Here is a 57,167-nt window from a genome sequence, read left to right as displayed (position 1 = left end):
ACCGACACCGGCGGCTCGATCCGCCAGCCGGCCGCGGTGACCGGCATCGTCGGCATGAAGCCGACGTACGGCGGCTCGTCCCGATACGGCCTGATCGCGTTCGCGTCCTCGCTCGACACGCCGGGGCCGTTCGCCCGCACCGTGCTCGACGCGGCGCTGCTGCACGAGGCGTTCTCCGGCCACGACCCGCTCGACTCGACCTCCGTCGACGCGCCGGTGCCGCCGGTGGTGGAGGCCGCGCGGCAGGCCGACGTGGCAGGGATGCGGATCGGCGTGGTCAAGGAGTTCGGCGGGGAGGGCTACCAGCCCGGCGTGCTCGCCCGGTTCCACGAGACCGTCGACCTGCTGGAGTCGCTCGGGGCCAAGGTCGTCGAGGTCTCCTGCCCGGCGTTCTCCTACGCGCTGCCCGCCTACTATCTCATCGCGCCGTCGGAGTGCTCGTCCAACCTGGCCCGCTTCGACGCCATGCGGTACGGCCTGCGCGTCGGCGACGACGGCACCCGCAGCGCCGAGGAGGTCATGGCGCTCACCCGCGCGGCCGGCTTCGGGCCCGAGGTCAAGCGGCGCATCATGCTCGGCACGTACGCCCTGTCGTCGGGCTACTACGACGCCTACTACGGGCAGGCGCAGAAGGTCCGCACGCTGATCATGCGTGACTTCGAGGCGGCCTTCCAGCAGGTGGACGCGCTGGTCTCGCCGACCACGCCGACCACCGCGTTCCCGATCGGGGAGCGGGCCGACGACCCGATGGCGATGTACCTCGCCGACCTGTGCACGATCCCGACCAACCTGGCCGGCAACGCCGCGATCTCGGTGCCGTGCGGCCTGGCGGACGAGGACGGCCTTCCGGTCGGGCTCCAGGTCATGGCCCCGGTCCTCGCCGACGACCGCTGCTACCGGGTCGGCGCGGCCGTGGAGAAGGCGTTCGAGAGCCGGTGGGGCGGCCCGCTGCTGTCCCGCGCGCCCGCGCTCTGACCGCCGAGGGGAGGGGAACGGCGGCATGATCACCCGCATCGAGATCGACGGCTTCAAGTCCTTCCTGGACTTCCGGCTCGACATCCCGCCGTTCCTCGCCCTCGTCGGCCCCAACTCCAGCGGCAAGTCCAACCTCCTCGACGCGCTGGAGTACGTGCGCCGGGCCGGCCGGAGTGACGAGAACCCGTTGCTGGCCTTCCGCCGGGGCCGGCCCCAGGAGCTGTTCCATCGGGTCGGCAAGGGCCCGGCCGCCACCCGTTTCGAGATCCACACCCACGTCGTCACGCAGTTCGAGGACGTTCTCCTCCCGCAGGCCTTCGGGGCCGGGGCTGAGATGGACGACGACGGAGTGCCGTACGCGGTCAAGCTGCACTCCGCCCCGGAGGTCGCCGTCGCCGGGTTGACCGGCTGGATGATCGACCAGCGGGAAAAAGCGTTGGAGGAGTTGGCCCGGAAGACGGGGGAATCCCAGGCTTCCGCCATCTTCCACCAGCTTTTGCTGAAAAATGAACTGCGCAACTGGCGCCTGCACCAGCCCGATCCGGACAAGCTGCGTTCCCGGTCCTCGGCGGCGTCCCACGGACCGCTGGAGCCGGACGGAGGAAACCTCGCCACCGTCATCGGCAGGCTCGCGACGCGCGGTGCCATCGAGGAACTCCTGGTGGACCTCGCGGCGCTCATCCCGGACATCGCCGGCATACAGCCTGTGCTGGACGACCGCTACCAGGAGTGGACGTTCGAGGTGCTCATGGACGGCCAGGGCAGTGTGCCGAGCACGCTGCTGTCCGACGGCACGCTCCGGGTCATCGCGCTGCTGGCGGCGCTCCACGACCCGGACCACGCCGGAGTGCTGCTCATCGAGGAGATCGAGAACGGTCTGCACCCCAGCCGCCTCGCGGAACTGCTCCGCAGGATCCAGGAGAGGGTCACGGACCTCACCGATCCGGAGTGCGTCCACCGGCCGCTGCGGCAGGTGATCCTCACCACGCACTCACCCGTGGTCGTCTCGGAGCTGTACCGCCTCAGGCCGGACGCGCTGGTCTTCCTCGACACCGCCGTACGCGTCGATCCCGACCACGACAGGATCTCCAGGGTCACGGTCGCCAAGCCGGTGCGGTCGGAGGGAGAGCCGGGCACGTTCGTCTCTCCGCGTCAGGTGCGCAAGTATCTGAGCGCGGTGGGCGAGGTGCCATGAGCAGGCCGCTCGTGCCCGGACTCATCGCCGAGGGGGAGACCGACGAGGTCTTCCTCGGCGTCGTGATCTCGCGGCAGCTCCGTGAGCTCACTGTTCAGACCCCTCGCTGCGCGGTCGACGTGGAGAGCACCGAGATCGGCTCCCGCCGATCGATCTACGACCACGACCGTACGTCCGGAGCACTCCGCGAACTGGCGGGCGACTGCCACCTGCTCTTCGTGCACAACGACCACAAGGAGCGGGACAAGGCGGAGCGGGCCGTGCGCGACTCGGGACTGCCCACACCGGTGATAGCGCTGGTGCCCGTTCAGGAGACGGAGGCGTGGCTCCTGGCGGATGCCGGCCTCTGGCGCCGGTTGAGCGGGAGCGACCACGGCCGGTTGCCCGCCCGCCCACGCGACGTCGAGAAGATCGCCGATCCCAAGAAGGTGCTCGTCGAGGTGGCTCCCCGTCGTGGGAAGCCCGTACGCGACTACTTCGAGTACATCGCTCGTAACATTGACCTCGACGTCCTCGCGCAGGTGCCCGCGTACGCGCAGTGGGTCACCGAGGCGCGGAACGCGCTGAAGGGGCTCGGATACCTGTGAGCAGGACGAGACGCCGGTCGGCTCGCCGTCAGGAGCCGAGTTCCCCGCGATCCGGACGCCTGTCGAAGGGAGGACCAGCGGCGTGATCACCCGCATCGAGATCGACGGCTTCAAGTCCTTCCTGGACTTCCAGCTCGACATCCCGCCGTTCCTCGCGGTCATCGGCAGGAACGCCAGCGGCAAGTCCAACCTTGTCGACGCCCTGGCGTTCCTGGCCTCTGTCGCCACAGGTGATCCGCTGCACAAGGCCGTGGACGCGGCGCGTGGGAACGCCGAGTCGCTCTTTCACCGATACGCGGATGGAAGCGCGGCGGACGAGATGAGATTCGCGCTGGAGTTCCTGCTCGACGTCAAAGCACAGTCCATCGCCACCCGCTGGCGGTACGAATGCAGCATCGGCTGGGACAGAAGAGGCAGCGGTGCCGGGTTTCTCACCCTGCTGAGCGAGCGCTTCGCTCCCATCGAACCCGGAGACGACGACTGGAGGGCTCTCGACGGCGCCTCGGAGGAGTGGCGCCGGGAACGGGTGAGATATTTCACCGGTGACGTCGCCGAAGGACTCTTCCCCCCGGCGGTGGCGTTGGGCCGGCCGGTAGGTGCGGATGCCGTGGTGGTGCGAGACCGATGGACCGGGGCGCGGCGCGATCCCGATCTTGAGGAGGCGTTCACGGCCGCGGTCGCCGCGGGTGTCGAGCTTGAGCACCTCCTGGTCCTCAGACTCGTGACTGACGCTCTGCGCAAGCCCAGTCCGCTGCGGGTTCTCAGGAAGCTGGACTCCTCGGGGGAGGGGCTTCCGCTTCTGCTCACGAGGATTCGGGAGGGTACGGCTTCGGACGACCGGCCCGATGGCGAGCTCTCGGACGTCAGGAACGAGCTCCTCCTCGTGATCAGGGAGGTCATGGGCTTCGAACTGGCCGAGGACCGTGTCCGGCAGGATGTGCGGGTGCGTTTCGCGGCTCGGCACGACGAGGGGTTCGAAGCCACGCAGGCATCGGATGGGACTCTTCGCGCGTTGGCGATCCTGGCCGCGCTACACGATCCGGAGCCTCGTGGCACGCTGGTTGTGGAAGAACCCGAAGACGGCATATATCCCGAACGGATGCCAACGTTTCTGAGGATCATGGGAGACGACGCCTGTCGTCCCGATGTCGATCCGGCTGATGCTCCTCTCCGTCAGTTGATCATCACTACCCACTCGCCTGCGGCCGCCAAAGCGGTTTCGCGTGAGCATCTTGTCGTCTTCGAGGCCGCGACGCGGGTGGGCGCCGGCCTTCCACCGAGTCGGGTCACCGTCCCACGCCGCGTGCTGCGCGACGGCGAGCGTCCTGCTCGGGAGCCTTTCGCCGTCCCCCCTGTGAGCGAGGCGGAGCTGGCGGCCTTCACAGGACGGCGAGGGTAGGGCGGAGTGCGTTACCTGGCCTGTGTTCTCGCCTGTGAAGGAAACTCCGACCGGGCCTTCTTCCCGGAGCTGCTGAAACGCGCGCTTGAGGAGTTGTGCGCGGAGCACGTTCCGAGCGCGATCACCGTGCTTCCGATACGTGTCCTCGACGCGGAGGTCCAGCGGCCCGAGAGCGTACTGGCTGCTGTTCATGAGGAAGAGGGAACCTTCGATCTCGTGTTCTTCCACCGATCCCCGATCCCAAGGAACTGCTGGCGAAGCTGTTGGGCAGTGCCCGTGGCAGGAGACGCCGTGAAGCCGTCCAAGAGTGTTTCGTGCGTCTCGCCGAGGAGATTCCTGTCACCTCTCTCAAAGAGCTGCCGTCTTTCCGGGAGTGGTGGGAGACCACGCGAAAGGCATTGGACGACTTCGGGTTCCGTCATGGATAGCCGGCCCTCAGGTGACGGAACTCCGCCGGTGCGCTGCCCTGTGCAGCGCTGGATACGCTTCCTGGAAGGAGGAACAGCAGCATGATCACCCGCATCGAGATCGACGGCTTCAAGTCCTTCGAGAACTTCGCGCTGGACCTGCCGCCGTTCCTCGTACTCATCGGCACCAACGCCAGCGGCAAATCGAACCTCCTCGACGCCCTGACGTTTGTCGCGACGGCCGCGACGCGTGGGGTGGACACCGCGGTGGCCGAGGTGCGCGGCGACGCCCGGGGTCTGTTTCGCAGGCGCGGAGACGGCGCGCGCGTGGATCGCATGCGCTTCGCGGTGGAGTTTCTCCTTACGCAGTTGCCGCCGAACCGGCACAGTCGCTGGCGGTACGAGCTGGATCTCGTCTGGGAGGAGCCCGAAGGCGAGATAGAGGGCATCGCCGTCCGAGCACAGCGCCTTATCGCGTTGCCTTTCGCCATCGAGCGCCGGGCGCCGCTGCCGAGCGCGACAACGGAATGGGATGAGAGCACGTCGTGGGAGGGCAGGCGCGTCCTGGAGCTTCCCGCCGGATCCAATTCCGGCTACCCGGCACGCCCCGGCCTGCTGGAGGCGGCCTTCCTAGAGGTCGCAGAACGTGGCGCGGACGATCGAGCCGTCCTGCAGGATGTGTGGGGAGAGCTCGCGAACGTGCGCTTCCTGCATCTGGAGGCCAGCGCGCTGCGACTGCCCAGCGAGTTGGGCGGCCCTCAACGGATGGACGCCACCGGACGAGACCTTCCCAACTACCTCCGCACGCTCGCCAAGAAACAGGTGTCGGAGGACAGGCCGTTCGGACGAATTGGCGAGATCAAGATGCATCTTGTCGGCCTCGTCAGGGAGATCAGCGACTTCGACATCGTCGAGGATGTGCGGCGCAGGGACGTCCGGTTGGAATTCTCCTCACCATACGAGCATGGGCTTGGAGCGGAATTCGCCTCCGACGGCACCCTCCGTCTGCTGGCGATTCTGGCCTCGCTTCACGACCGCGGAGTCACGGCGGTGGAGGAGCCAGAAAACGGAGTCTTTCCGGAGCGGCTGCGGCTACTGCTAGGCATGGCCAAAGATCTGGTCGTAGATCTCCATGGGCCTCCGAAACGAGATCCGTCGCGCGAGTGGTGGCCTCAGCAACAGGTGATCTTCACCAGTCATTCGCCGGTCGTATTGGACGCGGTGCCGTACGAGAACATCGCGTTCCTCGACATGACGACCGTCATCGAGGACGGGGTGCCCAGCCGGGTGAGCCGGGTGCGGCGGCTGCGGGAGGATGCCGGTCCGGTGCGCGTGGAGGGCGAGAGGTGGCCGCGCGTCACGGACTCGGAGCTCGACAGGTTCCGCGCCGGAGTCGAGGAGCCGGTCTGATGCGGAGCCTGAGCTGCGTTCTGGTCAGGGAGGGGCCGTCGGACGACTGGTTCCTGCCGATCCTGCTGCGCCGGGCCCTGGAGGAGCTCGTGATCGAGACTTTTCCAGCCTGCCGCGAGGTGCAGGACGTACGCAGCCTGCCGAAGGCGGGCAACCAGAGCCCCGAGCCCGTGTTAGCGGCGCTGGAGCAGGAGCAGGGCACCTTTGATGTGGTCCTCTACCATCACGACGGTGCCCCACGGGCTAAGTCGGGGCCTGTGCTGGAGCGGATGCGGCAGACTTGGGCGGAGAGCGACTTCACCGAGCCTCTGGTGGCTGTCGTTCCGATGAGGGAGACCGAGGCCTGGGTGCTCGCCGACGAGGCGGCTCTTGTGAGGGTGCTCAACGTGCGCAGGCTAGGCCGGACGGTTGTGACTGGGCCGGAGGTAGAGTCCTGCCGCCATCCAAAGGCCGTTATCGACGTGCTGCTCGGTCAAGCCGGTCTCAATCCGAACGGAAGCGGCGTGCTCCATAACTTCTATGTGTCGGTGGCGGATACCGCCGGCATCGGCGAACTGCGGAAGGTGCCCGCCTTCCGGCAATGGTGGGATGACATGATCGAAGCATTGGAAGGACTGGGTTACCAGCATGGCTGATATCGCGACGCTCATGCCGTACGACGAGGCGCTGGAGCGCTTCGAGCCGGTGCTGGGGCTGGAGACGCACGTCGAGCTGGGCACCGCGTCGAAGATGTTCTGCGGCTGTCCGACGGCCTTCGGAGCACCGCCGAACACGCACGTCTGCCCGGTGTGCCTGGCGCTGCCCGGCTCGCTGCCGACGGCCAACGAGCAGGCGATCGAGTCGACGATCAGGATCGGCCTCGCGCTGAACTGCACCATCGCGACATGGTGCCGGTTCGCCCGGAAGAACTACTTCTATCCGGACATGCCGAAGAACTACCAGATCAGCCAGTACGACGAGCCGCTGTGCGTGAACGGCTACCTCGACGTCGAGGTGGACGGCCGGACCGTCCGCGTGGAGATCGAGCGAGTGCACCTGGAGGAGGACACCGGCAAGTCCACCCACGTCGGCGGTGCGACCGGGCGAATCCACGGCGCCGACTACTCGATCGTCGACTACAACCGCGCGGGCATTCCGCTCGTCGAGATCGTGACCAAGCCGATCGAGGGCACCGACCGGCTCGCCCCCGAGGTCGCCCGTGCGTACGTGACCGAGCTGCGCGAGCTGCTGCGCTCGCTCGGCGTGTCGGACGTGCGGATGGAGCAGGGCTCGCTGCGCTGCGACGTCAACGTCTCGCTGATGCCGCGCGGCTCGTCCGAGTGGGGCACCCGTACGGAGACCAAGAACGTCAACTCGCTGCGCAGCGTCGAGCGCGCGGTGCGCGGGGAGATCGAGCGCCAGGCGGCGGTCCTCGCCGGGGGCGGGCGGATCGTGCAGGAGACCCGCCACTTCCACGAGGACACCGGGCAGACGACCTCCGGGCGGTCGAAGGAGGAGGCGCAGGACTACCGCTACTTCCCCGAGCCCGACCTGCTGCCCATCGCCCCCGACCCGGCCTGGGTCGAGTCGCTCAGGGCCGAGCTGCCCGAGCTGCCCTCGGCCCGGCGCAGGCGGCTGCAGGACGAGTGGGGCGTGTCCGACCTGGACATGGCCGCCATGCACAACGCCGACGCGATCGACCTGGTCGAGGCGACCGTGGCCGCCGGCGCCCCGGCCGCCGACGCCCGCAAGTGGTGGATGGGCGAGCTGGCCCGGCGGGCCAACGAGTCGGCCACGGCCCTCGCCGACCTGCCGATCACCCCGGCCCAGGTCGCCCGGGTGACGGAACTGGTCGCCTCCGGCGCGCTGAACGACAAGCTGGCCCGCCAGGTGCTGGAGGGCGTGCTGGCCGGTGAGGGCGGCCCCGACGAGGTCGTGGACAAGCGCGGGCTCCAGGTCGTCAGTGACGAGGGTGAGCTCATGTCGATCATCGACCAGGTGCTCGCGGGCAACGCCGACGCCGCGGAGAAGGTGCGCGGCGGGAAGATCGCGGCCGTGGGGGCGCTGGTCGGCGGCGTGATGAAGGCAAGCCGGGGCAAGGCGGACGCGGGCCGCGCCCGGGAGCTGATCCTGGAGCGGCTCGGCGTCCAGGGGTAGCGAACCGTCCCGCGCCGCCTGCCGCGAAAGCGGGCGGCCGGCGCCGGCTTCGCGGAGGCGACGACCGGTTGGGCGGCAAAGGCATGCGCAGTCCACGGAAAGCGCGGCAGAGGTGTTGCTTCCGGAGATATCCAGCGGAGGGTGTTTTAGGGTTAACTGATCGGAGTTGACCTTGAGCCTGAGGAGAGCGAGGCGTGCGTAACGCCGGAGCGTCCGGCGACCCGCCCACGGATCCCGCGGATCCGTCCGGGGCGGCGTCCGCCCCGCCGCGCGTACACCCGGTGCGCCGGGTCGCGTCCCTGCCTCGGGGGGTGTCGGCGCTGCCCAAGGGGGTGTCGGCCGACCTCTTCGCCGAACCGCCCGCCCCGGCGGCGCCCGCGGCCCGGCCGTCCGGCGGGGGTGCAGTTCCCCCGTCGGCGCCGCCGATCGAGCCGTGGCCGGTGCCGGACCGCGCCGTACGGGATGAGCCGGTCGTCGTCGCGGCACCGGACCTCGACCTGCTCGACCCGCCGAAGAAGGGCGGCATCCTCGGCCGCACGCTGATCGGCCTGGTGGCGCTGCTCGTGGTGCTCTATCTCGTGCCTGCCTTCACCATGGCCGGGAAGGTCCTGCCCGGCACCAGCGTGCTCGGTGTGGACATCGGCGGCCAGGGCCGGACCGAGGCCGCCGCCACCCTGAACGAACGGTTGTACGCCCAGACCAGGACACCGGTGATCGTGCGGCAGGGTACGCGGCGGCTGACCGTGAACCCTCGGGACGCCGGTATGTCGCTCGACGTCGAGGAGACGGTCCGCCGGGCGGCGACCGGCTTCCCGAGCCCGTGGGCGGTGTGGGCCGCGCTCACCGGCAGCCGTGAGGTGGAGCCCGTGGTGTCGGTCGACCGGCGCCGCCTCGACGACCTCGTCGGGGACATCGCCGCCCGGCTGGACAACCCGGCCCGCGAGGGCGGCGTCTCGTTCGACGGAGTCACCCCGGTCCCGGTCTATCCCCGGGTGGGCCGCGTCGTCGACCGGAAGATCACGGCCGACCAGATCGTGAAGGGGTACCTCGACCCCGAGATCGTCGTGGTGGCGCCCACGCTGCGGGACCTGCCGCACATCACCCGCGCCGAGGTGTACCGGGCCCTGCGCTGGGCGAGCCGGGCGGTGGCCGCGCCGCTCACGCTGACCAGCGGGACCCGCTCCGTCTCCCTGCCGCCGGCCGTGGTGGCGCGGCACCTGACGTTCACGCCGGACGGCGCGGTCCTGCGTCCCCGCTTCGACGCCGTCGCGGCGGTCACCCCCGTCGCGCCGAGGCTGCTCGACCCCGGGCGGGCGTCCCGCGACGCCTCCTTCACGATCAGGGGCGGACGGCCGGCGCTGGTCGGCGCGAGGCCGGGGGAGCGGGTGGACACCGACCGCCTCGCGGCCGACGTGGTGACCGCTCTCGGCACCGGCGATCGTACGGTGGCCGTGCGGGTCGTGGACGGGCCGCCGCGGAGCGGCGACGACGACGTGCTCAGCATGGGGATCAAGGAGGAGGTCGGCCGTTTCGCGACCTCCTTCGCCTGCTGCCCGGAGCGCGCCGGAAACATCCGGGCCGCGGCCGCGCTCCTGGACGGCCACCTGGTCCGCCCGGGGGAGGCCTTCTCCTTCAACGAGGCGCTCGGGCGGCGCGACGCGGACGCGGGGTTCGACGGCATCGTCCCCACGCTGATCGACGGAAAGGCAGGCACGGACGCGCCGGGGATGTCCCAGGTCGCGACCACCCTGCTGAACGCCGTGATCCGGGCCGGGCTGCGGGTCGCCGAGCACACCCCGCCCGAGGTCCACGCCCCGCAGTTGCCGGTCGGCACCGAGGCCGCGGTGTCCTTCCCCGACCCGGACCTGCGGTGGAAGAACGACTCGCCGTACGGCGTGTTCGTCCAGGCGTCGGCCACCGGAACATCGCTGGCCATCGCGTTGTGGAGCACCCGGCGGTACGAAGTGGACCTGCGGGGACCGGTCTCCGGCGCCCGGGTCACGCTGCCGCCGATGACCGGGCACGGGGCCGGCTGCGTCGAGGCGCCGGGGCACCCCGGGTTCACCGCCACCGTGACCCGTGTGCTGCGGCAGGGCGGCGAGGTCGTCTCCCGGCAGACCTTCCGGACCTCCTACCGGGCTCAGGCCAAGGTCGTCTGCCGGGCCGCCCAGGCGCGCGGCGGCGACCGCGGAAAAGGCCAGGGCCAGGGCCAGGGCCAGGGCCAGGGCCAGGGCCAGGGCCAGGGCCAGGGCCAGGGCCAGGGACAAGGGCAGGGATCAGGTCAGGGACAAGGGCAGGGGTCAGGACAAGGTCAGGGGCAGGGATCAGGTCAGGGACAAGGGCAGGGGTCAGGACAGGGTCAGGGATCAGGACAGGGTCAGGGGCAGGGATCAGGACGGGGGCACAGCGGCGGGAACCAGCAGAATGCGATCGTCGCCGTTCCGGGGAGAACCCCGTCCGTCGCGGTTGCTGGTGCTCACCCACAGGGTGCCGTCGGGCGCGGCGGCCACCGCGCGCAGCCGGCCGTACTCGCCGTCGTAAAGCGCGGTGGGCCGCCCGGCGCGTCCTGACCCGTCCACCGGGACCCGCCACAGCCGCTCGCCGCGCAGGGCCGCGGCCCACAGCGCGCCCCGCGCGTACGCGAGACCGGACGGCGACGCCTGGTCGGTCGACCAGGTCAGCAGGGGATCGGCGTATTCGGGACGGCCGCCCACGCCCTCGACCTCCGGCCAGCCGTAGTCGCGGCCCTTCTCGACGAGGTTGATCTCGTCGTAGGTGTTCTGGCCGAACTCGGTGGCGTACATGTGGCCGCGCTCGTCCCAGGCGAGCCCCTGCACGTTGCGGTGGCCGTACGACCAGACCAGCGTCCCGAAGGGGTTGCCCGGAGCGGGCCGGCCGTCGGCGGTCATGCGCAGGATCTTGCCGCCCAGCACGTTCCGGTCCTGGGCCATGCCGCGCTCGCCGGTCTCCCCGGTCGAGGCGTAGAGGTAGCCGTCGGGCCCGAAGGCGAGGCGGCCCCCGTTGTGGACGGCCCCCTTCGGGATGCCGGTGACGATCACCCGGCGCTCGGAGAGCCGCCCGTCGTAGCGGTAGCGGACGATCCGGTTGTCGCCGCCGGAGGTCAGGTAGACGAAGACATGGCGGTCGGTCGCGTAGCGGGGCGAGACGGCCACGCCCAGCAGGCCGCCCTCGCCGCCCGCCGACACCCCCTCGATCACGCCCGCCTCCCGGACCCGGCCCCCCGGCGTGATCCGCAACAGCCGCGCCGACTCGCGTTCGGTCACCAGCGCGTCGCCGCCGGGCAGGAACGCGATCGCCCAGGGGACCGAGAGCCCGCGGACCAGCGTGCGCGGCCGGGCCGGGGCGACGGCGGTCGCGGCGCCGTCCGGAGCGGTCTCCGTGCCCGCGCCCGTGCCGCCCGAGTCACCGGTGGCGCTCGCGGCGGGCAGCGGCGGGGGAGTCCTGCCCGCCTCTCCACCCTGCCCGCACCCCGCGACCACCGGCAGGGCGACCGCCAGCAGCGCCGCCGACAGTCTCGCCGCCGCCAGTGCCGGTGACAGTCTCGCCGCCGGCGGCGCCGGTGACGGGGCCGTGCCCGCGCCGTGCCTGTCCGTCATCACCGTGACCTCCTCGTCCATCCCTACTCGCGGGCCGTCGCGATGGTTCCCTAGGTTGTTGGGTGTGAACATCTGGGTCGCCACACAGGACATCGCCGACGATCTGTCCACCCTGCCGGACGGGCTGCCCGTCCTCGACCGGAAGGTCTACGACGGGACGGGCCCGCTGCCGGGACCACCCGAGGAGGTGGAGATCTGGGTGCCGCCGCTGGTCCCGGTGCCGGGCATCCCCGGCCTGCTGGGCCGCATGGGCAACCTCCGGCTGCTGCAGACCGTGACCGCGGGAGTCGAGCCGTACCTGCCGCACCTCCCGGCGAAGGCGGTGCTGTGCAACGCGCGCGGAGTCCACGACGCGGGTACGGCGGAGTGGGCGGTGGGCGCGATGATCGCGATGCGGCGGGACTTCCCCGGCTTCGTGGCCGCGCAGGCGCGCGGGGAATGGACCTACCACCACACCGGGGTCCTCGCCGACTCCACCGTGCTGATCGTCGGGTACGGCTCGATCGGCGAGGCGCTGGAACGGCGCCTCGCCGGGTTCGAGGTGGAGATCGTCCGGGTGGCGCGGACGGCCCGGGGGAACGTCCACGGCCAGGACGAGCTTCCCGCGCTGCTCCCGCACGCCGACGTGGTCGTGCTGCTCGTGCCCGCCACCACGAGCACGACCGGCCTGGTGGACGCGGAGTTCCTCGCCCGGATGAAGGACGGCGCGCTGCTGGTGAACGCGGCGCGCGGATCGGTGGTGGACGGCGACGCGCTGCTGGCGGAACTGCGGGCGGGCAGGCTGCGGGCGGCCCTCGACGTGACGCCGGTCGAGCCGCTGCCCTCCGGTCACCCTCTGTGGACCGCGCCGGGGGTCTTCATCACGCCGCATGTGGCCGGCAGCACACCCGCCTCCGTCCGGCGTACGCGCGCACTGGTGCGCGAGCAGATCATCCGTCATCTGACGGGCCGGCCTCTCGCTAACATGATCACCGGGCATTACTGACCGCTCCGTTAAGGATTCCGGAACGTGGCTGCGCCGTGACCTGGGGTGCGTAGGGTGAGGCTCATCGTGCACGGCTTGGTTATCAGATCGGTGACGACTCGTCGGTTGTCCTCCTCTCGATCAGCGGCTGTGCGCACACTGGCCATGTGACAGGGAGAGTAAAGCCGAGTCGAGGACGGGAGGGGAAGTGACGGCACACCCCACCGGAACCGGCGACGCCGACACGACTCCGGACCCCGCCGAAACCCCGGAAGGCGCCTCCGCCACGGGCGAGGCGGCGACAGGTGCAGAGGCGACGCACGTGAACGTCAGGCGCGACCCCAGGGTCCCCCTCACCACCGCCGCCGGGCTCGGCGCGGTGGCGATCGTCGTGGCTCTGATCACCGGGGGCTCGGCCCCGGTGGTGACCGCGGTCGCGGGAGTCGTCACCGGTCTCCTCGCGGCGGCGTCGCTGATCATGGCCGCCTCCCGTGTGACTCCCGGTCACCGGCGCCAGCCCGCCGCCTGGCGGTGGATGACCGCCGGCTCGCTCACCTGGCTCCTCGGCGTGGGCGTCCGCCCGGTGGCCGACGGCACGCCCTTCGTGCTCACCTTCGCCGACCTGCTCATCCTCGCCGGATCGGTGCTGCTCGCGATCGGCTGCGGCCTGTCGGTGAAACCCCCGGCGTACACGCGGGGGGTGATCCGCCAGGCCGCCGACGCCTATCTCGGCGCGGCCTCGGTGTTCGCCGTGGCCTGGGTCGCCGTGCTCGGCCCGGCGTTCCGCCGTACGGAGGACACCGGCGCGTTCTTCGCCGCGCTCGCGCTCCCCGTGATCTGCCTGCTCGCGACCTGCGCGGTGACGCCCGCGGTGGCCGCCTCCCGGTCGGGCAACCGGGTGGTCGGGCTCACCGGCGTCGGGGTGCTCGCCGCGATAACCGTCGCGGAGCTCGCGACCGCGCTCGCCCGGCTCGGCGGCGACCATCCGCCCCTCGTCGCCGGACTCCTCGTGCCCGCCCTGCTGCTCGTCCTCGCCGTCACGCCGTGGGTGGAGCAGGACCGGCCGGCGAGGCCCCTGACCGCGGCGCTGACCGCCGCCACCCCGCTGGTGCTGGTCGCCGTCGCGACGCTGGTCGCCACCCTGCACGCGATCAGGGGCAACCGCGACGCCGCCGCCCTCGCGATCGTCGCCGCCACGGTCGTGCTCGTCCTGCTCGGCCGCCTGTTCGTGCTGCTGGTCGAGACCGCCGGCATGCGCCGCCTCGTCGACGTGGGGGAGCAGCAACTGCGGCGGCTCGCCGAGAACACCGGCGACGTGGTGCTCGTCTGCGACCCCGAGGGGGTCGTCCAGGAGGCGGGCCCCGGCCTGGAGGCGACGTACGGCTACCGCCCGGAGGACCTCGCCTTCCGGCCGGTCTTCGACTATGTCCACCCCGAGGATCTCCCGGCCGTGCAGGCGCTGATCAGCCGCATGACGGACGAGGACGACGGGCCGGAGCAGGAGGGCGGCACCCGTGTCTCCTGCCGCTTCCGGGCCGCCGACGGGACCTGGCGGCCGACCGAGACGGTCGCCGCCCGGCACGTACGCGACGACGACCTCGTCCTGGTCACGATCCGCGACCTCAGCGACCAGGTCGCGCTGCGCAACCAGGTCACCCATCTGACCTTCCACGACGGGGTCACCGGGCTGCCCAACCGGGCCTACTTCGAGGAGCGGGCCCGCGACGTGCTCACGCGCCGCGGCGCGGCCGGCACCGCGGTGATCTTCCTGGACCTCGACGGCTTCACCGCCGTCAACGACTCCGTCGGGCACGCCAGCGGCGACCACCTGCTCGGTCAGGCCGCCCGCCGCATGCGGTCGGCCGTACGGGCCGACGACACGCTGGCCCGGTGGGGCGGGGACGAGTTCGCGGTCCTCCTGGAGGGGGGCGCGTCGGGCGGCATGTCCGGTGGCGCTTCCGGGAGCGCCTCCGGCGGCGCCGACGCGCAGACCGCCATCGACCTGGCCGAGCGGCTCGTCCGCGCGGTCTCCAACGAGCCCTTCCGGGTGGCCGACCGGGACATCGCGGTGACGGCCAGCGTCGGCGTCGCCTTCGCCGAGGAGGGCCTGCCGTCCGGTGACCTGCTGCGCAACGCCGACGTGGCGATGTCGCGGGCCAAGGAACTCGGCGGGCGCCGGGTGGAGGTCTTCGCCACCCACATGCACGCCGACGTCCTGCGCCGCCTGGAGATCGCCTCGGACCTGCAGCGGGCGCTGCTGGAGGACCAGTTCGCGATCGAGTACCAGCCGGTCGTCGACCTCGCCACGTCGCGGGTGACCGCCGTCGAGGCGCTGGTCCGCTGGTGGCGGGGCGGCACCTTCGTGCCGCCGGAGCAGTTCCTCGGCCCGGCCGAGGACACCGGGATCATCGTGCCGCTGGGCGAGTGGATACTGCGCGAGGCGTGCCGGGAGGTGGCGGCCTGGCGCGCGTCGTCCTGGGACATCGGGCTGGCGCTGAACCTGTCCGCACGGCAGATCATGGCCCCGCGTTTCGTGGAGACCGTGTCGGAGGCGCTGAGCGACAGCGGGCTGCCGGCCAGCGCGCTCACCCTCGAGGTCATCGAGGAGATGCTGGTCGAGGACGCCGGCGAGATGATCGGCAGGCTGTCGGAGCTGAGGACCCTCGGCGTACGGCTGGCCATCGACGACTTCGGCACCGGTTACGCGTCGCTCGCGTTCCTGCGCCAGCTTCCGGTCGACATGATCAAGATCGATCCGTCGTTCGTCTCCGGGCTGGGGCGCGACGACACGCTGACCCTGCTGACGAGGACGATCGTGCAGCTTGGCAATGATCTCGGCCTGATCGTCGTCGCCGAGGGCATCGAACGTCCCGAGCAGCTCGACCTGCTCCGTAAAATGGGCTGCACGCGTGGGCAGGGCTACCTGGTCGCCCGCCCGATGACCGCCCGCGGAGTCGACGACCTCATGCCGGGCACCACCCTCCAGAACACCGCCTGACGCCCATCTCGATTGGTGAGATGGGCGTCCCAGATGATTTGACGTGAGGGCGGTCATCGGACATCGTTGTAGCCATGCATCGCGGTGGGATCCTCGTAGTACTTCGCAGGCGCGCAGCCTGACGAAGCCCTCAGTCCTGCGCGCGCCCCAGCTCCGCCCAGCGGAACGGGGCATTTTTTATGCCGGTAGAAGACCAGCCACCAGCACAGCCACCAACAAGCTCAGCCACAAGGAACGAGCCGATGACCGAAAAGATGACAGGTGCACAGGCCCTGGTGCGGGCGCTGGAGCACGTCGGGGTCGACACGGTGTTCGGGATCCCGGGCGGCGCCATCCTCCCCGCCTATGATCCCCTCTACGATTCGACCAAGGTCAGGCACGTGCTCGTACGGCACGAGCAGGGCGCCGGCCACGCGGCCGAGGGCTACGCGCAGGCGACCGGCAGGGTCGGGGTGTGCATGGCCACCAGCGGGCCGGGGGCGACCAACCTCGTCACCGCCATCGCGGACGCCTACATGGACTCGGTGCCGATCGTGGCGATCACCGGGCAGGTCGCGACCCCGCTCATCGGGACCGACGCCTTCCAGGAAGCGGACATCTCCGGCATCACCATGCCGATCACCAAGCACAACTTCCTGGTCACCGACGCCGAGGACATCCCGCGGACGATCGCCGAGGCGTTCCACATCGCCGCGACCGGCCGCCCCGGGCCGGTCCTGGTGGACATCGCCAAGGACGCCCTGACGGCGACGACCGCGTTCTCCTGGCCGCCGGTCATGCAACTGCCCGGCTACCGCCCGGTGACCCGGCCCCACTCCAAGCAGATCCGCGAGGCCGCCCGGCTGATCACCGAGGCGAAGCGGCCGGTGCTCTACGTCGGCGGCGGGGTGCACAAGGCACGGGCCTCGGCCGAGCTGCTGGAGCTGGCCGAGCTGACCGGCATCCCGGTGGTCACCACGCTCATGGCGCGCGGCACCTTCCCCGACAGCCACCCCCAGCACATGGGCATGCCCGGCATGCACGGCAGCGTCTCGGCGGTCGGCGCCCTCCAGCGCTCGGACCTGCTGGTCGCGCTCGGCACGCGGTTCGACGACCGCGTCACCGGCCAGCTCGTCAGCTTCGCCCCGCACGCCAAGGTCATCCACGCCGACATCGACCCGGCGGAGATCTCCAAGAACCGCCACGCCGACGTGCCGATCGTGGGCGACTGCCGCGAGGTGATCGGCGACCTGATCAACGCGGTCCGCACCGAGCAGGCCGACGGGCGCAAGGGCGACTACGCCGACTGGTGGCGGCTCCTCAACGGCTACAAGGAGACCTACCCGCTGGGCTACGAGGAGTTCGCCGACGGCTCGCTGGCCCCGCAGTACGTCATCGAGCGGCTGAGCACGCTCGTCGGGCCGGACGCGATCTACACGGCGGGCGTGGGCCAGCACCAGATGTGGGCCGCGCAGTTCGTCAGGTACGAGAACCCCGGCACGTTCATCAACTCCGGCGGCGCCGGCACGATGGGCTTCGCGGTCCCGGCCGCGATGGGCGCCAAGATGGGGTGCCCGGACAAGGACGTCTGGGTGATCGACGGCGACGGCTGCTTCCAGATGACCAACCAGGAACTGGCCACCTGCGCCATCGAGGGCGTGCCGATCAAGGTCGCCGTCATCAACAACGGCAACCTCGGCATGGTCCGCCAGTGGCAGACGCTGTTCTACGACGAGCGGTACTCCAACACCGACCTGCAGCAGGTCAAGCGGATTCCGGACTTCGTGAAGCTCGCCGAGGCGTACGGTTGTGTCGGCCTGCGGTGCGAGCGTCCCGAGGACGTGGACGCGACGATCGCGAAGGCGATGGAGATCAACGACGTGCCGGTCGTGATCGACTTCGTCGTCCACAAGGACGCCATGGTCTGGCCGATGGTCGCCGCCGGCACCAGCAACGACGAGATCAAGTACGCCCGCGACATGGCGCCGAAGTGGGAGGGCGGAGAATGAGCGCGATCCCGTCCCGAGCCCGGCCCGCAGCACGAGGAGATGGCATGAGCGAGCGCAGCGAGCGAATCAGTGAACACAGCGTCTGGCGCATGCCACTCCGAGCCGAAGGCGAGGAGGTGGCATGAGTCGTCACACGCTGTCCGTCCTGACGGAGAACAAGCCGGGTGTGCTGGCCCGGGTCGCCGCGCTGTTCAGCCGCCGCGGCTTCAACATCGACTCGCTGGCGGTCGGGCCGACCGAGCACGACGACATCTCGCGGATGACCATCGTCGTGAACGTCGAGGAACTCCCGCTGGAGCAGGTCACCAAACAGCTCAACAAGCTGGTCAACGTCATCAAGATCGTCGAGCTCGACAACAGCCAGTCGGTGCAGCGCGAGCTGATGTTGATCAAGGTGAGGACCGACTCCGAGAGCCGGTCCCACGTTCTCGAACTCGTGAACCTCTTCCGGGCGCGCTGCGTGGACGTGGCCCCGGACGCGGTCACGATCGAGGTCACCGGGACGACCGACAAGCTGGACGCGTTCGTCCGGGTCCTTGAGCCGTACGGCATCAAGGAGCTCGTGCAGTCGGGCATGGTGGCCATCGGCCGCGGCGCCCGTTCCATCACCGACCGCTCGCTCCGCGCGATCGACCGCAGCGCATAGCGCCGCGGTGGGACCGTACGGCGCGAGGGAAACTGTTCGAAAGGCAAGCATGTGACTGAGATCTACTACGACGACGACGCCGACCTGTCGATCATCCAGGGCCGCCACGTCGCGGTGCTGGGTTACGGCAGCCAGGGCCACGCGCACGCGCTGAGCCTGCGCGACTCGGGCGTCGACGTCCGGGTCGGTCTGCCCGAGGGTTCCAAGAGCCGGGAGAAGGCCGAGGCCGACGGGCTGCGCGTGCTGTCGCCGGGCGAGGCCGTCGAAGAGGCCGACCTCACGATGATCCTCGCGCCGGACCACATCCAGCGGCACCTGTACGCCGAGCACGTCGCGCCGAACCTCGTCGAGGGCGACGCGCTGTTCTTCGGCCACGGCCTCAACATCCGCTACGGCCTCATCGAGGCTCCGTCGGGCGTCGACGTCGCGATGGTGGCGCCGAAGGGTCCCGGTCACCTCGTCCGCCGTCAGTACGCCGCCGGCCGGGGCGTGCCCTGTCTGGTCGCCGTCGAGCGTGATGCCACCGGCAGCGCGTGGCCGCTCGTGCTGTCGTACGCCAAGGGCATCGGCGGCACCCGGGCCGGCGCGCTCAAGACGACCTTCACCGAGGAGACCGAGACCGACCTGTTCGGCGAGCAGGCCGTGCTGTGCGGCGGCGTCTCCGAGCTGATCAAGGCCGGGTTCGAGACGCTGATCGAGGCCGGCTACCAGCCGGAGGTCGCCTACTTCGAGTGCCTGCACGAGATGAAGCTGATCGTGGACCTGATGTACGAGGGCGGCGTCTCCAAGATGTACTGGTCGGTGTCCGACACCGCGGAGTACGGCGGCTACAGCCGTGGCCCGCGCGTGGTGAACGAGGAGACCAAGAAGGAGATGCGCCGCATCCTGGACGAGGTCCAGGACGGCCGCTTCGCCCGCGAGCTGGTCGAGGAGTTCGACGGCGGACAGACCAACTTCAAGCGCTACCGCGAGGAGCTGGCCGTCCACCCCATCGAGGAGACCGGCGCCAAGCTCCGCCCGATGATGAGCTGGCTCAAGGGCGAGCAGGCCTGATCCTTCGCACCGGGGAGCGTCCGGCGCGACCCGAGGCCCGTGTGACCGCGGCGCCGCTCCCCGCCTGTGGGCGGGGAGCGGCGCCGCGTCGCGTTCACGACCCTCGCGACCGGTCAGGCCGGCATGGAGACCAGGAACTCGCAGTCGCCGAAGGCCACCTCGTCGCCGGCCCTGACGGTGGCGGGGCCGACCAGACGCCAGCCGTTCAACCGGGTGCCGTTCATCGAGCCGAGATCGACGAGCAGCCAGGAGTCGTCCTGCCGCCGTAGCTCCGCGTGCATCCGGGAGACGGTCAGGTCCGCGAGAACCAGGTCGCAGACGGATCCGCGGCCGACCAGATAGCGGGCACGTCCGTCCGTGGGCAGGGCGAGGCGGGGCAGCCGCGGGCGCCGCCAGGCGGTCTCGAGGCGGCTGCTCAGCTCCGACACCGAGGCGACCGCGTCGGTGATCCTTCTGCGCCAGCGCCCGCGCTGCGGGAGATCGGCGACCAGTTCGTCCAACTCGCCGCGGCTGCGCGCCCGAAGCGCCAGGTCAACCCGGCCGACGAAGGTCTCCATGGACAGGCGTCCTTCGGCGGCCCGGTCGCGGAGTTCGCTCAGCGCACGCTCGCGGTCCCCGTCGGAGGCGCGCACCGGGGGAGAGCTCATGACTGGAGTATCCGCCGCAGCGGTCCGGGGTGTCCAGAAGACGCCGTATTCCCCGCCCGCTGCGCCGTCGCGCACCCGTTCCCTCGCTGTGCGTGATCACATTCAAGCCGCATTCGGGAAACCTGACAAGATCGGTTATCTCCAAGAGCAAGATCCTTGTCATGTGCCGAACGTGCATTCCGATCGGATAGATCGTCTTTGACACTCTATTTGTCGGTATTCCCTACTAAGGAGAGAACGTTGCTCCGCTCCCTCCTCCGTGTCCGGTGGTTGACCGCCGCTCTCGTCGTGGCTTTCGTCGCGGTGTCCGGCACGACCCCGGCGAACGCCGTTCCGCACCCCCCGCCGACAGGCGGGGTGCACACGACGGGCTACTACGGCCTCACGACGCACTACACCGGCTCGATCACCAACACCCGTGGCTGGTCCATCACCTGGAAGCTCCCCTCGCTCAGCAACCACAGCACCGCCTGGGGCGCCGTCGGGCAGTGGTACTACGGCTTCGAGGCCGGCATCTACCACGGCCCGGGTTCCTGGTCCGTCTACTACCTCGGCGACAAGGACGGCACCACCGAGAACAACCCCCTCTGCGACGCCAGCATGTGGTGGGGTGAAGGGGGAACCTGTGGAGGGGTCATGACGAACCTGCCCGCCGGGCAGGAGCTCACCTTCACCTACGAGTGGTGCGACGCCAACCACACGGCGAACGTGAACGGCGCCAAGTTCTGTCTGTACGTCGACCTGAAGGACGGCGTGGGCAAGCGGTTCCTGGCGGCGACCGCGCGGGTGACGAGTCCCCCGAGAACCGTGGAGATGTACGCCCACGACATGGAGGACTTCTCCGACTCCGGCCCCGCCTACACGCTTCCCGACGTCAGCTGCTCGCAGCCGACGGTGATGAAGGCGCAGTCGGTGAAATCCACGTCGGGCATCTGGAGCACCCTGACGGGCAGCAAGTGGACGTTCGACGACGTCACACCCAACTACAAGTTCCAGAACATCAACACCTCGGCCAACCCGGCCACCTGGCAGTCGTGCAGCGGCTGACCTGATCCGCACCGACCGGCTCCACTGATCCCGGCCCGCGGCACCGCCGCGGGCCGGGACGGTGCACGGGGGTTACTGCCGGCCGAAGTCCTGCGTCCAGTAGTTGCCGGAGGCGACGTATCCGACGCCGATGTCGGTGTAGGTGCAGTTGAGCATGTTCTGCCGGTGTCCGGAGCTGTTCATCCAGCCCTGCACCACCGCCTCGGCCGAGGGGTAGCCCATGGCGATGTTCTCGGCGGCGGCGCGGAAGGAGTAGCCCGCGGCCTTGATGCGGTCGGCGAAGGAGCGGCCGTCCTTCGACGTGTGGTCGAAGTACTTCTGCGCGGACATGTCGGCCGAGTGGCCGTACGCGGCGGTGCGAAGCCGCGCGTCGTGCTTCAGCGGGCCGCAGCCCGCCTTGGCCCGCTCGACGTTGGTGAGGCGGACGACCTCGTTCTCGACGGCGGTGCCCACCGTCGAGCCGCCCGTCGAGCCGCCCGTCGGAGAGGCGCTGGGCGCCTGACTGACGGTGGGCTGCGCGGACGGGCTGGGGGCAGCGGTCCCGGGGGTGGGAGTCCCGGGGGTGGGAGTCCCAGGGGTGGGAGTCACCGGGCCGGGCGTGGGGGTGGTCGCCGAGGGACTCGGCACGGGCGTGGGGGAGGAGCAGTCGAGCCGCACCGGCTTCGACCGCGACACGTGGCCGCGGTAGTCGGTGACGAAGCTGTAGTAGACGCCGTCGACGCAGGTCGTGGTCACCGTGACCCGTGCGTTGCGGACCGCCTTCGAGCCGCTCTTGACCACGCGGTCGGGGCCCGGCCTGCTCTTCAGGATCCGGACCCGGAACCGGGCGCCGTTCTCGCAACCGGCCCGCGAGCCCGCCGCGCGGATCTTCCCGTCCACGGCGACGTACGGCTTCGCGGCGGCGACCCGGCAACCCGCGTGCTGGGTCTCGGCCTGAGCGGGGCCGGCGGACATGCCGATGGCCACGACGCTCCCGAGGCACAGGGCCGCTCCGAGCGCTCTGTTCACGATCATTCTCCAGTGGGGGTTAGACGCTGGGGAAGTCGTCATTATGGTGCGCTCCGACCTGACATGTCCGAAAAAATCACCCCAACCCCTGGAATATCTACCCTCCCTTAAGCCTCACTTATCCCCCACACATCACGCGATGTCGGACAATCCGCAGGTCACGGGCAGGTTACGGCGAGAGGGCCGCCTTAAGGTCCGGTCAACCGTCGAGGAGCGCCGCGAAGCGGCGGGTGGAGCGGCCGGTGGGTGGTACGCGGCGGCCGGGGGAACGGCGCGGGGGGCTCAGCGCTCCGGAGAGGTGCTGTCCTGCCGGGGAAGGGGAGCGGGCCGTTCCGGGCGCGCGTCCGCCATCGCCTCGGCCAGGCGGGCGGCGGTCAGGTCGTACCGGAACGTCATCAGCACGCCCACGAGGGTGATCAGTGCGGGCACCGCCGTCACGCCGATCATCACGGCGACGTGGGCGCTCTCGGGCTGGGTCACCGGGTGGTCGGGATCGGACGACAGGAAGCCTCCGGCGCTCAGCACCCAGCCATAGATGGTCGCGCCCAGCGCCGCCACCGCGTTCTCCACGGCCGTCCACAGGCCCGTGAAGACGCCGCCCCTGCGCTCGCCGCTCACCACGCCGTCGTGGGCGATCACGTCGGCGAGCATGGAGTACTGCAGCAGTTGCAGACCGGCGTAGCCGATGCCGACGATCATCACGCACAGGTGCGCGTACAGGGCGCCGAGGGCCGGCGTCGCGAGGAGCAGCAGCCCGCCGCCCGCGAACATCGTGCCGGAGAGGATCATCGCGCCGCGCTTGTCGAGCCGGCGGGCCAGCCACACCCACAGCGGCATGGTGATCAGCATCGGGCCGACGAGCGCCGCGAAGAGCGTGGTGGTGGCGCCCTTGTCGCCGATGATGTAGGCGGCGAAGTAGGGCGAACCGGCCAGCATCACGCCCACCGCGAGCGTCTGCGCCGAGCTCAGCCCGAGCAGCCACATGAACGGCCGGCTCGTGCGGGCCGCGGCCAGTTGCTCCCGCAGCGTCCCCTCGGACTTCTGCTGCCCGGTGAAGGGGGCGCGGGCGGTGCCGAAGAACGAGGCCAGCATCGAGGCGAGCAGGACCAGGCCGAAGACGACGCCCATGGTCCGGTATCCCCCGGCCGTCCCGCCGGCGATCGCGGGCGCGAGGATGCCGCTCATCGCGATCGAGATCGCGATGAGGACCATGCGCCACTGCAGCAGCGAGGTCCGCTCGTGGTAGTCCGTGGTCATCTCCGCCGGCATCGCCTTGTACGGCACCTCGTACAGGGCGTATCCGGTCGCGGCGGCCAGGAAGGTGAGACCGACGTACACGGCGGCGGGCGCCCCGGTCAGCGGCGGCCCGGCGAACATCAGGGCGAACGACACCGGCAGCACGACCGCACCGGCGAGCAGCCAGGGACGGCGGGGACCCCAGCGCGAGACTGTACGGTCCGACCAGCGGCCGACCAGCGTGTTGGCGACCAGGTCCCACGCCTTGGGGAGGAAGAGCACGACGCCCGCGAGCGCGGCCGGCACCGCCAGCACGTTCGTCATGTAGAAGAGCAGCAGCAGCCCGGGGATCGTGGAGAAGTTGGCCGTGCAGAACGAGCCGACGGCGTACCCGAGGCGCACACCGAGGGACACGGCGGAGGGGGAGGGCGTCGCCGCGGTGGGGGCCATGGCGTCATTCAAGCCGAGCGCGGGCCCGGCCGGAAGATCTCCCCGGCAACGGTTCGGCGGCTAGTCGCGTACGTCGGGGCAGACGACGTGCGCGCCGATCTCGATCAGGCGGCGCTCGGTGTGCGCGTCGGCGACGCGGGCCATGAGCACCGGAGCCTCGCTCGCCGCGAGCTGCGGCAGCCGGGCGCGCACGCGGCGGTGCAGTTCCTTCACGATGTCGTCGGCGACGGGAGTGCGCACCTTGACGTGGAGCATGATCCCCCACAGGCCCGCGGCGGTCCGCGCCTCGCAGATCCACACGTGGTGGATGAGGGGATACTCGCGCAGCAGTTCGGCGATCGCCACCCGGAGCGCGGGCAGGATCGGGTGGCTCGTTCTGCGGTAGCCGGGGTCGACGACCTGCATCGCCCCCGACAGGTGCTGGCGGGGCGCCGGGATCCACTGCGACGGCGGCCCGGCGGGCGCGGCCGGAGCCGGAGCGGGTGGCGGAGCGGCCGGGCGCGCGGCCTGCGCGCGGGTCACCGTCGCCATCGCCCCCGTGGCGTACGCCGTGGGGACGGGCGAGCCCAGGGCCGACAGGGCCGGCGCGGGGCCGGTGCGGGTCGCCTCCAGGTAACGCCGGAGGTCGTCGATCGGCACCGCGGCGGCGGCGGGGCCGGCCGCGTCGATCACGATCTCCCGCACGCCGGTGACGCGCTGGATGTCGAGGACGGTGTCGGCGTCGCACGCCGACAGGGAGTGACTGCCACGGTGCCGGGCGTACGTCGCCTCGGACGTGTAGCCGAGCAGAACGCGTTCGCCGTTCTGCGTCGTGCCGAGCACCACGGAGCGGTCGGGGCGGACCGCCACCAGGATGCCCCACTCCGCGAGAGCCGCCAGGAGCTGATGGGGGCTGCCATGTCGCGCGAGAACGTCGCCCAGGGAGGGGTTCCCGATGCTCATAGCCAGCACGATAGGGACTGGACCATGGCGAATCAGGCTAATCCCCAAGAATAGGTGCGATCAATACCAAGATGGCGACAGTCCGGATGGGATCTCGCGGGGCGGGGTACACCGACCGACTGGGCATGTACATGAGGGAGTCTCACGACTCCCCTCCGTCACAATGGCACCCTCCGCTCCGGCCCCTCCTCGGCGGCGCCGGCCTGGCGGAACCAATGGTGTCCGGGCGCCGATCTGAGACCGGGTCGTCGTGCCGCCGCGACGCCTACGTGACCTTGGCCGTCTCGTATGCCGGGCTCTCGTGAGGACTTTCACAAGCCCCCGATAGACTCGCGTCGTCCAGGCAGTCGCACCTCACGAAGGACTCATCCAGTGACCAAGCCCGTCGTACTCGTCGCAGAAGAGCTCTCCGAAGCGGGCCTCGCCGTGCTCGGCGCGGATTTCGAGGTCCGTCAGACCGACGGCGCCGACCGGTCGCAGCTGCTGCCCGCCCTCGCCGACGTGGACGCCCTGATCGTCCGCAGCGCCACCCAGGTGGACGCTGAGGCCATCGCCGCCGCGCCGAAGCTGCGCGTCGTCGCGCGGGCGGGCGTGGGCCTGGACAACGTCGACGTCGAGGCCGCGACCAAGGCCGGCGTCATGGTCGTCAACGCGCCCACCTCCAACATCACCAGCGCCGCCGAGCACACGGTCGCCCTGATCCTCGCCAGCGCCCGCAACGTCGCCCAGGCGCACACCGCGCTCAAGGCCGGCGAGTGGAAGCGCTCGAAGTACACCGGTGTCGAGCTGGACGAGAAGGTCGTCGGCATCCTCGGCCTCGGCAAGATCGGTCAGCTCGTGGCGCAGCGGCTCCAGCCGTTCGGCGTGGAGCTGATCGCCTACGACCCCTACCTGCAGCCGGCCCGCGCCGCCCAGATGGGCGTGCGGCTGGTGTCGCTGGACGAGCTTCTCCAGCAGGCCGACTTCATCACCGTTCACCTGCCCAAGTCGAAGGAGACCGTCGGTCTCATCGGCGACCGCGAGCTGCACATCGTCAAGCCGACCGTCCGGCTGGTCAACGTCGCCCGCGGCGGGATCATCGACGAGAACGCCCTCTACTCCGCGCTGAAGGAGGGCCGTGTCGCGGGCGCCGGCGTCGACGTCTTCGCCAAGGAGCCCTGCACGGACAGCCCGCTGTTCGAGTTCGACCAGGTCGTGGCCACGCCGCACCTCGGCGCCTCCACCCACGAGGCCCAGGAGAAGGCCGGCACGCAGGTCGCCCGCAGCGTCAAGCTCGCGCTGGCCGGGGAGTTCGTGCCCGACGCCGTGAACGTCCAGGGCGGCGCGGTCGCCGAGGACGTCAAGCCGGGCCTGCCGCTCACCGAGAAGCTGGGACGCATCTTCACCGCGCTCGCGGGGGAGGTCGCGACCCGCCTGGACGTCGAGGTCCGCGGCGAGATCTCCGCGCAGGACGTGCGGGTGCTGGAGCTGGCCGCGCTCAAGGGCGTCTTCTCCGGCGTGGTGGAGGACGCGGTGACCTACGTCAACGCGCCGCTGCTGGCCAAGGACCGCGGGGTGGTCGTCGAGCTGGTCACCAGCGCGGAGAGCCCCGACTGGCGCAACGTCATCACGGTCCGCGGCGTGCTCGCCGACGGCCGTACGGTCTCGGTCTCGGGCACGCTGTCCGGCCCCCGGCAGATCACCAAGATCGTCGAGGTCAACGGCTACGCGATGGAGATCGAGCCCACCGAGCACCTGGCGTTCTTCACCTACGCCGACCGCCCCGGCATCGTGGGCACCGTCGGCCGCCTGCTCGGCGAGCGCGGCGTGAACATCGCCTCGATGCAGGTCTCCCGTGACGTGAAGGGCGGCAAGGCGCTGATCGCGCTGACCGTCGACACCGCGATCCCGTCCGAGGTCGTCGAGCAGATCGCCGGGGAGATCGGGGCCGACAGCGGCCGCTCGGTCGACCTGGAGGACTGATCTCCCGGAGTCCGGTCACCCGGAAGCCGGGTTGTCCGGAAAAACCGTCGAGAACGGCCCGGCGCGCGTGCGCCGGGCCGTTCCGTTCTCCGCCGGGTCCCGGATCGGCGTCTCACGATCCGAGATACTAGGTCGTCCTAGGAGATTCTGGGGTACTGTCTGGGTTGACGCCCCGCACGTGACACCTGCCACGACGGAGCCTGATCAGGGCGGGCCGGTCCGTCGTGGAGCGTGGCGTCGTCGGCCTTCGGCCCACCTGTGCCGCGTGACCCGCGGTCCACCGGTGGCCGGTGTACCCGGATCCGCGACGCGTGGGGACGCCCGGACGACGTACGGATCCGCATCCACTCCTCGGTCGAAGTGAGATTCGCCATGTACGAGATGTATCCCTGGAACCGCGCCCCCGTGAACCGCGCCGACGAGGCGGAGGACGAGGCGGCCGCGGCCCTGCAGATCGCGCTGGACCGCCGCGACAACGGGGGCGTACCCCAGCGCTGACCCCGGACGCTTCGGTGACGGCAGTGGACCGAATGGTGAGATCGGTGTTTCGGTCTCCGAGACAACCGGTAAGGTGAACGCATGGAGTCGAGCAACATCCGCCTGGCAGTCATCCCCGGTGACGGTATCGGCACAGAGGTCGTCGCCGAAGGCCTCAAGGTCCTCAACGCCGCGGGCGTCAAGTCCGAGACCACCGAATACGATCTCGGCGCCAGGCGTTACCACGCCTCCGGTGAGACGCTTCCCGACGAGGTGCTCGACGAGCTGCGCGGATACGACGCGATCCTCCTGGGCGCGGTGGGCGACCCGAGTGTGCCGCCCGGCGTCCTGGAGCGCGAACTGCTGCTGCGCCTGCGCTTCGAGCTCGACCACTACGTGAACCTCCGCCCGGTCAAGCTGTTCCCCGGCGTGGCGACCCCGCTCGGGCAGGCGGGCCCCGAGGACATCGACATGGTCGTCGTCCGGGAGGGCACGGAGGGCCCGTACGCCGGGGCGGGCGGCGTCATGCGCCGCGGCACCCCGCACGAGATCGCCACCCAGGAGTCGCTGAACACGGCCTACGGCGTCGAGCGCGTCGCACGTTACGCCTTCGAGAAGGCCCTCGCCCGGCCGCGCCGCAAGCTGACCCTCGTGCACAAGACCAACGTGCTGACCTACGCGGGCGACCTGTGGGCCCGCACCGTCGACCGGCTGAGCCTGGAGTTCCCCGAGGTCGAGACCGACTACTGCCACGTCGACGCGGCCTCGATGTTCTTCGTCAGCCAGCCGCAGCGCTTCGACGTCATCGTCACCGACAACCTGTTCGGCGACATCCTGACCGACATCGGCGCGGCGGTGGCGGGCGGCATCGGCCTCGCGGCCAGCGGAAACGTCAACCCGGCCCGTACGGCGCCGTCCATGTTCGAGCCCGTCCACGGCAGCGCCCCCGACATCGCCGGCCAGGGCAAGGCCGACCCGACCGCCACGATCCTCTCGGTCGCCATGCTCCTCGACCACCTCGGCCACGCCGGGACCGCGGCCCGCGTCGAGCAGGCCGTGGCCGACGACCTGGTCGAGCGCCAGAGCGCCTGGACCGCCCGGTCCACCCGTGAGATCGGCGACGACATCGCCGCCCGAGTAGCCGGCTGATCCCGGCCGCTCACCCAGACGACGCGCATGGCGGCCCGGTATGGGCCGCCATGCGCTTTTTCATACCTGTCGAATGCCCTAGTTTTCCCTTAGCCGACTCGTCGCACAATGACTACGACGACGAAGAGAGAAGGACCTCGCCATGACCACCCACCTCAGGTTCGACGTGCAGCACAACCCCCAGGCCCGCGGTGCGGCCGAGCGTGAGCGGATGCTGGCGAGCCCCGGCTTCGGCCAGGTCTTCACCGACCACATGGTCTCCATCGACTACACCGAGGGGGCGGGCTGGCACGACGCGAGGCTCCAGCCGTACGGCCCGCTGGTCCTCGACCCCGCCACCGCGGTGTTCCACTACGCCCAGGAGCTGTTCGAGGGGCTCAAGGCCTACCGGCAGTCGAACGGCTCGATCGTCGCCTTCCGGCCGTACGCGAACGCGGCGAGGTTCAACCAGTCGGCGGCCCGGATGGCGATGCCCGCGCTGCCCGAGGAGACGTTCGTCGAGTCGCTCGAACTCCTCGTCCAGACCGACCGCGAATGGGTGCCGACGACCGAGGGCCACAGCCTCTATCTACGCCCCTTCATGATTGCCACGCAGACCGCGCTGGGGGTGAACCACCCGTCGCAGAACTACACGTTCATGGTCATCGCCTCGCCCGCCGCGTCGTACTTCACCGGCGGCCTGAAGCCGGTGTCGGTCTGGCTGTCCACCGAGTACACCCGGGCGGCGCCCGGCGGCACGGGGTTCGCCAAGTGCGGCGGCAACTACGCGGCGGCCTTCGTGGCTCAGCGGCAGGCCGTCGAGGAGGGCTGCGACCAGGTGGTATGGCTCGACGCCTTCGAGCACCGGTGGGTCGAGGAGATGGGCGGGATGAACCTGTTCTTCGTCTTCGGCGACCGCCTCGTCACCCCCTCGCTCACCGGGACCCTGCTGCCCGGCATCACCCGTGACTCGATCCTGAGCCTCGCCGGCGAGCTGGGCTACACGGTCGAGGAGGGCAAGATCTCGATCGAGGACTGGCAGGCGGGCTGCGAGTCGGGCGAGCTCACCGAGGTCTTCGCCTGCGGCACCGCGGCGGTCGTCACTCCCGTCGGCTCGGTGAAGGGCACCGACCGGAGCTGGGCCGTGGGCGACGGCACTCCGGGACCCGTCACCATGCGGATCCGCGAGGAGCTCGTCGGCATCCAGTACGGCGCTCGCCCCGACACCCACCACTGGGTGCACAAGATCTGCTGACGCGGTTCGCGGGCGGCCCGCGCCGGGCGCGCGCTCAGCCGCGGCAGGCCGCGCCCCTTCCGAGGAGAGACAGCGACAGCAGCCCGTCGAGCAGGCCGGCGCCCCTGCCCACGCCGACCCCGGCGCCGACCCTGCCGTCGACGCTCAGCAGGGGCCGGGGATCCGGGCACGGCGCCGCCGGAACGGCGACAGGGGCCGCGACGGGCGGCGGCGTGGGTGTGGGGGTCACCGTGACCGTGACGGTGACCGTGGGCACCGGAGCCGGTCTCGCGGCGGGCGTCGCCGAGGGGCTGGGGCTCACGGTCACACGCGGGCCGGCGATGGTGACGTGCTGGGTGATGTTGCAGACCCGGGCGCGCCGGCACAGCGCGTTCTGCACGTTCGAGGAGCCGCCGGACGTGTTCGCCGAGGTGTGCTGGTAGCCGTGATTGCGGGTGGAACCGCCCGTGGCCGACCTGTCCCCGGGAGGGTCGCCCGGTCGCTCCCCGCCGGGGGCCCGCACGACATTCCGCTCGGCGCGGTCGTGTCCGTTGTCGGCGGCGGCGCCCATTGGCGCGACGCCGGTGATGAAGGCGGTCGAGGCCGAGGCGCCGGCGACGAGAAGACCGGCGACCCTTCCTGTGAAAAACGCCCCGCCGCGCCGGTGAATCATTCGTCGCCCCCTGCTTTCCAATCGGGCGGTCGGCCCGCGAACAAGAACCGATTCGCGAGCGTACTCGTCAGCGGAACGCCGATCATGAGTCCGGCGCCTTCATGGCGGGTTATTACTCCATCATTGCCGTGGCGCGGCCGGACGCCGCGGCTCAGTTCTTCCTGACGAGGGTGAGCCCGTCGGCGACGGACAGCAGCACGCTGGTGACCCTGTCGTCACGTGCGACGAGGTCGTTGAACTCCCGCATGACCGGGACGTTGCCCCCGGCGGCGGGGTCGATGATCGCGCCGTGCTGGAGCGTGTTGTCCACCGCGATCAGGCCGCCGGGCCGCAGCCGGGTCAGGACCTCCTCGTAGTAGACGGGGTAACCCGCCTTGTCGGCGTCGATGAAGGCGAAGTCGACGTGCTCGTCCGGAGGCATCGCCCGCAGCGTGTCGGCGGCCGGGCCGAGGCGCAGTTCGATGCGGCTGCCGAGGCCCGCCCTCGCCCAGTAGCGCCGGGCCACGTCGGTCCACTCCTCGCTCACGTCGCAGGCGATCAGCCGGCCGTCGGCGGGCAGCCCCCTGGCGATGCAGATGGAGGAGTATCCGGTGAAGGTCCCCACCTCGACGGCCAGCCGGGCGCCGCTGATCTGGACCAGCAGGGTGAGCAGGGTGCCCTGCTCCGGGGCGATCTGCATGGTGCTGCGGTCGCCCATCAGCCTGCGGGTCTCCTCCGCCAGTTCGGCGAGCAGGGCGTCGGGCGGCGTGGTGTGCGCGGCGGCGTACTCGGCGACGGCGGGTGCGATGAATTCGGCGGCCTTCATAGTGATCACTCTAAGCTGTGGCCCGCTGAGCTGGGCGGACACTCGCGCACATCTCGTAAGATGAGATCGATGTGCCAGAGGGCCACCGGCTGTGGCAAACTGCTGAGCACCATGAACAACGGTCTGCTCATTATCGGCAGGCGCGCCGGCTGAAGGACATCGCCGGCGCGCAGACCTCTCACGTCCGTGAGGGGTCTTTTTGTTTGGGCCCCGCACCGGTGAACACGAGCCCGTGAACACAGCTCGGCGAACACAGCTCGACAAACGCAGCTCGGCGAACACAGCTCGACAAACGCAGCTCGGCGAACACAGCCCGGTGAACAGAACGCGCGGCGACCCGCGACCCGCGAAGGAGACACAGAGATGGCCGACGACCGCTTCCACGTGTACGACACGACGCTCCGGGACGGGGCCCAGCAGGAGGGGCTCAACCTGAGCGTCGCCGACAAGCTGGCCATCGCGCGGCACCTGGACGGCCTCGGGGTCGGCTTCATCGAGGGCGGCTGGCCCGGCGCCAACCCCAAGGACACCGAATTCTTCCGGCGGGCTCAGACCGAGCTCGACCTGAAGCACGCGCAGCTCGCCGCGTTCGGCGCGACCCGCCGGGCGGGCGTGAAGGCCGCCGACGACCCTCTGGTGGCCGCACTGCGCGAATCCGGCGCGCCGGTCGTGACGCTTGTCGCCAAGAGTCACGACCGGCACGTCGAACTGGCTTTGCGGACCACGCTGGAGGAGAACCTCGCGATGGTCCGCGACACGGTCTCCCACCTGGTCACGGAGGGCCGGCGGGTCTTCCTCGACGCCGAGCACTTCTTCGACGGCTACCGGTCCAACCCCGCGTACGCGCTGGAGGTGCTGCGCACGGCGGCCGAAGCCGGGGCCTCGGTGATCGCGCTGTGCGACACCAACGGCGGCATGCTCCCCGACGAGCTGGCCGACGTGGTGCACGACGCGGTCGGCACGGGGGCCCGCGTCGGCATCCACTGCCACGACGACACGGGCTGCGCGGTCGCCAACACCCTCGCCGCGGTCAGGGCAGGCGCCACGCACGTGCAGGGCTGCGCCAACGGGTACGGCGAGCGCTCCGGCAACGCCAACCTGTTCACCGTGGTCGCGAACCTCCAGCTCAAGCGGGGCTTCGATCTGGTGCCGCCGCAGTCGCTGCGCGACATGACCCGCATCGCGCACGCGATCACCGAGGTCACCAACGTCACGCCGAACTCCCACCAGCCGTACGTCGGCATGTCGGCCTTCGCGCACAAGGCGGGCCTGCACGCGTCGGCGATCAAGGTGGACCCGAACCTCTACCAGCACATCGACCCCGCCCAGGTCGGCAACGACATGCGCATGCTCGTCTCCGACATGGCCGGTCGGGCCTCGGTCGAGCTCAAGGGCCGCGAGCTGGGCTACGAGCTCACCGGCGACCAGTCGCGGTGGCTGGTCGAGCGGGTGAAGGAGCTGGAGGCCAGGGGGCACACGTTCGACGCCGCCGACGCGTCCTTCGAGCTGCTGCTGCGTGACATGGTCGAGGGCGGGCAGCGGCGTCACTTCACGGTCGAGTCGTGGCGGGTCATCGTCGAACGCCGGCCGGGCGGCGACGTGGTCAGCGAGGCGACCGTCAAGCTCCACGCCAAGGGGGAGCGGATCGTCGCGACCGGCGAGGGCAACGGCCCGGTGAACGCGCTCGACCGCGCGGTGCGACTCGGCCTGGAGAAGCTGTACCCTGAGCTGGCCGAGGTCGAGCTGATCGACTTCAAGGTGCGGATCCTCGAAGGCACCCACGGCACGGACGCGGTGACGCGGGTGCTGATCACCTCCAGCGACGCGACCGGCGAGTGGGCCACGGTCGGTGTCGCGGAGAACGTCATCGAGGCGTCCTGGCAGGCGCTGGAGCAGGCGGTGACCTATGGTCTGCTGCGGGCCGGGCACAGCGCCTGATCTCCGCACCAATGGACGAACCGGGATGATCGGATCGCGATCGGATGCTCACGGGATGTGAGTTAACCTCTGTGGTTTTAGTGACATTTGGTCTAGTTAGTGCTTAGATAGGCGAAGCTCCTGAGGCGGTCTTCGCCACGATCGGCGATCCCGGGCCACGGTTCCAGCCTCAGCGTCCATGCTCTGGCTCAACGGAGGGTGACGGCAAGAAGCATCTGCGCACCGAACCCGTACTTTCGCGCGCCCGCCCGGCTTCTGATCGTGTCCCCCGGAAGCGGCGGGCGCCGCGGGAGCCGAGCCACGTCCATCACCATGACCAGCCACGTGACTGCATTCGGTTCGAACCTTTTTCGGACATCGGTCATCCCCTCGCTGGCACACCCGGAATGGGAGGGTCTTGTGATCACCTCGCCGTCTTACTATGACCAGATCGGTGGCGCGCCGGTCGTGCGCGACGTCGTCGACGCCTTCTACGTGCGTGTTCTCGCCGACGACGACCTGAAGCCGTACTTCGCCGGCATCGACATGCCCAGGCTGAAGCGGCACATGGTCGTGCTGCTGTGCTCCGTCCTCGGCGGCCCGGAGCCGTACGAGGGCCGTGACCTCGGAGAGGCGCACGCCGGCATGGGCGTCACGTCCGAGCACTACGACAAGGTGGGCGAGCACCTGTTCGCGGTCCTGCGGGCCGGCGGCGTGGGCGAGGACATCCTGCGCGACGTCGGCCTGGTGCTGGGCAAGGTGAAGCCGTCCATCGTGACCGGGCTCGCGGATACGCCGGCGGAAACGGCCGGCTGAGTGGACACGCAGGCTCTCAAGGACAGCTGGCACCTCGTCGCCCGTTCGGGTGACGAGGTGCCGCTGTACTTCTACTCCGTTCTTTTCCTGATGAATCCGGACGTGCGGGACATGTTCCCCGTGTCGATGGCGCGCCAGCGCGACCGGCTTGTGGGCGCGCTCGGGGAGGTCGTCAGCAACGTCGACCAGGTGGAGGGCGTCGTCCCGTTCCTCCAGCAGCTCGGCCGCGACCACCGCAAGTTCGCGGTGACCGCCGCGCACTACCCCGCCGTCGGCCAGGCCCTGCTCGCCACGCTCGAACACTTCCTGGGCGAACGGTGGACCCCCGCGCTCGCGCACGACTGGACGCAGGCCTACAACCTGGTCGCGCAGGTGATGGTCGAGGCGTCCAACGAGGCGGCGAAGGTGTCCCCGCCATGGTGGGAGGCCGAGATCATCGGCCAGGAGAACCGCACGCTCGACATCGCCGTCATCCGGGCGCGGCTGAACTACCAGTACCCCTTCCGCCCGGGGCAGTCGGCGTCGATCTCCTACTCCATGCGGCCGCGCATCTGGCGGTTCTACTCCTTCGCCAACGCTCCGCGCCAGGACAACACCATCGATCTGCACGTACGCATGGTCGACGGCGGCGCGCTCAGCTCCGCGCTGGTGATGGGCGCGCGCCGCGGCGACGTCCTGCGCGTCGGCGCGGCCGTGGGCGAACGGCTGACGCTCGCCCCGGAGGTCCAGGGCGACCTGCTCATGATCGCGGGCGGCACCGGCCTCGCGCCGCTCAAGGCGCTGGTGGAGCAGATCGCCTTCGAGGGCCCGTCGCGCAGGGTGGACCTCGTCGTCGGCGCCCGTACGTCGAGGGACTTGTACGACCTGGAGGCGCTGGGCAAGATGGCGGCCGAGCACCCCTGGCTCAACGTCGTCCCGGTCGTCTCCCACGACCCGTTCTACCGGGGCACCCGCGGTTACGCCGTGGACGTCGCGTTGCAGGGATGGCGTGGCCAGCACGTCTTCGTCTGCGGCTCGGAGGAGATGGTGCAGGCCACGAACGGACGGCTGCTGGACGCCGGCGTGCCGTCCGAGCAGATCCACTTCGACGAGTTCACCAGCGACAGAGGTCGGGAATCATGACGGCGGATATGCCTTGGGGAAGCCCGGCGGGTGAGCGCCAGCCCCTCACCCCGGATCGGGTACGCAAGCACGAGTTCACGCGCACCCCCCTCGGGCGTCGTGGCTACAGCGAGGACGAGGTGCGCACGTTCCTCTACCGGATCGCGGACGACATGGCCGCCGGCGACAAGGAGAAGGCGGACCTGCGGGCGTACATCGACCGCATGAAGCAGTGGTACAAGGAGCACGGCCTCAACCCCGAGCAGGCCACCGGGTCGCAGACGCCGAGCGTCGACGCGATCAACATCCTCTCCCGCGCGCAGCAGACCGCCGACGCCCAGATCGCCGAGGCGGAGGACTACGCCCGGCGGATCGTCGGCCAGGCCCGCAAGCAGTACGAGGAGATGCTGACGGAGGCGCAGCGCCAGGCGGAGGAGGCGGCCAACCAGGCGGTCGGCGCCTACCGCGCGGGCGACGGGGTCCAGAGCGCCGAGGCCGAGGAGCTGGAGCGCCGGATCGCCTACCTGCGTACGTTCGCCGACGTCACGCAGGTGCAGTTGCGCGCGGTCCTGGAGGGGCTCGCCAACGAGGTCGGCAAGCTCGGCCACGTGCCGGACAAGGCCAGGCAGTTCGCGGCCGACTCCCCCTCGGTGTACGGATAGCCCGCCCGCCGGCCCCCAGGGGGGAGGGCTATGACAGCGTGCCGGACGGACTCGTGCGCAGCGTGACCGGACCGGCCGGAGTGTGCACGATCAGCGTGCGTCCCGAGCAGGTGACATCCGGCCGGTCGGTCCCGGGCACCACCACGGTCAGCAGCGAGCGGGCCACCGGCGAGACGATCACGTCGGCGGGCTCCTTGCGCATGTACGCCGGAGAGATCCAGCCCTGGTAGGGCGAGGTCTGCCCGCGAACCACCCGCTGGCCTCCGACCGGGCGGCACGACGGCATCGCGAGCTGGACGATCGACGCCTTCCACTCGCCGTCGGCGACCACCACCCGGCCGCCCGTGTTCGACACGACCTTCAGGTCCGGGGCGAGGTGCCACAGGTTGCGCAGCTCTCCGCCGCCGCCGTCGAGCACCACCATCACGTCCTGGTGATGGCTGACCAGCACCGACCGCGTGCGCGCCACTCCGTACGCCCGGTCGGTGAACGTGAACGACTGCCGCTCCTTGTCCAGCGACCGGCGGACGAGCGTGGTGGGGGTGTGCCCCCGGAACTTCCGGCCCACGAGAACCGGCACGTTGTGGGCCTCCGGGCCCAGCGTCCACCGCCGGTACGGCGTGTTCTCGTAGGAGTGGAAACCCGCCTCGGTGAGGATCGAGCGGCCCTGGGCGTAGTAGGTGACGCCCATGTGGTCCTCGTGGCCGTGGAACTTCAGGGCCGGCCCGAACCTCATCGAGTAGTAGGCCGACTGCGGATCGCCCCAGGCCGTACGGCCGAAGACGTACCCCGCGTCGAAGACCTGCACGGTGGCGTCCGCGTGGTCGAACGCGGCGGGCTGGACGTCGGCGGGCCCGTCGCCGATCGGCACCATGTAGCCGTTGGGCTGGGTCGCGGCGCTGATGTGCCGCGGCAGGCTCTCCCAGCGGCTCGCCAGCGCCGCCGGCACCTTCATGCCGCAGTCCCTGATCGTGTCGACCGCCACCCTGAGCCGGTCGTGCACGTAGATCGCGTAGCGCGGCGCCTGCTCGCGCAGGGCGCCCTGCCCGTCGATGTCGAGCGTCATCGACCTGACCATCCGGCTCACGGCGAGGTTCTTCCACTTCGGGTTCCCGTAGCGGCAGCCGATGCGCAGCAGGCCGATGTCCTGGTCGAGACCGTGGTTGTGGCCGAGCTCGTAGTGCTTGGGGTCCGACAGCAGCTTCGCGTGCAGGGCGAGGCTCGACGTGAGCCAGCCCGCCTTCACGTACCTGCTCAGGCACACCAGGGCCGGGGCGCGCAGCGCGATGGGATGCTCGGCCCAGGCGTACTTCGCGGTCGTCCGGCCGCCGTAGGGGTTGTCCGCGACCCAGTCCCTGGCGATCTCGACGGCCCGGTCGAGGTAGTCGGTCTTGCCCGTCGACTCGTAGTCGGCCACGAGCCGGCCCATCCACCGCAGCGACTGGAACACCATCTGCCAGGACCGGTTCCGGTACGGGTCCATGCGCCAGTTGACGTCCCTGCCCACGGTGACGGTGGGGAGGGAGAGGAAGGACAGCCTGCCGTTCATGATGTCGGGAGAGGTGGGGGTGGAGGGCAGCCAGTCCCCCTGGCACTCCGGCGTGCGCTGCGGCGTCCGGGCCGCGGCGGGCACGGCCGTCGCGGCGGCGAGTGCGCCGAGCGGGAGCACGGCCGACAGGAAGAGGGCGGTGAGGCGGCGGGGCACGCCGGTTCCTTCCGGGATTCAGGGCAAGGATCCGCCATGCTGTCCGGTTTCTTGTGATCCGGTCAAGCCGCTTTGATCACAACTGCACAACTGACCCCGGTCGTCGCCCCGTCGTCGCCCGGCGACTGCCCCGCTCTCGCTCCTTCGTACCTCCCTCGTCACTCATCGTGGCCGGCGCACCCGGCGGCCGCCGGCCCGATTCCTTCGGGAAACGGCCCCGCCAACCCCCTGGACGTCTGACCCCCCTGATCCGGCCGGGTCAGTCCTCCTTGGGCCCGGCGCTCTCGACCACCTCGAAGGACCACAGCTCGGAGCCGGTCGCGGCGGGACCGCCGTGCCCGTGCCCATGTCCCTGACCCTGCCCGTGCCCCTGCCCGTGTCCGTGGCCCTGCCCGTGGCCTTGGCCCTGGCTCTCGCCCTGGGCGGCGGCCTCGGCCGCGGCCCGCGCGTGTCCCGTCTGGAACGCCTGGCTCTCCTGCCAGCGCCGGAAGTCCTCCTCGCTGCGCCAGCGGGTGTAGACCAGGTAGCGGTCGCCGCCCTCCACCGGCCGCAGCAGCTCGAACCACTCGAACCCGTCGGCGGACTCCACCATCCCGGCCCGGCCGGCGAACCGCTGCTCCAGCTCGCGCCGCATCTCCTCGGGCACCGTCAGCACGTTGATCTTCACGACCGAAGGCACATCGACTCCCGTACGCTCGACTTCATCGGACTCCAGACCACCTTAAGTACGCCCATGGTGCGTACCCCACTAGGCTCGTGACGTGCGTATCGCGAGGTTCTCGATGGGCGACCAGGTCGCCTTCGGCGTGGTGGAAGAGGGCGAGCAGGTCATCGCCAGGATCGGCGGGCACCCCTTCCGCGGGGTGGAGTTCACCGGTGAGCGGTTCCCGCTGGCCGAGGTCCGCCTGGTGGCCCCCATGCTGCCCAGCAAGATCGTCGCGATCGGCAAGAACTACGCCGACCACGCCAGGGAGATGGGCGGCGAGCCCCCGGCCGAGCCGGTCGTGTTCCTCAAGCCCAACACGACCGTGATCGGGCCGTCGGAGGCGATCGCGTACCCGGGGAAGCTCTCGGAGCGGGTCGACTTCGAGGGCGAGCTCGCCGTGGTGATCGGCCGGCTCTGCCGCGACGTGCCGGCCGAGCGGGCCGGTGAGGTGATCTTCGGGTACACCTGCGCGAACGACGTGACCGCACGGGACCTGCAGGCCAGGGACGGCCAGTGGGCCAGGGCCAAGGGCTTCGACACGTTCTGCCCGCTCGGACCCTGGATCGAGACCGAGCTCGACCCGGCCGACCTGGCGCTCACGACCACGCTCAACGGCGAGGTCAGGCAGAGCGCCCGCACCTCCCTCCTGCTGCACGACATCCCCGCGCTCGTCGCGTACGTGAGCGCGGTCATGACCCTGCTGCCCGGCGACGTCATCCTGACCGGCACCCCCGCCGGGGTGGGCCCGATGTCCGTCGGCGACGAGGTCGGCGTCTCCATCGAAGGAATCGGAACTCTCACTAACCGGGTGATCTCACGTGACTAGGGTGCGCTTCGCCCCTTCGCCCACCGGCATGTTCCACGTCGGTGGCGCTCGTTCGGCGCTGTTCAACTGGGCGATCGCCGAGCGGTCCGGCGGCACGTTCGTGCTGCGCATCGAGGACACGGACGCCGCGCGCAACCGGCCGGAGTGGACCGAGGGCATCATCTCGGCCCTCGCCTGGATCGGCATCAACGGCGACTCGCCCCGCTTCGAGGGGCCCTACTTCCAGTCCGCGTACGAGCAGCAGCACCGCGAGGCGGCCGCGAAGCTGCTCAAGGACGGCAAGGCCTACCACTGCACCTGCACGCGGGACGACGTGAAGGCCAGGACCGGCTCCGAGCACCAGGGCTACGACGGGCACTGCCGCGACCTCGGCCTGACCGAGGGCGCCGTACGGTTCCGCACGCCCGACGAGGGCGTGACGGTCGTGGACGACAGCGTGCGCGGGCGGGTGGAGTTCCCGAACGCGGCGATGGAGGACTTCGTCGTCGTCCGCGGGGACGGCTCACCGCTGTTCATCCTCGCCAACGTGGTCGACGACATGGAGATGCGGATCGACCACGTGGTCCGCGCCGAGGAGCACCTGTCGAACACGCCCAAGCAGCAGTTGCTGTGGCGGGCGCTCGGCGCCGAGCCGCCGGTCTGGGCGCACGTGCCCGTGATCGTGAACGAGAAGCGGCAGAAGCTCTCCAAGCGGCGTGACAAGGTCGCCCTGGAGTCCTACCGCGACGAGGGCTACCTCGCCGAGGCGATGGTCAACTACCTGATGCTGCTCGGCTGGGGGCCAGGCGACGACCGCGAGATCATGCCGTGGTCGGAGATGATGCCGCTGTTCCGGCTGGAGGACGTGAATCAGGCCCCGGCGTTCTTCGACGAGAAGAAGCTGCGGGCCTTCAACGGCGAGTACATCCGGGCGCTGCCCCGCGAGGTGTTCGCGGCCCGCTGCGAGCCGTGGCTCGACCCGTCCTGGGACCGCGCGGTGTTCGCCCGCGTGGCCGACCTGGTGCAGACCCGGGTCGCGGTGCTGTCGGAGGTCACGGCCAACGTCGACTTCCTGTTCCTGGACGAGCCCGTCTTCGACCAGCCGTCCTGGGACAAGGCCATGAAGCCGGGGGCGGACGCCATCCTCGCCGGCTACGCCGAGCGCCTGGAGACGATGAGCTGGGACCCTGAGTCGCTGAAGACCGCGCTGGAGGAGGTGGGCCTCGCCCACGGCCTCAAGCTCGGCAAGGCGCAGGCGCCGGTCCGGGTGGCGATCACCGGCCGGACCGTGGGCCTGCCGCTCTTCGAGTCGATCGAGGTGCTCGGCCGGGAGCGTTCGCTCGACCGCCTCCGCGCCGCCCTCACCCGCCTCCAGGGCGCGTCGTGACCCCCTGAGGGGTCAGCGGAGGCCGCGCCGTTCGAGGAGTGGGGTGATCTCGGGGTCCCGGCCGCGGAACGCCCGGAACGCCTCCATCGAGTCCACGCTGCCGCCCCGGGAGAGCAGGGCCGTACGGAAGGCGTCCCCGTTCTCCCGGCGCAGCCCGCCGTTCTCGCCGAACCACTCGACCGTGTCCGCGTCGAGCACCTCGCTCCATATGTAGGAGTAGTAGCCGGCGCTGTAGCCGCCCGCCCAGATGTGGGCGAAATACGCGCTGCGGTACCTCGGCGGGACGGCGGGCAGGTCCACCCCGGCGTCCCTGAGCGCCTGCCGCTCGAACTCCTCCACCTCCTCAGCGCTGTTCTCACCGCTGTCCTCGTCGCCGTCGTACGCCGTGTGCCAGGCCCAGTCGAGCAGGGTCGCGGCGAGGTACTCCAGCGTGGCGAAGCCCTGGCCGAACTTCTGGGTCTCCAGCATCCGGTCGACGAGGTCGCGCGGCATCGGCTCGCCCGTCTCGTGGTGCCGCGCGTACTCCGCCAGGATCTCCGGATGCGTCGCCCACATCTCGTTGACCTGCGAGGGATACTCCACGAAGTCGCGCGGTACGGCCGTGCCGGAGAACCGGGGGAAGCGCACGTCGGAGAACAGGCCGTGCAGCGCGTGCCCGAACTCGTGGAACATCGTGTTGACCTCGTCGAACGTCATCAGGGTCGGCTCGCCCCTGACGATGTTGAGGTTGTTGACCACCACCGGCCGGGTGCCCTCCAGGCCCGACTGCTTCACGAGGCTGTTCATCCACGCCCCGCCCCGCTTGGACGCCCTGGTGTGGTAGTCGCCCAGGAACAGGCCCAGCGGCGAGCCGTCCTCGTCGCGCACCTCGAAGACCCGCACCTCCGGGTGGTAGCCCCGCAGGTCGGGCCGCTCGTGGAAGGTGACGCCGTAGAGGCGCGTCGCCGCGTTGAAGACGCCCTTCTCCAGCACGGTGTTCAGCTCGAAGTACGGTCGCATGCGGCGGCTGTCGATGTCGTGGCGGGCCCTGCGCACCCTCTCCGCGTAGAACGCCCAGTCCCACGGCTCGATCGGGTGCCCGGCGAGCTCCTCCAGGTCCGCCTGCTCCTTGCGGGCATTGGCCACCGCGGGCGGCACGAGCCGGTCCAGCATCTCGGTGACGGCCCGCGTCGTGCCGGCGGTCTGGTCGGCCAGGACGTACTCCGCGTGGTTCTCGTAGCCGAGCAGCCGCGCCCGCTCCCGGCGCAGGGCGGCCATCTCCCTGATGAGGCCGGCGTTCCCGGCGCCGCGTCCGGTGGAGGCGCGGTAGATCCGCTCGCGCAGGGACCGGTCGGTCAGCTCCGCCAGGGCGGGCTGCCCGGTGGGCAGGACCAGCGAGATCAGATATCCGCCGTCCAGGCCGCGCTCCGCGGCCTGGTCGGCGAGCGCCTGGATCGCGTCCGGCGAGAGCCCGTCGAGCTCGGCGACGTCCTCGACCACCACCGCGCGCTCGTTGGTGTCGGTGAGCAGGTTCCGCTGGAACGTGGTCCCGAGGGCCGAGAGGCGCTCGTTGATGTCCCTGAGCCGGCCCTGGTCCCGAGCGTCCAGCGTGGCGCCCGCCCGGGTGAAGTCGGTGAGGTAGCGCTTCAGCAGCCACCGCTGCTCCTCGTCGGCCGCCTCGACCGCCTGGACGCGCTCGAACAACCTCCGGTCGAGGTGGATCGCGTCGGCGTGCTGGGCGAGCCTGGGCGTGACGGCCTGCTGGATCTCCTGCACGCCCGGAGTGGCGTCGGACGACGCCTGGTTGAAGAACACCGCCGAGACGCGGTCGAGCAGCGCGCCCGACCTCTCCAGCGCCTCGATGGTGTTCTCGAACGTCGGAGGCTCCGGGTTCGCGGCGATCTCCTCGACCTCCGCGAGGTGCTCGGCCATGCCCTGCTCGAACGCCGGCGCGTAGTGCTCCTCCCTGATCTCCTCGAACGGAGGCAGCCCGTAAGGCAGGTCGCTGGGACTGAGGAAGGGGTTCGCGGCCGAGGTCATGGCGGGCGGCTCCTCACGTGGCGCTGGCGTTTGTCCCAGCCTCGCACAGAAGCGCCGGAGCCTTCGCCGGGGAGGATCGGATCACGAGATCGGGGGGCGCGCCGCAATCGTTTTGGTAGTGGGTCGCAAGCTGGGCTATTCTTTCGGAGTCGCAAGCGGGAGCCGCGAGGCCCCCGCGAGCAGATGGGGTATGGGGTAATTGGCAGCCCGACGGATTCTGGCTCCGTTAGTCTAGGTTCGAGTCCTGGTACCCCAGCTGGATCCCCCCAAGGGATTCTGCTGGAAGCAGCGCAGTGCATGGTCCCGTCGTCTAGTGGCCTAGGACGCCGCCCTCTCAAGGCGGTAACGGCGGTTCGAATCCGCTCGGGACTACTTCACTGCACTCGGCTCCGTCGTCTAGTGGCCTAGGACGCCGCCCTCTCAAGGCGGTAGCGCCGGTTCGAATCCGGTCGGGGCTACATCACCGAAACCCTCGGCACCTCCCCGTGCCGGGGGTTTTCGCTTTGGTCGTGGTGAACGCCGCTGGGACGCCGCGCCCTGTTCATGGCCCGCGGCGCGGGCGCGAATCCGGGGCTACGTGATCGAAACCCTCGGCACCTCCCCGTGCCGGGGGTTTCGCCGTTACCGGGTGCGGGCGGGAACCGGCCTAGAGGTGCTGCGCGTCGTAGCAGGAGACGGTGAGGACGCCGTCTATCTCGGCGAGCCTGCTCGCGAGCTCCCCGACCGAACCCGGGCCGCGGATCACCAGGGCGACCGTGACCGTGTCGGTGTCCCGGCCCGGACCGGGCTGCTGCGGCGACACTTCGTCGACCACGAAACGGCGGCCCGTGCACTCGGCCAGGGCTTGCCGCAGCACGCCCCGGCGGTCCAGGTATGTCAGGCTCAGCCGCGACTGCACGTGCCGGGAACGGGGGAGACGGGCGGCCAGCGGAGTGAGCCCGAGCATCACGACGAAGTGGCCCACGGTCGCCAGGGCGGCCAGCAGCCACAGACCGGCGCCCGCGGCCATGCCGACACCCGCCGTGAGCCACACGGCGGCGGCGGTGGTCAGGCCCTTCACCGCGTCGCGCCGTACGAAGATCAGCCCACCACCGATGAAACCGATGCCGGAGACGATCTGGGCGGCGACCCGGGACGGATCGAGCGTGACGTGCTCGCCGAGGATGTCGGAGAAGCCGTGCTTGGACACCAGCATGAACAGCGCGGCCCCGAACCCCACGAGCGTGTGGGTGCGCAGCCCCGCGCTCTTCTGCCGGATCTCCCGTTCCGCCCCGATGGCGGCCGACAGCACCAGCGCGATGGCGAGGTCCACCGCCTGCTCCAGTTCCGGGACCGCCTCCACGGTCAGTGCTATCGGCGTCATGAGAACCAGACTAAGACCGTCCCCCGGCCGCCCGCCGGTCAAACGGGCCCGGGCGCCGTACCGGGGTCCGTTTCGCTCATCCCACCGGCGAACCTCCGGAGGATCTCGGCATACACGTTCGCCCCGGCGCCGAGCAGGCCGGGATCCACGTCCTCCGTGATCAGGCCGAACGCCTCGTTCGCGGCGATCAGGCCGCCGTCGCGGTCCACGACCAGCGCGGGGTAGGGCAGGTGGCCGCGCAGGATGTGGCCGATCGCCGTGCGCACCGGGGCGAGCACCGGGTCGTCGAGGGAGCTTTCCGGATAGGCGGGGGCGTACCCGGCCGCCACGAGCAGTTCGTTGCGCTCGCGCAGCGGCAGGCCGAGCCCTTCGGCGAGCCGTACGACCATGCTCCGGCCGGGCACGGACCTGCCGGACTCGACGAAGCTGAGGTGGCGCTGGGTGGTTCCCGCCCGCAGCGCCAGCTCCAGCTGGCTGAGGCGGCGGAGGGTCCGGTGGTCGCGGAGCGCGCGGGGGAAGTCCACGGTGACCCTTCTAGCGGCATCCGCGGCGTCCCGGCCATTCCCTGCGGGGAATTGCCGGCGGCCCGCGCGGGTCGCGAGCATCGCCGGCATGGACATCGGTGTGCTGCTTCCGACCGGAACCGCCCAGTGGGGCGCGGACGGCGATCCCCGAGAGCTGGTCGCCTTCGGCCGCCGGGCGGAACGCGCGGGGTTCTCCTCGCTCTTCGTCAACGACTCCCTGATCAGCCCGCGCGTCGAGGCGCTGACCATGCTGGCGGCGCTCGCCCCGGCGACCGAGGACGTGACCCTGGGAACGGGCGCGCTGCTGCCCTTCCTGCGGCGGCCGATCCAGGCCGCCCAGTCCCTCGCGTCGATCGACCTGCTCAGCGGGGGCCGGCTGACGGTCGCGGTCGGCGCGGGGTTCCCCGGCCGGTTCGGACGGCCGTTCTACACGCTGTCGGAGGTGCCGTGGGAGCGCCGCTTCACGCGGCTCGACGAGACCGTGGCGCTCTGGCGCGCGTTGTGGAAGGGCGAGACCTCCTTCCACGGCGAGATCCTCCGGTTCGACGGCATCCCGCCCGGGAACGCGGCGGGCGGGGCGGGGCGGCGGCCCGGGGACGTCACCCCGGCCCTGTTCGTGTCCGTGTGGATCGACGAGGACGGCCCGGAGGCCGGTCGCCGGGCCCTCGACGCCTACGCGCGGGCGGCGTACGGCATGCCGCTGGAGGAACTGGAGCGGATCCAGGCGGTCGTCACCGGCACCGCCGACCAGGTGCTCGCGGGCCTGCGCCGCTACATGGCCGCCGGGGCGCGGCACCTGGTCGTCCGCCTGGGCGCCCTGAGCCTGCACGGCCAGCGCGACCAGCTCGACCGGGTCGCCGAACTGATCGCGCCCCTTCGTGCGGCCCGGCCGGAGGCCGGGCCCGCCTACGACGGGACGAGGGCGGTCACCGCCCCGAGCGCGCCTTGAACAGGGCCCGTTTGGCGGCCTTCCCCACCTGCTTGTCCGGGTGGGCCTCGTCGATGAGCTCCAGCAGCTCTTCGAGGTGCGGGTGCCGGACCTTCCAGATCACGTCGAGCAGCCCGATGAGCGTCGGCGCCGGGCCGATGTCGTGCAGGCTCGACACGAACTCCGGCCGGCCGAGCCCCGCGGAGATCGTCCACATGTCCAGGATCAGCCAGTGGGTGTCCGCCTGGGTGGGCTCGGGGGCGTCCTCGACGTCCATCTGGGTCAGGTGCGTCGCGGCGTACGGCCGCAGGGACGGCTCCTTCAGCGCCTCCTGCCAGGCCGGTACGGCGGCCTCGCCCAGCGAGCCCACCAGGCTGGCCGCCTGCACCCGGACGAGGGCGTCCGCCTCCTCGTCGGCGGCGGCGCTCAGCAGCTCGGCGGCGGCCCGCACCGGGTCGCGCAGGGCGAGCCAGGCGGCGAACTCCTCGTCGGCCTCCTCCTCGGACATGTCCGAGCCGAACGACAGCAGGTCGAGGGCGGTCATCGCGTCGATCGCGGGCCGGGCGTCGACCTCGATGTCCTCGTCGTCCAGCAGGTGGATGAGGCCCTCGGCGCCGAGCGGCGTCAGGATCACCGTGTCGTTCTCGACGGTCACCATGCCGTACCCGGTCAGCCAGGCGAGCACGGAGGCGAGCGGGTCGCCCGCGGCGGCCCAGGCGTCCGCGCCGAGATCGTCGTACTCGGCCGCCGCCTCGGCCAGCTCCTCACGCAGCTCGGGCACCCGCCGGGCGCCCTCCGCCAGCAGCAGGCGGACGAGCAGCCCGCGGGTCAGGCCGGACAGGGCCAGCGTGAGGTCGTCGTCGTCCAGCTCGGGGTCGCCGTAGTCGACCGAGTGCAGGCCGAGCATCCAGACGTCGAGGACGTCGTCGTCGTCCTCGTAGGGCCAGCCCTCGGTGTCGGAGTCGACGCTGACCGTGTCGTCGCCGTCCGGGGCGAGGAACTCCAGGTCGATGGCGAGGTTCCACACGTTCCAGATGTTGCGCGCGTCGGACAGGCCGAGCGTGCGCACGGCCTCGTCCACCTCGGCCTCGCCGAGCAGGGTCTCCTCGCCCACCTTGCGCCCGGTGCCGACCCACAGCGCCAGCTCGCGGGCCTGGGCGATGAGCGGGACCCCGCGCGCCGCCTCGGCCAGCTCGGCGTCGGGGCGCAGCCGGATCGTGGGCAGCGCCGCGATCTCGTCGGCGAACGGCTCGAAGTCGCCGAGGCCCTCGTCGGACCCCTCCTCGTCGAGCTCGTCCTCCTCCTCGTCCCAGTCGCCTTCGGCGATGACGTCCTCCATCGCCTCCACGAAGTCGTCCTCGACCTCGTCCAGCTCGGCCAGCAGGGTCTCCAGGGAGGCCGAGCCGGGCGTGAGCCGTCCGGTGGAGGACAGGAACGTCAGGTACGCCCGGACGGCCGGGATCATCCTGTCGGCCGCGACGTCCGGATCCTCCACGACCTGGGGCATGCGTTCGAGGAGGATCGTGCGCAGATCGCCACGCTTCCACAGCCCGACGTCCGTACGGGCGATCAGGCGATGCCACAGTGCGACCGGGCCCACAAGATCGGGGTCACTGCCCGGCGCGTTGCCCGGCGTCCAGAGGATGAATTCTTGGAGCAGGGGGCGCAGTTCAGCGGCGGCTGCCTCGATGCGATCTGTCACCCCGCCAGCCTAGGGCTATCGGGACGCCGCTCTCCAATCAGTTCGGCCCCTCGGTCGAACTCGGTTCGCCCGGTCAGTTCGCCCGGCGCATGGCCTCGGTGATCCGCTCGGCCGCGGTGACGACCGGCGCGGCGTGCATGCGGCCGGGCGTGCGGGTCAGCCGCTCGATGGGCCCGGACACGGAGACCGCCGCGATCACCTTGCCGCCCGCGCCGCGGATGGCCGCCGACACGCTCGCCACGCCCTGCTCGCGCTCGCCGACGCTGTGCGCCCAGCCCCTCCTGCGTACGCTCGCGAGCGTGGCGGCGGTGAACTTGGCGCCGCGCAGGCCGCGGTGCAGCCGGTCGGGCTCCTCCCAGGCGAGCAGGATCTGCGCGGCGGACCCGGCGGTCATGGGCAGCGCGGAGCCGACGGGCACGGTGTCGCGCAGGCCGCTCGCGCGCTCGGCGGCGGCCACGCAGACCCGCTCGTCGCCCTGGCGGCGGTAGAGTTGGGCGCTCTCGCCGGTGAGGTCGCGGAGCTGGATGAGCACCGGCCCGGCGACGGCGAGCAGGCGGTCCTCTCCCGCGGCGGTGGACAGCTCCGAGAGCCGGGGGCCGAGGATGAAGCGGCCCTGCGTGTCGCGGGAGACGATGCGGTGGTGCTCCAGGGCGACGGCCAGCCGGTGGGCCGTGGGCCTGGCCAGGCCGGTCGCCTGGACGAGCTGCGCCAGGGAAGAGGGGCCCGCCTCCAGGGCGTTGAGCACGAGAACCGCCTTGTCGAGTACTCCGACCCCGCTAGAGTTGTCCATACACCGATACTGCCGTCTCGCCATACGAGATGCAAACGCAATGGTGGGGATAACTAGATAGACTGTCCATATCCCGATATATCCGTCTCATCATTAGAGACATTGCCGGGGGTCCGAACGCGAGGAGGCGTCCACCATGGGTCGAACACTGGCTGAGAAAGTCTGGGAGCAGCACGTCGTACGCCGGGCCGAGGGCGAGCCCGACCTGCTCTACATCGACCTGCACCTCATCCACGAGGTGACCAGCCCGCAGGCGTTCGACGGCCTGCGCATGGCCGGGCGCCCCGTGCGCCGCCCCGAGCTCACGATCGCCACCGAGGACCACAACGTCCCGACCGTGCTCGGGCCGATCGCCGACCCGGTGTCGCGCGCGCAGGTTGAGACACTGCGCAAGAACGCCGCCGAGTTCGGCGTCCGCCTGCACCCGATGGGCGACGCCGGACAGGGCGTGGTGCACATCATCGGCCCGCAGTTCGGGCTGACCCAGCCCGGCATGACCATCGTCTGCGGCGACTCGCACACCTCGACCCACGGCGCGTTCGGCGCCATCGCGTTCGGCATCGGCACCTCCGAGGTCGAGCACGTGCTGGCCACCCAGACGCTGCCCGCCTACCGGCCGAGGACGATGGCGATCGAGGTCAAGGGCGAGCTTCCGGTCGGCGTGACCGCCAAGGACCTGATCCTCGCGATCATCGCGAAGATCGGCACCGGCGGCGGGCAGGGCCACATCGTCGAGTACCGCGGCGAGGCCGTGCGCAACCTCTCCATGGAGGGCCGCATGACCGTCTGCAACATGTCGATCGAGGCCGGCGCGCGGGCGGGCCTGATCGCCCCCGACGAGACCACGTTCGAGTATCTGCGCGGCCGTCCGCACGCGCCCTCCGGCGAGGCCTGGGACCAGGCGGTCGAGTACTGGAAGACGCTGCGCACCGACGACGACGCCGTGTTCGACAAGGTCGTGGAGATCGACGCCGCGGCCCTCACGCCGTTCGTCACCTGGGGCACCAACCCGGGGCAGGGCGTGCCGCTCGGCGCCGCCGTGCCGTCGCCCGAGCAGTTCGCCGACCCGGTCGAGCGGGCCGCCGCCGAGCGGGCGCTGGAATACATGGGCCTCACCGCCGGGACGCCGCTGCGCGACGTCCAGGTCGACACGGTCTTCGTCGGATCGTGCACCAACGGCCGTATCGAGGACCTGCGCGCCGCCGCCGAGATCCTGCGCGGGCGCTCGGTCGTCACCCGCACGCTGATCGTCCCGGGCTCCATGGGGGTCAAGAAGGCCGCCGAGGAGGAGGGCCTGCACGAGGTCTTCACGGCGGCCGGCGCCGAGTGGCGGGAGGCCGGCTGTTCGATGTGTCTCGGCATGAACCCCGACACCCTGAAGCCGGGCGAGCGCAGCGCGTCGACCTCCAACCGCAACTTCGAGGGCCGCCAGGGCAAGGGCGGGCGCACCCATCTCGTGTCGCCGCAGGTGGCCGCCGCGACCGCGGTGACCGGCCGGCTGACCGCCCCCGCCGACCTCTAGTCCGTCCACGTTCCAGGAGAAGATCACATGGACGCCTTCACCACGCACACCGGCCGGGCTGTGCCGCTGCGCCGCAGCAACGTGGACACCGACCAGATCATCCCGGCCGTCTGGCTCAAGCAGGTCAGCCGTACGGGCTTCGAGAAGGGCCTGTTCGCCGCCTGGCGGGAGGACCCGTCGTTCGTGCTCAACGACCCGGCGTACGAGGGCGCGTCGATCCTCGTCTCCGGGCCCGACTTCGGCACCGGCTCCTCGCGTGAGCACGCCGTCTGGGCCCTGCAGCAGTACGGCTTCCGCGCCGTGATCGCCTCGCGGTTCGGCGACATCTTCCGCAACAACTCCACCAAGATGGGCCTGCTGCCGGTCGTCCTGCCCGAGGACGTCGTCAAGAGCCTGCAGGACGCGGTGGAGGCCGACCCGGCGACGGAGATCACCGTCGACCTCGTGGAACGTCAGGTGCGCGCGGGGGACCTGGTCGCGTCGTTCGAGATCGACGACTACACCCGCTGGCGGCTGCTGGAGGGCCTCGACGACATCGGCCTGACCCTGCGTCACGCGGACGCCGTCGAGGAGTACGAGAATGGACGGCAGCCATGGCTGCCGACGACCGTCTGAACGCGCCTCAGACCGAAGACGCGCTGCTGGCGCGGCGACTGCGTGATGCGCATCGCCGCGTCAGGGCGTTAGCCTTACCACAGGAGGAGCAGGCCCGCCTGGCGCGACGGCTGCTTGCTATCTGTGACGCGGCAAAGCGGGACATAGGCCATGCGGCCGCCCGGCTGGACGTCTTCATCGCCTATCTGGACGGCGCATCCGACACGCCGAGCAGGCGAAACATGCCCCCCGGTGATTGAGTCCCGCGACCTCGTCCCCTAATTTCAAGCGCGTAAGGGGGAGGAACCGAAATGAACAAGAAGGAACTCGTCGACGCGATCGCGGATCGTGTCGGTGACAAGAAGACGGCCACCGAGGCCGTCAACGCCGTCCTCGACGCCATCCAGGGTGCCGTCGCCAGCGGTGACAAGGTCTCGATCACCGGCTTCGGCGCCTTCGAGATGGTGCACAAGCCCGCCCGTACGGCTCGCAACCCCTCCACAGGCGACCCGATCAAGGTGGAGGAGAGCTGGGCGCCGAGGTTCCGCCCTGGCGCGGACTTCAAGGAGCAGGTCAACGCGGGCGGCAAGGCCGCCAAGAAGAAGTAGCCGGCCCGCGGGGTCCGGCGACGGCCGGCCCTGTGGTCGTCGCCGGCATCGTCTTTCAGCAAGTCCCACGCAGTTTTGGCACTGTGGACGGCGCTCGGGGTTCCCGGGCGCCGTTCGTCTTGTGCCTGTCATGACGGGGTAAAGAGCTCGCATCTCTGGCCTGACCTGCGCAAACCTGTGCAATCATCAGGTAAGCGAATCGCGCGCGCCCGCCAGGGCCCGACGGCGCGTGCTTGATGCGACCGCGGGGGAATGATTCAGTGCACGTCGGCCACGAACGAGAGACCAGCCGCATTCCACTGGAGCTGTTCGACCATGCGCCGGTCGGAGTTCTGGTGACCGGGGGCGAGGACCACCGGCTCGTCTACACGAACGCCGCCTTGGCCGCGATGTTCGGTGAGCGGCCGGACGGCGGGTGGACGTGTGGCGAGCGGTCTGGCGAAGACCGGCCGGCCGGGACGCCCGTCCGGGAGGTCTTCCCCGACCTCGTCCGGCGGATCTCCCCCGGCACGCTCGGCCACGTCCTGGAGACGGGGGAGGCGGTGTGCCTCGACGAGGTCGTCGTCACCGTGACCGGTCCCGGCGGCGCGTCCCGCGAGGCCTCCTTTCGCCTGAACCTGTCCAGGGTTCCCCTCACCTGCGGGGAGAGCGGTCTGCTGGCGGTGGTCCAGGAAGTCTCGGCGCATATCGCCGCGGCCCGGCGCGTCCGGGTCATGGAGAAGGAGTGGCGCCGCCTCCAGCGCCGCTACCAGAGCATGGTGTGGGCGGACGCGCACCTGGTGTGGGTGACCGGCCCGCACGGCGAGGCCAGGGAGATGAGCCAGGGCTGGCACCGCCTGACGGGACAGACCGTGGAGGAGAGCCTCGGCGACGGCTGGTTCAGGACCATCCACCCCGAGGACCGCGCGGCCGCCGTGGAGTCCTGGGACAGGGCCACCGAACAGGCCGTCTCGTTCTACGAGCAGATCTACCGCGTCCGCACCCCCGACGGCCGCTACCGTCACGTCCGCTACCGGGCCGTGCCCGTGCACGAGGACGGTGAGGTGGTGGAGTGGGTGGGCGCCTCCACCGACGTCGAGCAGGAGTGGCAGGAGGCTCGGCGTCGCCGGCTGCTGGACCGCGCCGCCGCCGCCGCGAGCGACATCTCCAACCTCGAGGAGATGTGCGAGGAGTTCGCCCACGTGATCGTGCCGGAACTGGCCGACTCGTGCTACGTCTACCTGCTGCCCGAGGCGGGTGGCGCGCCGTCCGGGTCGATCGTCACCGAGCGCGTCGCCTCCGCCGTACGGGAGGGGCTGCCGAGCCTGCCGCCACGGCGCAAGGAGTACCACCCCGCCGACAGCGGGTTCGTACGCGCGGTGCGGCAGCGCCGGCCCCTGCAGGCGACCTTCCCGCCGGGACGGCCGCCGTTCCCCTGCGCGGACGACGTGACAGCGTGGATCAAAGAGGCCGGGGAGCACAGCCTGGCCATCATGCCGGTGGTCGTCGAGGGCGAGGTGGCGACGGTGGTCGTGACCGGCGTCCGCGGGGACCGCCCCCCGATCGCGCCGGACGACGTCCGGTTGATGCGGGAGATGCTCGACCACACGCACGACGCCGTCAGCAAGGCGCTGCGGTTCCGGCGCAACCAGAGGGTGGCGCTGGCGCTGCAGCACAGCCTGCTGGCCGATCCGCCTCAGGTGCCCGGCCTGGAGATCGCCGCGCGCTACCAGGCGAGCCCGACCGCCGCGGAGATCGGCGGAGACTGGTACGACGCGTTCGTGCCGTCCGGCGGCGTCCTCGACCTGGTGATCGGGGACGTGGCCGGGCACGACCTCGCCGCGGCCGTGTGCATGAGCCAGGTGCGGAACATGCTGCGGGCGCTCGCCGTCGACCGCGACGAGTCTCCCGGGCACGTCCTGCGACGGCTCAACGCCGCCCTGGAGACCCTGAACCGGGAGAGCACCGCGACCTGCGTCCTCACCCGCGTCGAGAGAGACGAAGAGGGCGGATGGCGGCTGGCCTACTCGGTGGCCGGGCATCCGCCGCCGTTGCTGGTGACCGGCGACGGGCGGAGCCGTTTCCTGCGGGACGCGCGCAACCCCCTCCTCGGCCTGCGTCACGGCAGGCCGTGGACCAGCGCCGTGGAGCCGCTGCCGCCGGACGGCACCCTGCTGCTCTACACCGACGGCCTCGTCGAACGGCGGGGAGAGGACATCGGCGACGGACTCGAACGGCTGCGGCGGCGCGCCGAGCCGCTCGCCCGCGCGCCCCTGGGCCGGTTCTGCGACGAACTGCTCACCGGCATGCCTCTCACGGGAGAGGACGACATCGCCATGATCGCCCTGCGCCTGCCGCCGGCAGGCTAAGCGCCACCTGGAGTCCCAGGCCGGCCGGGTACGGGCATGGACTCCGCCCCACTCTGGGCCCCGCCGGACGCTCGCCACCGCATCGCCGCCGACCGGCGCCCGGAGCCCGGTCCCTCTCACGTCCCCAGCAGGTGCCGGAGGATCAGCAGCCCGATCTCCAGCCCCACGACGAGGCCGGCTCCCGCGTCGGCGCCCATCAGGGCGAGAGCCAGCGGCATCAGGACGGGGAACAGGGCGCGAGCCGTCCTGACCAGGGTCTGCGGCAGCGCGAACGGGACAGAAATCGTGATCGTCATGACGGACCTCCTGGCTCGTGCCGGGCGTCCGGCACGGATGAGAACCCGTCACCCGGCGTGACAGCGGGCGGGAACCGCCTCGACGACGCGGGAGCCTCGCGTCGTTCCGGGGCAGGTGACGGGATGGAATGGTTGTGGACTACCGCCGGAACTCATCCCGACCACCTCCTCAGGGTCGTGGGGGCGACGACCGCGCCCCTCGCCGTACCGCGTCGCGCGCGGCACACACCTCTCACGTCAGAGCTTTGGCACTGCGCGGCGTGATCCCCGCGACGGGGAAGCCACCTGGGGTCACCCCTTAAGCCGGGGAGACCTGTCCTGACCCGGGACGTCTCTCGACGAGGGGGGTCAGTGGCCTGTGTCCGCGCAGACGCCTCACCGAACGAGGTGCCTGTCCTTCCAGTACACCCCTGGCCAGGGCGTCCGGTCAAACCCGCCCGGTGTCAACCAAGAGGTCGCCTTCTCCGGGCACGGGGAAGGTCGACAGCGTGAGGTAGGAGACCCGGCCGTCCGCCATGACGAGGGCGACCCGCTGGCCGGGGCGCAGGTGTCGCAGCGGTCCGGCGTCGAACGCCTCGCCGTCGAAGGGGACGCGGGTGCCGTCGTCGAGGAAGACCACGCCCGACCGGCTCTCCGGATCGAAGCTCCGCACCGTCGCCTGCACCGTCACCCGCACGTCGTCAGCCTATCGCCGCCGCCCGGACCGTCGCGAAACTCCTTTGACGCCCTGATCGCGCGGATGCCGGCATCGCCGGCGTGACCACGACGCGCCGGGTGGGCCGTCAGCCGGTCTCCGGGTGGTCGTTCCCGGGGTCCGGCTCGCCGACGTAGGAGGCGATGCCACGCAGGATGATCTCCAGGCCGAGTTCGAACCGGTAGTCGTTCGACTCGTCCACCATGACGTCGGCGAGCGCCACCAGGTTCGGGAACCGGTCCTGCGGGAGCGAGGCGAAGTAGCTCTGGATCTCCTCGCGCATCTTCTCCGGGGCCGCTCCGCCGTTCTCCGGATAGCGGTCCCGCCAGAGGCTCTCCTCCAGCACGAACCCGTCCATGTACGTCGACAGCAGGTCACCCGCGATGGCGGCGACCTTCTTCGGCAGCCCGGCGGTGGTGAACATCGCCAGCAACCGCTCGACGTGGGGGAGCAGCTCCGGGGTGAAGGGGACGTGGCCCATCGAGATCTTCGCCATGTCCCGGTGACCGAGCAGGTGCTTGCGTCCCTGGCGGGCGAAGTCCCTGACCTGCTCCCGCCAGTGCTCGGGATCGGGCTCGGGCAGCTCGTAGCCGTCGAACAGCCGGTTGTACATCAGCCGCAGCAGCTCGTCCTTGTCACGTACGTGGACGTAGAGCGCCGAGACGGCGACGTGCAGCTCCGCGGCCACCTGGCGCATGCTCAGCCCGTCGTAACCCTCCCGGTCGAGGACGGCGTACGCGGCGTCCACGATGCGCTCCCGGCTCAGAGGCACCCTTGGCGGCCTGCGCCGCTTCGGCGGGCGCTCCCACGGCGGCGTCGGCATGTCCGGCTGCGTCAACAAGGACCTCCACTCTCACGCTCATGGTAGTGAACACCGCTTCCGCTCAGCGAACACCGCTCTCCAAACGAGATATATCTTGTGCTGCGGCCGGACGAGATATATCTTGAGAACAGCGGACTTTGTGCTGAACGTCGTTCAATGATAGAACAGCGCTCAGATTTGGTGAACACTGTTCAAACACTCAAGGAGGGATGATGGCGAACACTGCCAGCACCGCGGCGTCCGAGCCAGTGGACGAGGCGCCGGTGGACGGGGCGCCCGTGGGCGAGGCACCCGCGTACCGGTGGCGCTGGGCCGCGCTCTTCGTGATCCTCGCGGCGGAGATCATGGATCTGCTCGACGCGATGGTCACCAACATCGCGGCGCCGAGCATGCGCGCCGACCTGGGCGGATCGGAGTCGATCATCCAGTGGCTGGGTGCCGCCTACACGCTGGCCATGGCCGTGGGCCTGATCACCGGCGGCCGGCTGGGAGACATCTTCGGGCGCAAGCGGATGTTCCTGATCGGGGCCGCCGGCTTCACCGCGGGCTCCCTGCTGTGCGCCGTCGCGCAGTCGCCCGAGATGCTCATCGGGGCCCGGGTGGTGCAGGGCCTGTTCGGCGCGGTCATGCTGCCCCAGGGACTCGGCATGATCAAGGAGATGTTCCCGCCGGCCGAGATGGGCAAGGCGTTCGGCATGTTCGGGCCGGTCATGGGCCTGTCCGCCGTGGGCGGCCCGATCCTGGCCGGCTGGCTCGTGGAGGCCGACTACTGGGGCACCGGCTGGCGCATGATCTTCCTGGTCAACCTGCCGCTCGGCCTCGCCGCGCTGGCCGCCGGTCTGCGCTTCCTTCCCGAGTCGCGGTCGCCGCACCCGCTGCGGCTCGACCTGGGCGGCGTCGTGCTCGCCTCCGTGGGCGGCTTCCTGGTGATCTACCCTCTCGTGCAGGGGCGTGAGCACGACTGGCCGGTGTGGGCCTTCGTCATGCTGGCCGCCTCGGCGGTGGTCTTCGCCGCCTTCGGCTGGTTCCAGTCCCGCAGGAGCCGCGGGGGCGGCGACCCGCTGATCGTGCCGAGCCTGTTCCGCAAGCGCGCGTTCACCGGCGGCCTGTTCACCGGGATGGTGTTCTTCTCCGGCATGGCCGGGTTCATGCTGGCCTTCAACCTCTACTGCCAGATCGGGCTGCACTACTCCGCGCTGAAGGCCGGGCTGGTGATGGTCCCGTGGTCCGCCGGAATGATCGTCGGCTTCGGGGTCGCCCAGCCGCTGCAGAAGCTCGGGCGCAGGCTGCTGCACCTCGGCACGCTCGTCATGACGCTGGGGGTCCTCGGCGTCCTGCTCACGCTGACCATCACCGGGACGCAGGTGAACCCCTGGCAGCTCGTCCCCGCCCTGCTGGTCAGCGGGGTCGGCATGGGCATGCTGATGTCGCCGTTCTTCGACATCGTCCTCGCCGGGGTGGAGGAGCACGAGACCGGCTCGGCCTCCGGCACGCTGACCGCCGTGCAGCAACTGGGCAACGCCTTCGGCGTGGCCCTGCTCGGCACGATCTTCTTCGACCTGCTCGGCGACCTGCCCACCGCCGCGAGCTTCGACCAGGCCATGAAGGTCACCCTCTGGGTCGTCGCTGGGATGCTCGTCGTGACGTTCGCGGTGGCGTTCCTCCTGCCCAGGCACGCCCGCGAGAACGCGGAGGCGGCGCACTAGGACGACGGCGTCGCGGGCGGTCATGCCGGAGCGGGGGCTCGGCGTGACCGCCTTTCCCGTCCCGGGGCGCCTTTCCGCCCGGCGGGCCGGCGCGGTGCGGTGCGGTGCGGTGCGGTGCGTCAGTGCGGTGCGTCAGTGCGGTGCGTCAGCGCGGTGCGCCGCCGAGGATCCGGGCCGCGACCCCGGCGGTCGCGGGACCGACGCCGAGGGCGAGGGCCTCGAGCAGGTCCTCGATCGTGTCGACGTCCCGGCGCACCGAGGCGATCCCGGGCGGGGCCAGCTCCTTGGCCCCCCGTGAGAGGTGCCGGGCCCGCGACTCGCCGCCGAATCCCGGCCGGAAGGGCACGCCGGGCCGTATGCCGTAGAACGTGGTGCCCACCTCGGCGGCGTCGGGGACGAACACCTGGTCGAACTCCGGCGCGGCCCCGAGCGCCGTCTCCAGCTCCGCGGGCCGCAGGGCGGGCAGGTCGGCCTGCAGGGCGCCGACGGCGTCGCCCGGCGCGAGCCGTACGGCCTCCTCCGCGCCGGTCCGCAGGGCCGTGTTCAGCCCCCGGTCGGGATCGGCCACCACATGGGCGCCCAGGGCGGCCAGCCGCCGCGCGGGCAGCGGGTCGGCCGTCACGACCACCACCCGCGCGACGAGGCGGCAGCGCAGCGCCGCCGCCACGGTGTCGCAGGCCACCGCCACCGCCAGGTCGGCCCGGTGCGGCCCCGCCGCGGTGGCGAGCCGTGTCTTGGCCCGGATCAGGGTCTTCACCGGAACCACAATTGACCATCGCACCAGGGGCATGGTTGTAGCATCCCGCCTCGACATCGCGCATGGCCAACCGGGAGACTTGTCCCGGATTCTGGTGATTTTGGAGACCTTGTGAGCCACCCCAGCGACCCCGCACCCGACCCGAGCACTCCCGCGCCCCACGCCGCCGACCCCGGTTCGGGTCGTCTTCCAGAGGCGGTGAGCCGGCGTGCCGGGCGGCCGCCCCGCCGGTGGGAGGCGCTCGCGGTCGTCGTCGTCAAGCCGATCTCCCGGCTCTTCGTACGGCGGAAGTGGCGCGGCGGGGAGAACATCCCGCGCACCGGGGGGCTGATCATCGCGGCCAACCACCTGTCGTGGTCCGACCCCGTGCTGCTCGCCCACTACCTCTACAACAACGGGCGGTGGCCGAC

49 protein-coding genes, 3 tRNA genes, 1 pseudogene and 1 riboswitch (2 of these 54 cut by a window edge) are annotated in these 57,167 nt (G+C 70.8%); of the genes and pseudogenes, 35 read left to right on the top strand and 18 right to left on the bottom strand.

Annotation, left to right across the window (positions count from 1 at the left end; genetic code table 11):
- The 8 genes and pseudogenes from gatA to OG344_RS02405 form a co-directional block, all read left to right on the top strand.
- Window positions 1-975 carry the 3' portion of an Asp-tRNA(Asn)/Glu-tRNA(Gln) amidotransferase subunit GatA gene (gene gatA / locus OG344_RS02440; protein ID WP_405086783.1) on the top strand. It extends 516 nt beyond the left edge of the window, so only the last 975 of its 1,491 coding nucleotides appear in the window; its start codon lies beyond the left edge, outside the window; it ends in the stop codon at window positions 973-975.
- Between the two features lie 25 nt (window positions 976-1,000).
- Complete coding sequence (locus tag OG344_RS02435) at window positions 1,001-2,170, top strand: AAA family ATPase (RefSeq protein WP_405086782.1); 1,170 nt, start codon at window positions 1,001-1,003, stop codon at window positions 2,168-2,170.
- On the top strand, window positions 2,167-2,757 hold the full coding sequence (locus OG344_RS02430; protein ID WP_405086781.1) for a DUF4276 family protein: 591 nt from the start codon (window positions 2,167-2,169) through the stop codon (window positions 2,755-2,757). The genes OG344_RS02435 and OG344_RS02430 overlap by 4 nt, the downstream gene beginning before the upstream one ends.
- A gap of 82 nt (window positions 2,758-2,839) precedes the next feature.
- On the top strand, window positions 2,840-4,156 hold the full coding sequence (locus OG344_RS02425; RefSeq protein WP_405086780.1) for an AAA family ATPase: 1,317 nt from the start codon (window positions 2,840-2,842) through the stop codon (window positions 4,154-4,156).
- A gap of 509 nt (window positions 4,157-4,665) precedes the next feature.
- Window positions 4,666-5,973 (top strand): AAA family ATPase, encoded by a 1,308-nt coding sequence (locus OG344_RS02420; RefSeq protein ID WP_405086779.1) that lies wholly within the window; start codon window positions 4,666-4,668, stop codon window positions 5,971-5,973.
- A complete protein-coding gene (locus OG344_RS02415; RefSeq protein WP_405086778.1) occupies window positions 5,973-6,608 on the top strand; it encodes a DUF4276 family protein in 636 nt (211 codons plus the stop codon). The genes OG344_RS02420 and OG344_RS02415 overlap by 1 nt, the downstream gene beginning before the upstream one ends.
- The gene (gatB, locus tag OG344_RS02410) at window positions 6,601-8,109 is read left to right on the top strand and encodes an Asp-tRNA(Asn)/Glu-tRNA(Gln) amidotransferase subunit GatB (RefSeq protein WP_405086777.1); all 1,509 of its coding nucleotides are present in this window, start codon (window positions 6,601-6,603) and stop codon (window positions 8,107-8,109) included. Before OG344_RS02415 ends, gatB begins: the two co-directional genes overlap by 8 nt.
- A 593-nt stretch (window positions 8,110-8,702) precedes the next feature.
- Window positions 8,703-10,043, top strand: a pseudogene (locus OG344_RS02405) (VanW family protein); the annotation flags it as partial.
- Window positions 10,044-10,499: 456 nt separating this feature from the next.
- On the opposite strand, the gene OG344_RS02400 reads toward OG344_RS02405, so the two are convergent.
- On the bottom strand, window positions 10,500-11,726 hold the full coding sequence (locus OG344_RS02400; RefSeq protein WP_405086776.1) for a PQQ-dependent sugar dehydrogenase: 1,227 nt from the start codon (window positions 11,724-11,726) through the stop codon (window positions 10,500-10,502).
- Between the two features lie 64 nt (window positions 11,727-11,790).
- Here OG344_RS02400 and OG344_RS02395 point away from each other — a divergent pair, with 64 nt between their 5' ends.
- The 5 genes from OG344_RS02395 to ilvC all read left to right on the top strand — a co-directional run bounded on the left by OG344_RS02395 (window position 11,791) and on the right by ilvC (window position 19,375).
- On the top strand, window positions 11,791-12,711 hold the full coding sequence (locus tag OG344_RS02395; RefSeq protein WP_327047607.1) for a 2-hydroxyacid dehydrogenase: 921 nt from the start codon (window positions 11,791-11,793) through the stop codon (window positions 12,709-12,711).
- A gap of 187 nt (window positions 12,712-12,898) precedes the next feature.
- Entirely contained in the window at window positions 12,899-15,688 is a 2,790-nt protein-coding gene (locus tag OG344_RS02390) for a putative bifunctional diguanylate cyclase/phosphodiesterase (protein WP_405086775.1), read from the top strand.
- A 179-nt stretch (window positions 15,689-15,867) separates the two neighbouring features.
- A complete protein-coding gene (locus OG344_RS02385; protein WP_405086774.1) occupies window positions 15,868-17,676 on the top strand; it encodes an acetolactate synthase large subunit in 1,809 nt (602 codons plus the stop codon).
- 121 nt (window positions 17,677-17,797) lie between these two features.
- Window positions 17,798-18,322 carry an acetolactate synthase small subunit gene (gene ilvN, locus OG344_RS02380; RefSeq protein WP_111698790.1) on the top strand — a complete coding sequence of 175 codons (525 nt, stop codon included), beginning with the start codon at window positions 17,798-17,800 and terminating at the stop codon, window positions 18,320-18,322.
- 60 nt (window positions 18,323-18,382) lie between these two features.
- Window positions 18,383-19,375, top strand: a complete 993-nt coding sequence (gene ilvC / locus OG344_RS02375; protein ID WP_327049436.1) for a ketol-acid reductoisomerase — start codon at window positions 18,383-18,385, stop codon at window positions 19,373-19,375.
- A gap of 113 nt (window positions 19,376-19,488) precedes the next feature.
- On the opposite strand, the gene OG344_RS02370 is transcribed toward ilvC, so the two are convergent.
- A complete protein-coding gene (locus tag OG344_RS02370) occupies window positions 19,489-20,022 on the bottom strand; it encodes a DUF1707 and FHA domain-containing protein (protein ID WP_327047604.1) in 534 nt (177 codons plus the stop codon).
- Between the two features lie 240 nt (window positions 20,023-20,262).
- On the opposite strand from OG344_RS02370, the gene OG344_RS02365 reads away from it, so the two are divergent.
- Complete coding sequence (locus tag OG344_RS02365; protein WP_405086772.1) at window positions 20,263-21,069, top strand: hypothetical protein; 807 nt, start codon at window positions 20,263-20,265, stop codon at window positions 21,067-21,069.
- A gap of 72 nt (window positions 21,070-21,141) precedes the next feature.
- Here OG344_RS02365 and OG344_RS02360 read toward each other — a convergent pair whose 3' ends face one another.
- From OG344_RS02360 to OG344_RS02350, 3 genes are all read right to left on the bottom strand, one after another.
- Window positions 21,142-22,077, bottom strand: coding sequence for a CAP domain-containing protein (locus OG344_RS02360; RefSeq protein WP_405086771.1), 936 nt, complete (start codon window positions 22,075-22,077; stop codon window positions 21,142-21,144).
- Window positions 22,078-22,359: 282 nt separating this feature from the next.
- The gene (locus OG344_RS02355) at window positions 22,360-23,763 is read right to left on the bottom strand and encodes an MFS transporter (RefSeq protein WP_405086770.1); all 1,404 of its coding nucleotides are present in this window, start codon (window positions 23,761-23,763) and stop codon (window positions 22,360-22,362) included.
- Between the two features lie 60 nt (window positions 23,764-23,823).
- Window positions 23,824-24,705 carry a hypothetical protein gene (locus tag OG344_RS02350; protein WP_405086769.1) on the bottom strand — a complete coding sequence of 294 codons (882 nt, stop codon included), beginning with the start codon at window positions 24,703-24,705 and terminating at the stop codon, window positions 23,824-23,826.
- A gap of 372 nt (window positions 24,706-25,077) precedes the next feature.
- Between OG344_RS02350 and serA the strand changes: the two genes are divergently transcribed.
- The 4 genes from serA (at window position 25,078) to OG344_RS02330 (ending at window position 29,527) form a co-directional block, all read left to right on the top strand.
- Entirely contained in the window at window positions 25,078-26,667 is a 1,590-nt protein-coding gene (serA, locus tag OG344_RS02345; RefSeq protein WP_405086768.1) for a phosphoglycerate dehydrogenase, read from the top strand.
- 372 nt (window positions 26,668-27,039) lie between these two features.
- Window positions 27,040-27,165, top strand: coding sequence for a hypothetical protein (locus OG344_RS02340; RefSeq protein ID WP_405086767.1), 126 nt, complete (start codon window positions 27,040-27,042; stop codon window positions 27,163-27,165).
- 81 nt (window positions 27,166-27,246) lie between these two features.
- Window positions 27,247-28,293 (top strand): 3-isopropylmalate dehydrogenase, encoded by a 1,047-nt coding sequence (locus tag OG344_RS02335; RefSeq protein ID WP_327047597.1) that lies wholly within the window; start codon window positions 27,247-27,249, stop codon window positions 28,291-28,293.
- Between the two features lie 142 nt (window positions 28,294-28,435).
- Window positions 28,436-29,527 carry a branched-chain amino acid aminotransferase gene (locus OG344_RS02330; protein WP_405086766.1) on the top strand — a complete coding sequence of 364 codons (1,092 nt, stop codon included), beginning with the start codon at window positions 28,436-28,438 and terminating at the stop codon, window positions 29,525-29,527.
- A gap of 34 nt (window positions 29,528-29,561) precedes the next feature.
- Here the strand turns inward: OG344_RS02330 and OG344_RS02325 are convergent, their stop codons facing one another.
- Both OG344_RS02325 and OG344_RS02320 read right to left on the bottom strand, forming a co-directional pair.
- Window positions 29,562-30,179, bottom strand: a complete 618-nt coding sequence (locus OG344_RS02325; protein ID WP_405086765.1) for a hypothetical protein — start codon at window positions 30,177-30,179, stop codon at window positions 29,562-29,564.
- A gap of 151 nt (window positions 30,180-30,330) precedes the next feature.
- Window positions 30,331-30,984, bottom strand: coding sequence for an O-methyltransferase (locus OG344_RS02320; protein WP_405086764.1), 654 nt, complete (start codon window positions 30,982-30,984; stop codon window positions 30,331-30,333).
- Between the two features lie 363 nt (window positions 30,985-31,347).
- On the opposite strand from OG344_RS02320, the gene cimA reads away from it, so the two are divergent.
- The 4 genes from cimA (at window position 31,348) to OG344_RS02300 (ending at window position 35,480) form a co-directional block, all read left to right on the top strand.
- The gene (cimA, locus tag OG344_RS02315; RefSeq protein WP_405086763.1) at window positions 31,348-32,922 is read left to right on the top strand and encodes a citramalate synthase; all 1,575 of its coding nucleotides are present in this window, start codon (window positions 31,348-31,350) and stop codon (window positions 32,920-32,922) included.
- 399 nt (window positions 32,923-33,321) lie between these two features.
- Window positions 33,322-33,717 (top strand): group 1 truncated hemoglobin, encoded by a 396-nt coding sequence (locus tag OG344_RS02310; RefSeq protein WP_405086762.1) that lies wholly within the window; start codon window positions 33,322-33,324, stop codon window positions 33,715-33,717.
- On the top strand, window positions 33,718-34,839 hold the full coding sequence (locus OG344_RS02305; RefSeq protein ID WP_405086761.1) for a globin domain-containing protein: 1,122 nt from the start codon (window positions 33,718-33,720) through the stop codon (window positions 34,837-34,839).
- On the top strand, window positions 34,836-35,480 hold the full coding sequence (locus OG344_RS02300; protein WP_405086760.1) for a DivIVA domain-containing protein: 645 nt from the start codon (window positions 34,836-34,838) through the stop codon (window positions 35,478-35,480). Before OG344_RS02305 ends, OG344_RS02300 begins: the two co-directional genes overlap by 4 nt.
- 28 nt (window positions 35,481-35,508) lie before the next feature.
- Here OG344_RS02300 and OG344_RS02295 read toward each other — a convergent pair whose 3' ends face one another.
- Together OG344_RS02295 and OG344_RS02290 are read right to left on the bottom strand one after the other, a co-directional pair.
- Window positions 35,509-37,185: a heparinase II/III family protein gene (locus OG344_RS02295; protein WP_405086759.1), complete on the bottom strand. Its 1,677-nt coding sequence runs from the start codon at window positions 37,183-37,185 to the stop codon at window positions 35,509-35,511.
- Between the two features lie 259 nt (window positions 37,186-37,444).
- Entirely contained in the window at window positions 37,445-37,864 is a 420-nt protein-coding gene (locus OG344_RS02290) for an antibiotic biosynthesis monooxygenase family protein (RefSeq protein WP_405086758.1), read from the bottom strand.
- 82 nt (window positions 37,865-37,946) lie between these two features.
- On the opposite strand from OG344_RS02290, the gene OG344_RS02285 reads away from it, so the two are divergent.
- Window positions 37,947-38,717, top strand: coding sequence for a fumarylacetoacetate hydrolase family protein (locus tag OG344_RS02285; RefSeq protein ID WP_405086757.1), 771 nt, complete (start codon window positions 37,947-37,949; stop codon window positions 38,715-38,717).
- Window positions 38,710-40,083, top strand: a complete 1,374-nt coding sequence (gene gltX / locus OG344_RS02280; RefSeq protein WP_405086756.1) for a glutamate--tRNA ligase — start codon at window positions 38,710-38,712, stop codon at window positions 40,081-40,083. Before OG344_RS02285 ends, gltX begins: the two co-directional genes overlap by 8 nt.
- A gap of 12 nt (window positions 40,084-40,095) precedes the next feature.
- Here the strand turns inward: gltX and OG344_RS02275 are convergent, their stop codons facing one another.
- A complete protein-coding gene (locus OG344_RS02275) occupies window positions 40,096-42,102 on the bottom strand; it encodes a M3 family metallopeptidase (protein WP_405086755.1) in 2,007 nt (668 codons plus the stop codon).
- 184 nt (window positions 42,103-42,286) lie between these two features.
- Here OG344_RS02275 and OG344_RS02270 point away from each other — a divergent pair.
- From OG344_RS02270 to OG344_RS02260, 3 genes are all read left to right on the top strand, one after another.
- A tRNA-Gln gene (locus OG344_RS02270) sits at window positions 42,287-42,358 on the top strand.
- A 43-nt stretch (window positions 42,359-42,401) separates the two neighbouring features.
- Window positions 42,402-42,474, top strand: a tRNA-Glu gene (locus OG344_RS02265).
- A 13-nt stretch (window positions 42,475-42,487) separates the two neighbouring features.
- Window positions 42,488-42,560 (top strand) — tRNA-Glu (locus OG344_RS02260).
- Window positions 42,561-42,748: 188 nt separating this feature from the next.
- Here the strand turns inward: OG344_RS02260 and OG344_RS02255 are convergent.
- Both OG344_RS02255 and OG344_RS02250 read right to left on the bottom strand, forming a co-directional pair.
- On the bottom strand, window positions 42,749-43,465 hold the full coding sequence (locus tag OG344_RS02255) for an MgtC/SapB family protein (RefSeq protein ID WP_405086754.1): 717 nt from the start codon (window positions 43,463-43,465) through the stop codon (window positions 42,749-42,751).
- Window positions 43,466-43,503: 38 nt separating this feature from the next.
- Complete coding sequence (locus OG344_RS02250; RefSeq protein ID WP_405086753.1) at window positions 43,504-43,989, bottom strand: helix-turn-helix domain-containing protein; 486 nt, start codon at window positions 43,987-43,989, stop codon at window positions 43,504-43,506.
- An 88-nt stretch (window positions 43,990-44,077) separates the two neighbouring features.
- Here OG344_RS02250 and OG344_RS02245 point away from each other — a divergent pair, with 88 nt between their 5' ends.
- On the top strand, window positions 44,078-44,938 hold the full coding sequence (locus OG344_RS02245) for an LLM class flavin-dependent oxidoreductase (RefSeq protein ID WP_405086752.1): 861 nt from the start codon (window positions 44,078-44,080) through the stop codon (window positions 44,936-44,938).
- Here OG344_RS02245 and OG344_RS02240 read toward each other — a convergent pair.
- Together OG344_RS02240 and OG344_RS02235 are read right to left on the bottom strand one after the other, a co-directional pair.
- Window positions 44,916-46,619 carry a hypothetical protein gene (locus OG344_RS02240; protein ID WP_405086751.1) on the bottom strand — a complete coding sequence of 568 codons (1,704 nt, stop codon included), beginning with the start codon at window positions 46,617-46,619 and terminating at the stop codon, window positions 44,916-44,918. The two genes, OG344_RS02245 and OG344_RS02240, sit on opposite strands and share 23 nt — an antisense overlap.
- A gap of 73 nt (window positions 46,620-46,692) precedes the next feature.
- Window positions 46,693-47,409, bottom strand: a complete 717-nt coding sequence (locus OG344_RS02235; RefSeq protein ID WP_327047581.1) for an IclR family transcriptional regulator — start codon at window positions 47,407-47,409, stop codon at window positions 46,693-46,695.
- 136 nt (window positions 47,410-47,545) lie between these two features.
- Between OG344_RS02235 and leuC the strand changes: the two genes are divergently transcribed.
- From leuC to OG344_RS02210, 5 genes are all read left to right on the top strand, one after another.
- Window positions 47,546-48,931: a 3-isopropylmalate dehydratase large subunit gene (leuC, locus tag OG344_RS02230; RefSeq protein WP_405086750.1), complete on the top strand. Its 1,386-nt coding sequence runs from the start codon at window positions 47,546-47,548 to the stop codon at window positions 48,929-48,931.
- A 27-nt stretch (window positions 48,932-48,958) separates the two neighbouring features.
- Window positions 48,959-49,546 (top strand): 3-isopropylmalate dehydratase small subunit, encoded by a 588-nt coding sequence (gene leuD, locus OG344_RS02225; RefSeq protein ID WP_327047579.1) that lies wholly within the window; start codon window positions 48,959-48,961, stop codon window positions 49,544-49,546.
- Window positions 49,525-49,785, top strand: coding sequence for a hypothetical protein (locus OG344_RS02220; protein ID WP_327047578.1), 261 nt, complete (start codon window positions 49,525-49,527; stop codon window positions 49,783-49,785). The genes leuD and OG344_RS02220 overlap by 22 nt, the downstream gene beginning before the upstream one ends.
- Before the next feature lie 51 nt (window positions 49,786-49,836).
- Window positions 49,837-50,133 carry an HU family DNA-binding protein gene (locus tag OG344_RS02215; protein ID WP_327047577.1) on the top strand — a complete coding sequence of 99 codons (297 nt, stop codon included), beginning with the start codon at window positions 49,837-49,839 and terminating at the stop codon, window positions 50,131-50,133.
- A gap of 260 nt (window positions 50,134-50,393) precedes the next feature.
- Window positions 50,394-52,481, top strand: a complete 2,088-nt coding sequence (locus OG344_RS02210) for a SpoIIE family protein phosphatase (RefSeq protein ID WP_405086749.1) — start codon at window positions 50,394-50,396, stop codon at window positions 52,479-52,481.
- Window positions 52,482-52,597: 116 nt separating this feature from the next.
- On the opposite strand, the gene OG344_RS02205 is transcribed toward OG344_RS02210, so the two are convergent.
- From OG344_RS02205 to OG344_RS02195, 3 genes are all read right to left on the bottom strand, one after another.
- Window positions 52,598-52,777 carry a hypothetical protein gene (locus OG344_RS02205; protein ID WP_405086747.1) on the bottom strand — a complete coding sequence of 60 codons (180 nt, stop codon included), beginning with the start codon at window positions 52,775-52,777 and terminating at the stop codon, window positions 52,598-52,600.
- A 222-nt stretch (window positions 52,778-52,999) separates the two neighbouring features.
- A riboswitch (M-box (ykoK) riboswitch) is annotated at window positions 53,000-53,171 on the bottom strand.
- Window positions 53,172-53,204: 33 nt separating this feature from the next.
- Entirely contained in the window at window positions 53,205-53,453 is a 249-nt protein-coding gene (locus tag OG344_RS02200; protein ID WP_327047574.1) for a hypothetical protein, read from the bottom strand.
- 106 nt (window positions 53,454-53,559) lie between these two features.
- Window positions 53,560-54,309, bottom strand: coding sequence for a TetR/AcrR family transcriptional regulator (locus OG344_RS02195; RefSeq protein WP_327047573.1), 750 nt, complete (start codon window positions 54,307-54,309; stop codon window positions 53,560-53,562).
- A gap of 194 nt (window positions 54,310-54,503) precedes the next feature.
- On the opposite strand from OG344_RS02195, the gene OG344_RS02190 reads away from it, so the two are divergent.
- Complete coding sequence (locus tag OG344_RS02190; protein WP_405086746.1) at window positions 54,504-56,000, top strand: MFS transporter; 1,497 nt, start codon at window positions 54,504-54,506, stop codon at window positions 55,998-56,000.
- A gap of 145 nt (window positions 56,001-56,145) precedes the next feature.
- Here the strand turns inward: OG344_RS02190 and cofC are convergent, their stop codons facing one another.
- Entirely contained in the window at window positions 56,146-56,790 is a 645-nt protein-coding gene (gene cofC, locus OG344_RS02185; protein WP_405086744.1) for a 2-phospho-L-lactate guanylyltransferase, read from the bottom strand.
- 78 nt (window positions 56,791-56,868) lie between these two features.
- Between cofC and OG344_RS02180 the strand changes: the two genes are divergently transcribed.
- Window positions 56,869-57,167, top strand: partial view of a lysophospholipid acyltransferase family protein gene (locus tag OG344_RS02180; RefSeq protein WP_405086743.1) — the 5' portion only. The gene runs 511 nt beyond the window's last position; only the first 299 of its 810 coding nucleotides appear in the window; its start codon is at window positions 56,869-56,871; the stop codon falls past the right edge of the window.

It is taken from the genome of Microbispora sp. NBC_01389 (assembly GCF_045040095.1).
GTDB lineage: Bacteria > Actinomycetota > Actinomycetes > Streptosporangiales > Streptosporangiaceae > Microbispora.
The sequence above is the reverse complement of the archived record's forward strand: the minus strand, read 5'-3'. Positions and strand labels throughout refer to the sequence as shown.

What these genes read in the sequence shown, in the direction of transcription:
- OG344_RS02220 (WP_327047578.1), top strand. Translation starts at nt 49,525, where the DNA reads ATGGCTGCCGACGACCGTCTGAACGCGCCTCAGACCGAAGACGCGCTG.
- OG344_RS02400 (WP_405086776.1), bottom strand. Translation starts at nt 11,726, where the DNA reads ATGACGGACAGGCACGGCGCGGGCACGGCCCCGTCACCGGCGCCGCCG.
- OG344_RS02330 (WP_405086766.1), top strand. Translation starts at nt 28,436, where the DNA reads ATGACCACCCACCTCAGGTTCGACGTGCAGCACAACCCCCAGGCCCGC.
- OG344_RS02435 (WP_405086782.1), top strand. Translation starts at nt 1,001, where the DNA reads ATGATCACCCGCATCGAGATCGACGGCTTCAAGTCCTTCCTGGACTTC.
- OG344_RS02370 (WP_327047604.1), bottom strand. Translation starts at nt 20,022, where the DNA reads ATGAGCTCTCCCCCGGTGCGCGCCTCCGACGGGGACCGCGAGCGTGCG.
- OG344_RS02235 (WP_327047581.1), bottom strand. Translation starts at nt 47,409, where the DNA reads ATGGACAACTCTAGCGGGGTCGGAGTACTCGACAAGGCGGTTCTCGTG.
- OG344_RS02205 (WP_405086747.1), bottom strand. Translation starts at nt 52,777, where the DNA reads ATGACGATCACGATTTCTGTCCCGTTCGCGCTGCCGCAGACCCTGGTC.
- OG344_RS02300 (WP_405086760.1), top strand. Translation starts at nt 34,836, where the DNA reads ATGACGGCGGATATGCCTTGGGGAAGCCCGGCGGGTGAGCGCCAGCCC.
- leuC (WP_405086750.1), top strand. Translation starts at nt 47,546, where the DNA reads ATGGGTCGAACACTGGCTGAGAAAGTCTGGGAGCAGCACGTCGTACGC.
- OG344_RS02340 (WP_405086767.1), top strand. Translation starts at nt 27,040, where the DNA reads ATGTACGAGATGTATCCCTGGAACCGCGCCCCCGTGAACCGCGCCGAC.
- ilvN (WP_111698790.1), top strand. Translation starts at nt 17,798, where the DNA reads ATGAGTCGTCACACGCTGTCCGTCCTGACGGAGAACAAGCCGGGTGTG.
- OG344_RS02335 (WP_327047597.1), top strand. Translation starts at nt 27,247, where the DNA reads ATGGAGTCGAGCAACATCCGCCTGGCAGTCATCCCCGGTGACGGTATC.
- OG344_RS02215 (WP_327047577.1), top strand. Translation starts at nt 49,837, where the DNA reads ATGAACAAGAAGGAACTCGTCGACGCGATCGCGGATCGTGTCGGTGAC.
- OG344_RS02385 (WP_405086774.1), top strand. Translation starts at nt 15,868, where the DNA reads ATGCCGGTAGAAGACCAGCCACCAGCACAGCCACCAACAAGCTCAGCC.
- OG344_RS02255 (WP_405086754.1), bottom strand. Translation starts at nt 43,465, where the DNA reads ATGACGCCGATAGCACTGACCGTGGAGGCGGTCCCGGAACTGGAGCAG.
- cimA (WP_405086763.1), top strand. Translation starts at nt 31,348, where the DNA reads ATGGCCGACGACCGCTTCCACGTGTACGACACGACGCTCCGGGACGGG.
- OG344_RS02245 (WP_405086752.1), top strand. Translation starts at nt 44,078, where the DNA reads ATGGACATCGGTGTGCTGCTTCCGACCGGAACCGCCCAGTGGGGCGCG.
- OG344_RS02320 (WP_405086764.1), bottom strand. Translation starts at nt 30,984, where the DNA reads ATGAAGGCCGCCGAATTCATCGCACCCGCCGTCGCCGAGTACGCCGCC.
- OG344_RS02325 (WP_405086765.1), bottom strand. Translation starts at nt 30,179, where the DNA reads ATGATTCACCGGCGCGGCGGGGCGTTTTTCACAGGAAGGGTCGCCGGT.
- gatB (WP_405086777.1), top strand. Translation starts at nt 6,601, where the DNA reads ATGGCTGATATCGCGACGCTCATGCCGTACGACGAGGCGCTGGAGCGC.
- OG344_RS02350 (WP_405086769.1), bottom strand. Translation starts at nt 24,705, where the DNA reads ATGAGCATCGGGAACCCCTCCCTGGGCGACGTTCTCGCGCGACATGGC.
- leuD (WP_327047579.1), top strand. Translation starts at nt 48,959, where the DNA reads ATGGACGCCTTCACCACGCACACCGGCCGGGCTGTGCCGCTGCGCCGC.
- OG344_RS02430 (WP_405086781.1), top strand. Translation starts at nt 2,167, where the DNA reads ATGAGCAGGCCGCTCGTGCCCGGACTCATCGCCGAGGGGGAGACCGAC.
- cofC (WP_405086744.1), bottom strand. Translation starts at nt 56,790, where the DNA reads ATGCCCCTGGTGCGATGGTCAATTGTGGTTCCGGTGAAGACCCTGATC.
- OG344_RS02420 (WP_405086779.1), top strand. Translation starts at nt 4,666, where the DNA reads ATGATCACCCGCATCGAGATCGACGGCTTCAAGTCCTTCGAGAACTTC.
- OG344_RS02355 (WP_405086770.1), bottom strand. Translation starts at nt 23,763, where the DNA reads ATGGCCCCCACCGCGGCGACGCCCTCCCCCTCCGCCGTGTCCCTCGGT.
- OG344_RS02415 (WP_405086778.1), top strand. Translation starts at nt 5,973, where the DNA reads ATGCGGAGCCTGAGCTGCGTTCTGGTCAGGGAGGGGCCGTCGGACGAC.
- OG344_RS02275 (WP_405086755.1), bottom strand. Translation starts at nt 42,102, where the DNA reads ATGACCTCGGCCGCGAACCCCTTCCTCAGTCCCAGCGACCTGCCTTAC.
- OG344_RS02190 (WP_405086746.1), top strand. Translation starts at nt 54,504, where the DNA reads ATGATGGCGAACACTGCCAGCACCGCGGCGTCCGAGCCAGTGGACGAG.